This window comes from Micromonospora sp. PTRAS2 (assembly GCF_054052245.1).
This window is the reverse complement of sequence record NZ_JBSWBU010000002.1, coordinates 1030809-1088354: the sequence shown is the minus strand read 5'-3', so window position 1 is coordinate 1088354 and position 57546 is coordinate 1030809. Positions and strand designations below refer to the sequence as shown.

Annotated in this window: 49 protein-coding genes and 1 pseudogene (2 of these 50 running past the window's edge); 24 read left to right on the top strand and 26 right to left on the bottom strand. The window is 74.1% G+C overall.

What is annotated here, in order from left to right; translation table 11 throughout:
• The 8 genes from ACVMYR_RS10675 to ACVMYR_RS10640 all read left to right on the top strand — a co-directional run.
• Positions 1 to 575: the 3' end of an ABC transporter ATP-binding protein gene (locus ACVMYR_RS10675; protein ID WP_457121748.1), read on the top strand. Its footprint begins 1021 nt before the window's first position; the window shows 575 of its 1596 coding nt (coding positions 1022-1596); its start codon lies beyond the left edge, outside the window; the stop codon is at positions 573 to 575.
• Positions 572 to 1903, top strand: coding sequence for an ABC transporter permease (locus ACVMYR_RS10670; protein WP_043961823.1), 1332 nt, complete (start codon positions 572 to 574; stop codon positions 1901 to 1903). The genes ACVMYR_RS10675 and ACVMYR_RS10670 overlap by 4 nt, the downstream gene beginning before the upstream one ends.
• 3 nt (positions 1904 to 1906) lie before the next feature.
• On the top strand, positions 1907 to 3187 hold the full coding sequence (locus ACVMYR_RS10665) for an ABC transporter permease (RefSeq protein WP_396789707.1): 1281 nt from the start codon (positions 1907 to 1909) through the stop codon (positions 3185 to 3187).
• A gap of 147 nt (positions 3188 to 3334) precedes the next feature.
• Entirely contained in the window at positions 3335 to 4939 is a 1605-nt protein-coding gene (locus ACVMYR_RS10660) for an SGNH/GDSL hydrolase family protein (protein ID WP_457121704.1), read from the top strand.
• Positions 4940 to 4994: 55 nt separating this feature from the next.
• Positions 4995 to 5903 (top strand): hypothetical protein, encoded by a 909-nt coding sequence (locus ACVMYR_RS10655; RefSeq protein ID WP_457121703.1) that lies wholly within the window; start codon positions 4995 to 4997, stop codon positions 5901 to 5903.
• Positions 5904 to 5966: 63 nt separating this feature from the next.
• A complete protein-coding gene (locus tag ACVMYR_RS10650; protein ID WP_457121702.1) occupies positions 5967 to 6674 on the top strand; it encodes a cytidine deaminase in 708 nt (235 codons plus the stop codon).
• Positions 6675 to 6679: 5 nt separating this feature from the next.
• Positions 6680 to 7960, top strand: a complete 1281-nt coding sequence (locus ACVMYR_RS10645; RefSeq protein WP_077936082.1) for a thymidine phosphorylase — start codon at positions 6680 to 6682, stop codon at positions 7958 to 7960.
• Between the two features lie 120 nt (positions 7961 to 8080).
• Positions 8081 to 8761 (top strand): DUF4272 domain-containing protein, encoded by a 681-nt coding sequence (locus ACVMYR_RS10640; protein WP_077936083.1) that lies wholly within the window; start codon positions 8081 to 8083, stop codon positions 8759 to 8761.
• Between the two features lie 12 nt (positions 8762 to 8773).
• Here the strand turns inward: ACVMYR_RS10640 and ACVMYR_RS10635 are convergent, their stop codons facing one another.
• Together ACVMYR_RS10635 and ACVMYR_RS10630 are read right to left on the bottom strand one after the other, a co-directional pair.
• Complete coding sequence (locus ACVMYR_RS10635) at positions 8774 to 9619, bottom strand: methyltransferase domain-containing protein (RefSeq protein WP_457121747.1); 846 nt, start codon at positions 9617 to 9619, stop codon at positions 8774 to 8776.
• Between the two features lie 81 nt (positions 9620 to 9700).
• Positions 9701 to 9955 (bottom strand): annotated as a pseudogene (locus tag ACVMYR_RS10630) (putative RNA methyltransferase); the annotation flags it as partial.
• A 63-nt stretch (positions 9956 to 10018) separates the two neighbouring features.
• On the opposite strand from ACVMYR_RS10630, the gene ACVMYR_RS10625 reads away from it, so the two are divergent.
• Positions 10019 to 11098 (top strand): adenosine deaminase, encoded by a 1080-nt coding sequence (locus tag ACVMYR_RS10625; protein ID WP_077936084.1) that lies wholly within the window; start codon positions 10019 to 10021, stop codon positions 11096 to 11098.
• Here ACVMYR_RS10625 and ACVMYR_RS10620 read toward each other — a convergent pair whose 3' ends face one another.
• Positions 11099 to 11512 (bottom strand): hypothetical protein, encoded by a 414-nt coding sequence (locus ACVMYR_RS10620; protein ID WP_431897678.1) that lies wholly within the window; start codon positions 11510 to 11512, stop codon positions 11099 to 11101.
• A gap of 385 nt (positions 11513 to 11897) precedes the next feature.
• Here ACVMYR_RS10620 and ACVMYR_RS10615 point away from each other — a divergent pair, with 385 nt between their 5' ends.
• The 4 genes from ACVMYR_RS10615 to ACVMYR_RS10600 all read left to right on the top strand — a co-directional run bounded on the left by ACVMYR_RS10615 (position 11898) and on the right by ACVMYR_RS10600 (position 16895).
• Positions 11898 to 15425 (top strand): nitrate- and nitrite sensing domain-containing protein, encoded by a 3528-nt coding sequence (locus ACVMYR_RS10615; RefSeq protein WP_457121701.1) that lies wholly within the window; start codon positions 11898 to 11900, stop codon positions 15423 to 15425.
• Complete coding sequence (locus tag ACVMYR_RS10610; protein ID WP_013283992.1) at positions 15422 to 15826, top strand: roadblock/LC7 domain-containing protein; 405 nt, start codon at positions 15422 to 15424, stop codon at positions 15824 to 15826. The genes ACVMYR_RS10615 and ACVMYR_RS10610 overlap by 4 nt, the downstream gene beginning before the upstream one ends.
• A gap of 99 nt (positions 15827 to 15925) precedes the next feature.
• Positions 15926 to 16300, top strand: a complete 375-nt coding sequence (locus ACVMYR_RS10605; protein ID WP_043963940.1) for a DUF742 domain-containing protein — start codon at positions 15926 to 15928, stop codon at positions 16298 to 16300.
• 1 nt (position 16301) lies between these two features.
• Entirely contained in the window at positions 16302 to 16895 is a 594-nt protein-coding gene (locus ACVMYR_RS10600; RefSeq protein WP_043961834.1) for a GTP-binding protein, read from the top strand.
• 379 nt (positions 16896 to 17274) lie between these two features.
• On the opposite strand, the gene ACVMYR_RS10595 is transcribed toward ACVMYR_RS10600, so the two are convergent.
• Complete coding sequence (locus ACVMYR_RS10595; protein ID WP_457121700.1) at positions 17275 to 19761, bottom strand: transposase; 2487 nt, start codon at positions 19759 to 19761, stop codon at positions 17275 to 17277.
• Positions 19762 to 19825: 64 nt separating this feature from the next.
• On the bottom strand, positions 19826 to 20833 hold the full coding sequence (locus ACVMYR_RS10590; RefSeq protein ID WP_457121699.1) for a DNA primase: 1008 nt from the start codon (positions 20831 to 20833) through the stop codon (positions 19826 to 19828).
• 118 nt (positions 20834 to 20951) lie between these two features.
• On the opposite strand from ACVMYR_RS10590, the gene ACVMYR_RS10585 reads away from it, so the two are divergent.
• On the top strand, positions 20952 to 21287 hold the full coding sequence (locus tag ACVMYR_RS10585) for a PadR family transcriptional regulator (RefSeq protein ID WP_077936089.1): 336 nt from the start codon (positions 20952 to 20954) through the stop codon (positions 21285 to 21287).
• A 493-nt stretch (positions 21288 to 21780) separates the two neighbouring features.
• Here ACVMYR_RS10585 and ACVMYR_RS10580 read toward each other — a convergent pair whose 3' ends face one another.
• The 10 genes from ACVMYR_RS10580 to deoC all read right to left on the bottom strand — a co-directional run bounded on the left by ACVMYR_RS10580 (position 21781) and on the right by deoC (position 33490).
• Positions 21781 to 22473, bottom strand: coding sequence for a permease prefix domain 1-containing protein (locus tag ACVMYR_RS10580; protein ID WP_457121698.1), 693 nt, complete (start codon positions 22471 to 22473; stop codon positions 21781 to 21783).
• Between the two features lie 59 nt (positions 22474 to 22532).
• Positions 22533 to 24362, bottom strand: a complete 1830-nt coding sequence (gene cydC / locus ACVMYR_RS10575; protein ID WP_457121697.1) for a thiol reductant ABC exporter subunit CydC — start codon at positions 24360 to 24362, stop codon at positions 22533 to 22535.
• The gene (cydD, locus tag ACVMYR_RS10570) at positions 24359 to 26134 is read right to left on the bottom strand and encodes a thiol reductant ABC exporter subunit CydD (protein ID WP_457121696.1); all 1776 of its coding nucleotides are present in this window, start codon (positions 26132 to 26134) and stop codon (positions 24359 to 24361) included. Before cydD ends, cydC begins: the two co-directional genes overlap by 4 nt.
• Complete coding sequence (locus tag ACVMYR_RS10565; RefSeq protein ID WP_457121695.1) at positions 26131 to 27138, bottom strand: cytochrome d ubiquinol oxidase subunit II; 1008 nt, start codon at positions 27136 to 27138, stop codon at positions 26131 to 26133. Before ACVMYR_RS10565 ends, cydD begins: the two co-directional genes overlap by 4 nt.
• 11 nt (positions 27139 to 27149) lie before the next feature.
• Complete coding sequence (locus tag ACVMYR_RS10560) at positions 27150 to 28400, bottom strand: cytochrome ubiquinol oxidase subunit I (protein WP_457121694.1); 1251 nt, start codon at positions 28398 to 28400, stop codon at positions 27150 to 27152.
• A gap of 322 nt (positions 28401 to 28722) precedes the next feature.
• Entirely contained in the window at positions 28723 to 29628 is a 906-nt protein-coding gene (locus tag ACVMYR_RS10555; RefSeq protein ID WP_457121693.1) for a M56 family metallopeptidase, read from the bottom strand.
• 10 nt (positions 29629 to 29638) lie between these two features.
• Entirely contained in the window at positions 29639 to 30112 is a 474-nt protein-coding gene (locus ACVMYR_RS10550) for a BlaI/MecI/CopY family transcriptional regulator (protein ID WP_457121692.1), read from the bottom strand.
• Between the two features lie 171 nt (positions 30113 to 30283).
• Entirely contained in the window at positions 30284 to 31108 is an 825-nt protein-coding gene (locus ACVMYR_RS10545) for an aldehyde dehydrogenase family protein (protein ID WP_091279028.1), read from the bottom strand.
• Positions 31101 to 32525, bottom strand: a complete 1425-nt coding sequence (locus tag ACVMYR_RS10540) for an aldehyde dehydrogenase family protein (protein ID WP_077936102.1) — start codon at positions 32523 to 32525, stop codon at positions 31101 to 31103. The genes ACVMYR_RS10545 and ACVMYR_RS10540 overlap by 8 nt, the downstream gene beginning before the upstream one ends.
• 5 nt (positions 32526 to 32530) lie before the next feature.
• On the bottom strand, positions 32531 to 33490 hold the full coding sequence (gene deoC, locus ACVMYR_RS10535) for a deoxyribose-phosphate aldolase (protein ID WP_091279031.1): 960 nt from the start codon (positions 33488 to 33490) through the stop codon (positions 32531 to 32533).
• A 124-nt stretch (positions 33491 to 33614) separates the two neighbouring features.
• Between deoC and upp the strand changes: the two genes are divergently transcribed.
• On the top strand, positions 33615 to 34247 hold the full coding sequence (gene upp / locus ACVMYR_RS10530; RefSeq protein WP_043961846.1) for a uracil phosphoribosyltransferase: 633 nt from the start codon (positions 33615 to 33617) through the stop codon (positions 34245 to 34247).
• Positions 34248 to 34413: 166 nt separating this feature from the next.
• Here the strand turns inward: upp and ACVMYR_RS10525 are convergent, their stop codons facing one another.
• Positions 34414 to 35625 (bottom strand): RNA-guided endonuclease InsQ/TnpB family protein, encoded by a 1212-nt coding sequence (locus ACVMYR_RS10525; protein WP_077936099.1) that lies wholly within the window; start codon positions 35623 to 35625, stop codon positions 34414 to 34416.
• A gap of 154 nt (positions 35626 to 35779) precedes the next feature.
• On the opposite strand from ACVMYR_RS10525, the gene ACVMYR_RS10520 reads away from it, so the two are divergent.
• Positions 35780 to 36457: a GOLPH3/VPS74 family protein gene (locus tag ACVMYR_RS10520; RefSeq protein ID WP_457121691.1), complete on the top strand. Its 678-nt coding sequence runs from the start codon at positions 35780 to 35782 to the stop codon at positions 36455 to 36457.
• A gap of 152 nt (positions 36458 to 36609) precedes the next feature.
• Here ACVMYR_RS10520 and ACVMYR_RS10515 read toward each other — a convergent pair whose 3' ends face one another.
• Positions 36610 to 38370, bottom strand: coding sequence for a phospho-sugar mutase (locus tag ACVMYR_RS10515; RefSeq protein WP_457121690.1), 1761 nt, complete (start codon positions 38368 to 38370; stop codon positions 36610 to 36612).
• A gap of 102 nt (positions 38371 to 38472) precedes the next feature.
• Positions 38473 to 40788: a serine/threonine-protein kinase gene (locus ACVMYR_RS10510; protein WP_457121689.1), complete on the bottom strand. Its 2316-nt coding sequence runs from the start codon at positions 40786 to 40788 to the stop codon at positions 38473 to 38475.
• Positions 40789 to 41000: 212 nt separating this feature from the next.
• On the opposite strand from ACVMYR_RS10510, the gene ACVMYR_RS10505 reads away from it, so the two are divergent.
• Positions 41001 to 42584 carry an acyl-CoA mutase large subunit family protein gene (locus tag ACVMYR_RS10505; protein WP_077936105.1) on the top strand — a complete coding sequence of 528 codons (1584 nt, stop codon included), beginning with the start codon at positions 41001 to 41003 and terminating at the stop codon, positions 42582 to 42584.
• 515 nt (positions 42585 to 43099) lie between these two features.
• Positions 43100 to 44362 (top strand): amidohydrolase, encoded by a 1263-nt coding sequence (locus tag ACVMYR_RS10500; RefSeq protein ID WP_077936106.1) that lies wholly within the window; start codon positions 43100 to 43102, stop codon positions 44360 to 44362.
• On the opposite strand, the gene ACVMYR_RS10495 is transcribed toward ACVMYR_RS10500, so the two are convergent.
• Complete coding sequence (locus ACVMYR_RS10495; RefSeq protein ID WP_077936107.1) at positions 44319 to 45260, bottom strand: DUF4349 domain-containing protein; 942 nt, start codon at positions 45258 to 45260, stop codon at positions 44319 to 44321. The genes ACVMYR_RS10500 and ACVMYR_RS10495 overlap by 44 nt on opposite strands.
• A 119-nt stretch (positions 45261 to 45379) precedes the next feature.
• Between ACVMYR_RS10495 and ACVMYR_RS10490 the strand changes: the two genes are divergently transcribed.
• The 4 genes from ACVMYR_RS10490 to ACVMYR_RS10475 all read left to right on the top strand — a co-directional run bounded on the left by ACVMYR_RS10490 (position 45380) and on the right by ACVMYR_RS10475 (position 48889).
• Entirely contained in the window at positions 45380 to 46009 is a 630-nt protein-coding gene (locus ACVMYR_RS10490; protein ID WP_077936108.1) for an MBL fold metallo-hydrolase, read from the top strand.
• 3 nt (positions 46010 to 46012) lie between these two features.
• Complete coding sequence (locus tag ACVMYR_RS10485) at positions 46013 to 47008, top strand: hypothetical protein (RefSeq protein ID WP_457121688.1); 996 nt, start codon at positions 46013 to 46015, stop codon at positions 47006 to 47008.
• A 5-nt stretch (positions 47009 to 47013) separates the two neighbouring features.
• Positions 47014 to 47763 (top strand): SCO6745 family protein, encoded by a 750-nt coding sequence (locus ACVMYR_RS10480; RefSeq protein WP_431893701.1) that lies wholly within the window; start codon positions 47014 to 47016, stop codon positions 47761 to 47763.
• Between the two features lie 163 nt (positions 47764 to 47926).
• A complete protein-coding gene (locus tag ACVMYR_RS10475) occupies positions 47927 to 48889 on the top strand; it encodes a GNAT family N-acetyltransferase (RefSeq protein ID WP_457121687.1) in 963 nt (320 codons plus the stop codon).
• 136 nt (positions 48890 to 49025) lie between these two features.
• Here the strand turns inward: ACVMYR_RS10475 and ACVMYR_RS10470 are convergent, their stop codons facing one another.
• Positions 49026 to 49481 (bottom strand): gamma-glutamylcyclotransferase, encoded by a 456-nt coding sequence (locus ACVMYR_RS10470; RefSeq protein ID WP_077936112.1) that lies wholly within the window; start codon positions 49479 to 49481, stop codon positions 49026 to 49028.
• Between the two features lie 106 nt (positions 49482 to 49587).
• Here ACVMYR_RS10470 and ACVMYR_RS10465 point away from each other — a divergent pair, with 106 nt between their 5' ends.
• Positions 49588 to 50991 (top strand): NAD(P)H-quinone dehydrogenase, encoded by a 1404-nt coding sequence (locus ACVMYR_RS10465; RefSeq protein WP_077936113.1) that lies wholly within the window; start codon positions 49588 to 49590, stop codon positions 50989 to 50991.
• 43 nt (positions 50992 to 51034) lie between these two features.
• On the opposite strand, the gene ACVMYR_RS10460 is transcribed toward ACVMYR_RS10465, so the two are convergent.
• The 6 genes from ACVMYR_RS10460 to ACVMYR_RS10435 all read right to left on the bottom strand — a co-directional run bounded on the left by ACVMYR_RS10460 (position 51035) and on the right by ACVMYR_RS10435 (position 57032).
• Entirely contained in the window at positions 51035 to 51367 is a 333-nt protein-coding gene (locus tag ACVMYR_RS10460) for a helix-turn-helix domain-containing protein (protein WP_077936114.1), read from the bottom strand.
• A gap of 71 nt (positions 51368 to 51438) precedes the next feature.
• On the bottom strand, positions 51439 to 52047 hold the full coding sequence (locus tag ACVMYR_RS10455) for a DedA family protein (protein WP_091279072.1): 609 nt from the start codon (positions 52045 to 52047) through the stop codon (positions 51439 to 51441).
• A 271-nt stretch (positions 52048 to 52318) separates the two neighbouring features.
• Positions 52319 to 54358 carry an ABC transporter ATP-binding protein gene (locus tag ACVMYR_RS10450; protein ID WP_396789728.1) on the bottom strand — a complete coding sequence of 680 codons (2040 nt, stop codon included), beginning with the start codon at positions 54356 to 54358 and terminating at the stop codon, positions 52319 to 52321.
• A complete protein-coding gene (locus ACVMYR_RS10445; protein ID WP_077936118.1) occupies positions 54355 to 56088 on the bottom strand; it encodes an ABC transporter ATP-binding protein in 1734 nt (577 codons plus the stop codon). The genes ACVMYR_RS10450 and ACVMYR_RS10445 overlap by 4 nt, the downstream gene beginning before the upstream one ends.
• The gene (locus ACVMYR_RS10440) at positions 56082 to 56564 is read right to left on the bottom strand and encodes a MarR family winged helix-turn-helix transcriptional regulator (protein ID WP_043961863.1); all 483 of its coding nucleotides are present in this window, start codon (positions 56562 to 56564) and stop codon (positions 56082 to 56084) included. Before ACVMYR_RS10440 ends, ACVMYR_RS10445 begins: the two co-directional genes overlap by 7 nt.
• A gap of 24 nt (positions 56565 to 56588) precedes the next feature.
• On the bottom strand, positions 56589 to 57032 hold the full coding sequence (locus tag ACVMYR_RS10435; protein ID WP_457121686.1) for a DoxX family protein: 444 nt from the start codon (positions 57030 to 57032) through the stop codon (positions 56589 to 56591).
• 86 nt (positions 57033 to 57118) lie between these two features.
• On the opposite strand from ACVMYR_RS10435, the gene ACVMYR_RS10430 reads away from it, so the two are divergent.
• Positions 57119 to 57546 carry the 5' portion of a TetR/AcrR family transcriptional regulator gene (locus ACVMYR_RS10430; RefSeq protein WP_077936120.1) on the top strand. The gene runs 130 nt beyond the window's last position, so only the first 428 of its 558 coding nucleotides appear in the window; the start codon lies at positions 57119 to 57121; the stop codon falls past the right edge of the window.

Below are 57546 nucleotides of genomic sequence, written 5' to 3'. Positions count from 1 at the left end.
GCAGCGTCGACGGCCTCGTCAAGGAGTTCAGCGTCGCCGAGAACCTGGTGCTGGACATCTACGACCGGCCGCCCTTCGGCAAGGGGTTGTCCCTGCAACCCGACGCCATCGCGTCCTCGGCGCGGGAACGGATCGAGCAGTTCGACGTCCGTACCCCCTCGGCGGACGCGCCGGTCGGCACCCTCTCCGGCGGCAACCAGCAGAAGGTGATCGTGGCGCGGGAGCTGTCCCGGCCGCTGAAGCTCTTCATCGCCGCCCAGCCGACCCGCGGCGTCGACGTCGGCTCCATCGAGTTCATCCACTCCCGGGTCATCCGGGAACGGGACGTGGGCACCGCCGTCCTGGTCGTCTCCAGCGAACTGGACGAGGTGATCGGCCTGGCCGACCGGATCGCGGTCATGTACCGCGGCCGGGTCATCGGCATCGTCGGCCCGGACACCCCCCGCGAGGAGATCGGCCTGCTGATGGCCGGCATCACCCCCGACGCGGCGACCCCGGCCCCCGGGGCGCAGCAGCGGGACCCCGACGCGGCGACCCCGGCCCCCGACGGCCCCGGTAGCGAGGACGAGGCATGAGCAACCCCAACCCGGCGTCGGGCTCGCCCGACAAGGAGCCGGCGACCGAGGCGCAGGCCGCGCAGGTGGCGGCCGGCGGCGTCGACCGCGCCGCGACGGCCACCGCGCCGAAGCGGCCGGCGCAGGAGCCCCGCCCGTCCCTGGGCCGGCTGTTCCTGGACAACCTGTGGGCGGCCAACACGGTGACCGTCACGGTGCTCGCGGTGCTGCTGGCGATGCTCGTCGGCGCCGTGCTGATCATCGTCTCGGACCCGGACGTGCTGGCCACCTACGGCTACATCACCGCCCGACCGTCCGACGCGCTGAACTCCAGCTGGACGGTGGTCAGCGAGGCGTACGCGAACCTGTTCAAGGGCGCGATCTTCGACCCGGAGGCGTCCGGCTTCACCGCCGCGCTCAGCCCGATCTCGGAGACGCTGACCTACACGGCCCCGCTGGTGTTCACCGGCCTGTCGGTGGCGCTCGCCTTCCGCGGCGGCCTGTTCAACATCGGCGCGCAGGGCCAGGCCACCATCGGCGTCATCCTCGCCGCGCTGGCCGGCTTCCTGCTGCCGCTGCCCCCGGTGCTGCACCTGATCGTGGCCGTGCTCGCCGGCGCGGCCGGCGGCGCGCTCTGGGGGTTCATCCCGGGCATCCTCAAGGCGCGTACCGGCGCCCACGAGGTGATCAACACGATCATGCTCAACTACGTCGCGCTGTACTTCCTCTCCTGGATCATCGTCCAGAGCGGCGTACAGAACCCGAACCGGGCCGACGCCATCAGCCGGCCCGTCGACTCCTCCGCCCAGTTCCCCCGGCTGCTCGGCGACAACCTGCGGGTGCACGCCGGCATCCTGCTCGCCGTGCTGGCCACCTGGTTCGTCGCCTGGCTGCTCAACCGCTCCACGTTCGGCTTCGAGCTGCGCGCCGTGGGCGCCAACCCGGACGCCGCCCGCACCGCCGGCATCAGCGTCCCCCGCACGTACGTGCTGATGATGGCCATCGCCGGCCTGCTCGCCGGCCTCGGCGGCAGCCAGATGGTGCTCGGCTCCACGGCGAACGCGCTCACCCCGCTGGTGATCGCGCAGATCGGGTTCGACGGCATCCTGGTGGCCCTGCTGGGCCGGGTGAAGCCGTGGGGCGTGCTGCTGGCCGCGCTGCTGTTCGGCGCGCTCCAGGCCGGCGGCAACCGGATGCAGGGGTACGCGGGCATCTCCCTGGAGCTGGTCACCGTGCTCCAGGCGCTGATCGTCATCTTCATCGCCGCGCCGGCCCTGGTGAAGGCGATCTTCCAGCTCCGGGCCGCCCGCGCCGCCCGGTTGCAGACGAGCCTGGCGAAGGGCTGGTAAGGCATGTCAACCATGGCTGTCCCGGACGTGGCGGTGGCCCAGGTCGACGAGGGCTTCTGGACCCGTACCCGAAAGATCGGTGCGGTGCTGCTGGCACTCGGGGTCGTCGCGACGGTGGTCTTCGGGGCCCTCGCCACCGACCAGCAGGCCCGCTTCACCCTCAGCGAGACCGACGGCGGCGCGGCGCTGGAGATCGACGGCACGATCGGCGCGATCCTGTTCGGCGTCATCGCCGCGGCGAGCGGCGTGGCCCTGCTTACCGGGGTGCCCAAGCGCTGGCTCACCACGCTGCTCGGGGTCGGCATCGTCGCCTTCGTGCTGTCGTTCCTGTGCTGGCAGGTCTCGGCCGCCCCCGAGGGGCGCAACTTCATGCCGATGGTCAACATGGTGCGGGGCACGTTCATCCTGGCCCTGCCGCTGATCTTCGGTGCCCTCGCCGGCGTGCTCTGCGAGCGGTCCGGCGTGGTCAACGTCGCCATCGAGGGCCAACTGCTGATGGGAGCGTTCAGCGGCGCCCTGTTCGGCAGCCTCTCCGGCAGCGTGTGGGTGGGCCTGGTCGCCGCCGCGATCGGCGGCGCGTTCATCTCGCTGCTGCTCGCCGTGTTCGCCATCCGCTACCTGGTCGACCAGGTCGTCATGGGCATCGTGCTCAACCTGCTGGCCGTCGGCGTCACCGGCTTCCTCTACGAGCGGCTGATGCAGACCGACGCGCAGAAGTACAACTCCGCGCCCCGGTTCGGCACCTGGGAGATCCCGCTGCTCTCCGACATCCCGGTGCTCGGGCCGGCGCTGTTCCGCAGCAACCTCTTCCTCTACGTCGGCCTGCTGCTGGTGCTGGTCATCCACATCGCGCTGTTCCGCACCCGGTGGGGCCTGCGGACCCGGGCCGTCGGCGAGCACCCGACCGCCGCCGACACCCTCGGCGTGAAGGTGCTGCGCGTGCGCTACCGCAACGTGCTGCTCGCCGGGGTGGTGGCCGGGATCGGCGGGGCGTCGTACACGCTCGCGCTCTACTCGTTCACCAAGAACATGATCGGCGGCAAGGGCTTCATCGCCCTCGCCGCGCTGATCTTCGGCCGGTGGAGCCCCACCGGCGCGCTGCTCGCCGCGCTCTTCTTCGGCTTCGCCGACCAGCTCGGCACGTACCTCGGCGCGATCGGCAGCGGCATCCCGAGCCAGTTCCTGGCGATGCTGCCGTACCTGGCGACCATGCTGGCCGTGGCCGGGCTCGTCGGCCGGGTCCGGGCGCCCGCCGCCGACGGCAAGCCGTACATCAAGGGCTGACGCCCGGTCGCCGACACCTGACCGTTGCCCGTGCCCGGCGGCCTGCCCGCCGGGCACGAGCGTCTCCGTCCTGTGCCGTATCGATGACCTGACGGTGACGGGATGGTCGACCCTTCGCGCAGATTCCCTCGTCTGCGTGAGGTGACCATGAAACGGCCCCTGACAGCCCTGGCGGCGTTGCTCTGCGCCACCACGTTGCTGTCCGCACCGTCCACCGCGACCGCCAAGCCCCCCGGCGGACCGCCCGAGCCCCGACCCGCCGGCAGCACGGAGAAGGCCACCGCGCCGACCCACCCCGACCGGGTGCCGGACCCCGACGCCCGGTTGGGGGCGGGGTGGCGGCGGTCCACGGACCGCGCCGTCACCACCTCCAGCGATGCGACCGGCCTGCACCTGCTCGTCGCCGACGAGGCGCAGGCCTACGCCTGGCGCACGGCGGCGACCCTCGCCGAGCCCGGCCTCGACGCCGACCAGTGGATCGGCCAGGCGTGCGTCACCGGCTCCGGCCGCCGCGCCGTGGTCGTCTACGGCCCCCGGACCTTCACCAACCGGGAACCCCTCATGCAGCGGGGCGGCACCCGACAGGCGAAGTACGTCGTCCGCCGCCCGAACGGCACCACGGAGCACCGGACCATCCCCACCCAGTGGGAGGCCAACAAGTGGGTCAACCTGGGCGTCTTCGACTTCACCGGCAGCGGCACACCGAAGGTGGAGCTGAGCAACTTCACCCTGGACGGCACCGGGGTGCAGGACATCGCCTGGGACGCCATCGCCGTCCAGCCGTTGCCGAGCAAGCCCCGGCACTTCGTGGTCGCGCTGGGCGACTCGTACTCCTCGGGCGAGGGCAGCGGTGCCTACACCCGGGTGAGCGACCAGTACGGCGACGACGCCGCCAACCGCAACTCGTGCCGGCGTAGCCCGAACGCCTGGTCCCAGAAGGCCACCATCCCGGGCGCGCCCGGCACCATCGGCAGCCTGGCGGCCGGCCACAACGTCACCATCGACGCGCAGTTCGTGGCGTGCAGCGGCGCCCGGGCCCACAACGTGATGAGCCCTGACCTGGTCACCGACGGGAAGTGGCAGGGCACCCGGGTCGAAGGCCAGTACGGCGAGATCAGCCAGATCGACCAGGGGTCCCTCAACGCCAACACCACGGCGGTCATGTTCTCGATCGGTGGTAACGACGCCCGCTTCACCAAGGTGGGCGATTCCTGCGCGAAAGGTTTCGACTGCAGCGCGCCGGACTACGTGATGGAGGGGGACAACAAGCCGCTGGGCGAAAAGCAGACGGAACTCATCAACGGCGTCGTCAAGGACTCCGTCCGGGAGGTGGTGCGTCAGGTCCGGGTCCGGGCTCCCAACGCCAGGATCTTCGTGATGGGGTATCCACACCTGTTCGAGCCCGGCTGCCAGTACGCCATCACCCTGCCGCCGGCCTTCACGGTCGGCCTCTCCACGAACGAGACCGCGTTCCTCAACAGCCTCGCCGACCAGATGGCCGCCATCCTGCCCTCCGACGCCGCCAACAAGGTCCACGGGATGGACGCCCGCAGCGAGTTCGGCGGGCACGGAATCTGTGCCGCGTCGACCGAGTACCTGAACGGCTTCGTGGTGCCTGATCTGCAGGAGGACGAGGACGGCGATCCGGTGCAGGCCTCCAGCATGGAGACGCTGCATCCCAACCAGGACGGATACCTTGCCTACGCCCGTATCCTGAACAACTACATGAGTCTCTACGGCTACAACTGGTGATGTTTCGTGGGGCCCGGCTGTTCCGCAGCCGGGCCCCACGGTCGGAAGGGCACGCATGCGACTGATCGGGCGGCTCACCTTCGCCGGGGCGCTGGGGGCGCTCGGCGCAGCGGCGCTGACGTCCCTGTGGCACACCGAGGCGATGCTGGTCGGGAGGTGCGAACCGGAGACGATCGGCGCCTGCTTCAGTTGGCGGCTGCCCACGATCCTCGTCGGGCCGCTGGTCGTGACCGCGCTGGTCTGGCTCGCGCTGCGGGCGACCGGTGCCGACCGGGCGCTGCCGGCCGCCCTCCTCGGGGCGATCGCCACCGCCGACGCCGTCCTGCTCCACGAGGCGTTCCAGCCGCGCTGGACGCCGCCGCCCGCCTGGCTCGCCGCCTGCCTCGGTGCGGCCGGTTTCACCGCGGGCGTCCTGCTGGGGGCAGCCCGGCTGCCGATGGCCGCACAGGCCGGGGCGGCGGTGGTGCTGTTGCTGGTGCCGGTCGCCGTATTTCCCCTCCTGCACAAGGCGACGCGGCGAAGCGAGCGGGCCCAGGCGTTCGCCCAGCTCGGGGTGCCCCTGATGGTGGCCGAGGTGGACGGCTACCGGGTCACCGCCGCACTCACCGATCGCAGCGACCGCAGGCTCTCCGTGTGGATGTCCAAGGGCGAGTCCTCGCTGTCGATCGTCGTGGTGCCCCTGCCCGTCGGCTTCAGCCCGCCCGCCGACTGCGGCCTTACCATCGACGATCTCTATGGCGACCGACCTGCCGGCGGCCCGCCGGCCGTGCTGTCGTGCCGGGCGGTGGGCCCGGACCACTGGGTGCGCACCGAGGGCGAGGACCAGGTCCACCTGGTCCGGAGGAACGACGCACTGGTGTACGTCGACCCCGGTGCCGACGTGCCGGCCGCCGACGTGGCGACGGCGGCGGCGCACCTGACCGAGGTGACCCCGGATCGACTGGCGGAACTGGCCGTGGCCTGAGCCCGGGCGCGATGCCCCCGCCCTGCTCGCCCCTGACCGGCGTGAATTGGGCAGAATGGTGGAATGACCGAGATCGACTGGGAGCGCCTGCGGGCCGCCGCCACCGAGGTGATGCGGCACGCGTACGTGCCGTACTCGAAGTTCCCCGTCGGGGCCGCCGCCCTCGTCGACGACGGCCGGATCGTGGTCGGCTGCAACGTGGAGAACGCCGCGTACGGGGTGGTGCTCTGCGCCGAGTGCGGGGTGGTCTCCTCGCTGCACGCCACCGGCGGCGGCCGGATCGTCGCCCTGTCCTGCGTCGACGCCACCGGCGAGCCGCTGATGCCGTGCGGCCGGTGCCGGCAACTGCTCTGGGAGCAGGGCGGCCCGCGCTGCCTGATCGAAGCCAAGGGCGGCCCGCTGACCATGGCGGAGCTGCTGCCGCACGCGTTCGACGTGGCCGACCTGGAGGCGGTGACCGGCGAACGGCCGGTGCCCGTGGTGCCGGACCGGCTGGCCGCCTGGCGGGGGCGGGGCACCGTCTTCGTGCACGCCGACCTGTCGGCGGGGCGGCAGGTGTGGACGGCGTACTGGGAGCGGTCGGCCGGGGACACCGAGGGCGCCGAGACCGGCGTGCTGGAGGAGGGCCCGAGCTGGGACGAGGCGGCCGAGGCGGTCGCCTGGGGGCTCGCCCGCACCCCGCGCGTCGTGGTGGTGGACGCGACGGGCACCATCTTCTGGGCCGGCGAGGGGGAGCCGCCGCAGGAGATCCCGACTCGGTGGGGTGGTTGAGACTGATGAGTGCCTTCACGGCGGTGGACGTCATCCGCGCCAAGCGGGACGGCGGGGTGCTGGGCGACGCCCAGATCGACTGGGTCGTCGACGCGTACACGAAGGGCCTGGTCGCCGACGAGCAGATGTCGGCGCTGGCGATGGCGATCCTGCTGCGCGGGATGACCGCGCCGGAGATCGCCCGGTGGACCGCCGCGATGATCGCCAGCGGCGAGCGGCTGGACCTCTCCGCCGTCGACCGGCCGACCGTCGACAAGCACTCCACCGGCGGCGTCGGTGACAAGATCACCCTTCCGCTCACCCCGCTGGTCGCCGCCTGCGGCGGCGCGGTGCCGCAGCTCTCCGGGCGCGGGCTCGGCCACACCGGCGGCACGCTGGACAAGCTGGAGTCGATCCCGGGCTGGCGGGCCGCGCTCAGCAACGACGAGTTCATCCGCCAGCTCCGCGAGGTGGGCGCGGTGATCTGCGCGGCGGGCGCGGGTCTCGCCCCGGCCGACCGCAAGCTGTACGCGCTGCGCGACGTCACCGGCACCGTCGAGGCGATCCCCCTGATCGCCAGCTCGATCATGAGCAAGAAGATCGCCGAGGGCACCGGCGCGCTGGTGCTCGACGTGAAGGTCGGTTCCGGGGCGTTCATGAAGTCCGTCGACGACGCCCGCGAGCTGGCCCGCACGATGGTCGAGCTGGGCGGCGCGCACGGCGTCCGGACGGTCGCCCTGCTCACCGACATGTCCACCCCGCTCGGGCTGGCCGTCGGTAACGCCGTCGAGGTCACCGAGTCGGTCGAGGTGCTGGCCGGCGGCGGGCCCGCCGACGTGGTGGAGCTGACCCTCGCCCTGGCCCGGGAGATGCTCGACGCGGCGGGGCTGCCCGACGCCGACCCCGGCGCGGCGCTGCGCGACGGCCGCGCCATGGACGCCTGGCGGGCGATGATCCGCGCCCAGGGCGGCGACCCGGACGCGCCCATGCCCACCGCACCCGAGGTGGAGGTGGTCCGCGCCGACGCCGACGGCTTCGTGGCGTCGGTCGACGCGTACGCGATCGGGGTGGCCGCCTGGCGGCTCGGCGCGGGCCGCGCCCGCAAGGAGGACCCGGTGAGCGTCCCGTCGGGGGTGGTGCTGCACAAGCGCCCCGGCGACCCGGTGCGGGCCGGCGAGCCGCTGTACGAGCTGCGCGCCGAGCACGCCGCCCGGATCCCGGCGGCGCTGGCCGAGGCCGCCCGGGCGGTACGCATCTCGCCGACCGCCCCGGCCGCGAAGCCGCTGGTCATCGAGCGGATCGGCTGACCTGTCCCCGCGTCCGTCCCGGCACCCACCTGTCGTGGTGCCGACCGCCGTTAACCGCTATTCTCCCAGGCCAGGGGGACGACCGGCGCTTAGCCGATGCGACTGACAGGGGTCTGAGCCGTGCGCGTACCCGCTCCCGACCCGCGCGAGGTCCGTGACGCCAGCCTGGACGAGCTGTCCCGGCTGGGGCTGCCGCTGCCACCCGAGCAGTTCCCGCTGGTGTGGGAGCCCGGCGACGAGATCGAGCTGCGGCCGACGGTGGAGATCGAGGCGCGCATCGCCGTGCTGCACGTGATCCTGGCCCGGTGCTTCGGCATGCCCGCGCAGGCGGCGATGAGCTGGCTGCTCAACTCCCACCTGGTCGACATGGTCACCCCGCCCGAGTGGCAGTTCGTGATGGGCGGCCGGGGCGACCACCGGTCGTTCGTGCTGCACCACGACGCGCTGTTCTCGCTGGCCTGGGTGCTCGGCCTGACCAAGCAGCTCGACCCGACGCTGCCGGTCGACGATCGCCTGGTGGAGCGGCTGCCGCACATCGCGGGCGGGGAGACCTTCGCGCACTGGCGCTCCCGCATCCTGGCCGCGCCCCAGCACCCGGCCGACGCGGCGGCCCTGCTCGACCTGCACTACTGCCTCGACTGGGCGTACCTGGAACTGGAGCGGGACGGGCGGTCGCGGCCCGGCCTGGTCGACGCCAACGCGATCGGTCAGCGCCGGTGGGCGCTGGAGTGGGCGGTGGTCCTGCGCGGGCCCTACCACGACGAACCGCCGGGCTGGGAAGAGGTCGACCTGTCCACCTGAGGCGGCGGGCGTTCAGCGGGGACGGTACACGCCGAGCCGGACCGCGAGGGTCACCCCGACCGGCTCGGGCAGGGCGGCGATCCGGGCGGCGAGGACGGCCGGGTCCGTGTGCCGGGCGCTGGGCCCCATCCCGACCAGCGTGGCGACCTCCGGCGCGGTCAGTTCCAGCCGGGCCCGCAGCACGCTCTCGGCGGCCTGGTCGAAGTGGTCGGCCAGGCTCCCGGCGACCCGGTCCGCCTTGTCGGGATCGACCTTCAGCAGGCCGAGCGCGTCGACCAGTTCGGCGAGGTGGTCCTCGGCCGGGGTGACCACGAGCAGCACGCCCGCCGGGTGGAGCACCCGGCGGAACTCCGCGCCGTTGCGCGGGGCGAAGACGTCGAGCAGCACGGCGACGCTGCCGTCGGCCAGCGGAAGCCGCCGCCAGGTGTCGGCGAGCGCGGCCGCCGCGCGCGGGTGGGCCCGCGCCGCCCGGCGCAGCGCCGGCTTGGAGACGTCCAGGGCCAGGCCCACGGCGTCGGGCAGCGCCGCCAGCACCGCGGCGAGGTGCCGGCCCGTGCCCGCCCCGGCGTCCACCACCAGCGGGTACGCCCCGACGGCCCGGCCGGTTCCGCCGGGTGTTGCGGGCCCGCCGGGTGTTGCTGGCTCGGTGGGCGTTGCGGACCCGGCGTGTCGCGGGCCGGGGCGACCGACTCCGTGTGCCCCCTTTGCTCTGCACCCGCATACGCAGCGGTCACCCACCGTCACCGCTGCGCCCGTGGGTGCAGAGCAAAGGGCCTGCGGGATGGGTGCGTCAGCCGCCGGGCGGCCTGTCGCGGGGGCCTCAGCCGCCGGTTGGCCCGTCGCGAGGGCGTCAGCCAACCGGCCCGTCGCGCCGGGGGCACCAGCCGCCGGGCCGTCCTGCCCCTCGTCGGCCACGGGCACGGCACCCAGCGCCGCGAGCCCGGCGGCGGCGAGCGCGGCCGAGACCGGGTCGTAGTGCCCGGCGGCGAGGAAGTCGGCCCGGGCGGCCACCATCTCGGCGGTGTCGCCCGCGTGCGGGGCCCGGCCGGCGAGCAGGTCGACGTAGCCCTGACGGGCGACGTCGAAGCTGTGCCGGCGCGGGCAGCGCAGCGCCCGGGCGGTCCCGGTGGCGGCCTCGGTGAGCGGTTCCGCGCAGACCGGGCAGCGCAGCCGGCCGACGATGCGGGGGTCCATCACCGCGCCATCCTCCCAGCCGGTCGCGTCGGCGGCCCGTCCGGTGGCCACTAGGGTCTCAGCATGGTCGCAATCTCATACGAGGACATCGTCAAGGCTCCCAAGGCACTGCTGCACGACCACCTCGACGGCGGCCTGCGGCCGGCGACGATCGTCGAGCTGGCCGCCGAGGTCGGCCACGAGTTGCCCACCACCGACCCCGGGGCGCTCGGCCGCTGGTTCGTCGAGGCGGCGGACTCCGGTTCGCTGGAGCGCTACCTGGAGACGTTCGCCCACACCGTGGCCGTCATGCAGACCGCGCCCGCGCTGCGCCGGGTGGCCCGGGAGTGCGCCCAGGACCTGGCCGCCGACGGCGTCGTCTACGCGGAGGTGCGGTTCGCCCCCGAGCAGCACCTGGAGCGGGACCTGACCCTGGACGAGGTGGTCGAGGCGGTCGTCGCCGGGTTCGCCGAGGGCACGGCGCTCGCCGCCGACGCCGGCCACCAGATCCGCGTGGGCACCCTGCTCACCGCGATGCGGCACGCCGCCCGGTCGCAGGAGATCGCCGAGCTGGCCGTACGGCACCGCGACGGCGGGGTGGTGGGCTTCGACATCGCCGGGGCGGAGGCGGGCTTCCCGCCCACCCGGCACCTCGACGCCTTCGAATACCTCCAGCGGGAGAACTTCCACTTCACCATCCACGCCGGCGAGGCGTTCGGGTTGCCGTCGATCTGGCAGGCCATCCAGTGGTGCGGCGCGGACCGCCTCGGCCACGGGGTGCGGATCGTCGACGACATCACCCCCGGCGACGACCGGCCGACGCTGGGCCGGCTGGCCGCGTACGTGCGGGACAAGCGGATCCCGCTGGAGCTGTGCCCGTCGTCGAACGTGCAGACCGGCGCGGCGGCGTCGATCGCCGAGCACCCGATCGGGCTGCTGCGCGACCTGCGGTTCCGGGTCACCGTGAACACCGACAACCGGCTGATGAGCGGCACCTCGATGTCCCGGGAGATGGCGCTGCTGGTGGAGGCCTTCGGCTACGGCTGGAAGGAACTCCAGTGGTTCACGATCAATGCGATGAAGAGCGCGTTCATCCCGTTCGACGAGCGGCTGGTCATCATCGACGAGGTGATCAAGCCGGCGTACGCGAAGCTGCTGGGCTGATCACGGGTGGTGCGGGTGGCCGGCGAGCAGGTCGGCCACCCGGCGCAGCACCTCGCGGGCGGGGGCCGGACGGGCGCCGAGCCCCGCCTGGCGGCGCAGCACCGCCGGCTCCGCCCGCAGCAGGGCCAGCCCGCGCCGCAGCAGCACCCGGGGGGCCTTGCGCTGCTCGGCCAGGTCGCGGGCGAGCCGCCGGAGGAAGGTGGTGCCGCGCGGCCGGCGCAGCGCGTACGCCCCGGCGAGCAGCCCCTGCCGCCGGCACTCCTCGACGATCTCGGCGGCGAATATCCCTTCGGCGACGAAAAGTGGCGATCCGGTCACCTCGAATGGCCGGGTGGCCACTTGCCGGTCCGCGCCGATCGCATAAACCGGCACTTCGGCCTTGCCGTCGCGGGCCAGTCGGGCAATCGTTTCCACGGCCGCCCCGGCGTCCCACGAGCGGGGCGAGTCCCAGTCCACAAGGCCGTCGTGGCGCGGCAACGTAGGGTCATCACCGTCCTTGTAGAAGTCGTCGAGACAGAGGACGGGAAGCCCGGTTCGTTGGGCTATGTACGACTTTCCGGAGCCAGAGGGGCCGGCTAGAAGGATGACACGACGGGGGTGTTCCATTACTCTCAGTCACTCCGGCCAGACGGATTGCGAGCAAATTGCATCAACATCTCATCACACCTTCGGCGACGGCCGGCCTGGGCTTTCTCTTTGGAACACGGCGTGATGGAATCTCGGAGGTCCGACCCGCCGGGTCGGTCGCTGGGCGTTGCCCGGGGCAACGCGCGGGCGCTGTGATCGCGAGGGCGGTGACGTGAGCAAACGACCGAAGACGGCGGGTTCCTTCCTGTCGCGACTGCGTCGGCCGGCCGGCCGGCTCCGCGACATGCCGATCTGGTCCAAGCTCGGTCTCATCATGATCGTGCCGACCATCGCCACGGTCGTCGTCGGCACCAGTGGCCTCGTCGACAACCTGGACACGCTGAACAACGCCAACCGCTCCGGCGACCTGGCCAACCTGGTGGGCTACTCGGGCGACCTGGTCAACAGCCTGCAGGACGAGCGCACCTCCGCGGTGCTGCTGCTCGGCGCGAACGGCGACCAGGCCAAGGCGCAATACCAGGAGGCGTACAACCGGGTCAACGGCCGGGTCGACCGGGACAAGGCGCCGTACCTGAGCCAGCGGGCCAAGGTCGAAGACCTGCCGAACAGCCTGGAGAACATCCTCGACGGCATCGACCAGAACCTGAAGGACCTGCCCGGCACCCGCAGTCAGGTCTTCAACGGCAAGCTGAAGATCATCGACGCCATGCAGGCGTACGAGGGTCTGATCAACGACCTGCTCTCCATCCGCGACTCCGCCACCCAGCTCGCCGGTGACAACGACCTGAGCGACCGGATGCGCGCCGCGGCCGCCGTCGCCCGGGAGAAGGAATACCTCTCGGTCCGCCGGGTCGTGGTGCACCGGGCGCTCATCCAGCGCGAGCTGACCCCCATCCTGCGCACCGACTACATCGCCAGCGGCACCGGTCAGCAGCAGGCGCTGCAGAGCTTCAAGGCGGTGGCCAGCCAGGCCGAGGCGGACCTGCACGACCAGACCGTCGCGGGCGGCGACCGGCGCGAGGCGCAGAACTACACCGGCTGGCTCGACGGCAACATCAACGGCAGCATGGCCGACGCGCCGTTCGGGCCGGACCAGTGGGACGCAGCCATGGTCGCCAACGCCAAGCTGATCCGTACGGTCGAGGCGACGCTGGACGGCGACGTCGTCAAGCAGGCCGACGCGCTCCGCTCCGACGTGCAGCGCACGGTGTTCCTCCAGACCGGCCTGCTGCTCAGCATGCTGCTGCTGGCCATCCTGTTCGCGTACCTCGTCGCCCGGTCGATGGCCCGGTCGCTGCGCGACCTGCGGCAGGGCGCGCTCAACATCGCCCAGTACGGCCTGCCCCAGGCCGTCGCCCGGCTGCGCGACCCGCAGCTGTCCAGCCAGCTCTCCCCGGTCCAGGCGGCCAACCAGATCGCCGAGCCGCTGCCGGTGCGCAGCAAGGACGAGTTCGGTCAGGTGACCGAGGCGTTCAACGCGGTCCACCTGGAGGCCGTGCGGACGGCGGCCGAGCAGGCCGCGCTGCGCGCCTCCGTCGCGACCATGTTCGTCAACCTGGCCCGCCGCTCGCAGATCCTGGTCGACCGGCTGATCGGCCACCTCGACCGGCTGGAGCGCGGCGAGGAGGACCCGGACCGGCTGGCCGAGCTGTTCCAGCTCGACCACCTCGCGACCCGGATGCGCCGCAACGACGAGAACCTGCTGGTGCTCGCCGGCGCCGACTCCACCCGCGTGCAGCGCGAGCCGGCGGCGCTGATCGACGTGCTGCGGGCCGCCCAGTCCGAGGTCGAGCACTACACCCGCATCGAGTTCGGGGTGATCGACCGCGACATCGAGGTCGCCGCGCACGCGGTCAACGACCTGGTCCACCTGGTCGCCGAGCTGTTCGACAACGCGACCGCCTTCTCGCCGCCCGACTCGCAGGTGATGGTGGAGGCCCGCCGGGTCGGCGACCGGGCCAGCCTCTACGTCGAGGACCGGGGCATCGGCATCAGCGTCGAGCAGCTCCACGAGCTCAACGAGCGCCTCGCCACGCCGCCGCAGGTGGACGTGGCCGTCTCCCGGATGATGGGTCTGGTCGTGGTCGCCCGCCTGGCCTCCCGGCACGGCGTGAAGGTCGAGCTTCGGCCCGGCAACGACCGGGGCACCGTCGCCGACGTGACCCTGCCCACCACCGTGCTGGTGCCCCGTGCGCTCTCCGGCCGGGTCCAGCAGCCCGGCGCGCTGCCGGCCCCGCCCGCGCAGCTCACCGGCTCGCAGTCGGGCGGGCCCACCCCGACCCTGGGCGCCTTCGCGGCCTTCGGCAACGGCCCCGCCGCCCCCGCGCCCAGCCAGCGGCCGGGGCACTCGGGCAACCAGGTCACCCTGGGCGGCCGCTCCTTCGACCCGGCCTCGCGCAACGGCCACGGCACGCCCGCGTCGGCCGGTTCCACGCGGTCGATGCCGGCCTGGTCGGACCTCACCGGCGCCGGTGGTGCCGCAGGCGGCGTCCCGGCCCCCCGCACCTCCAACGGGCAGCAGATCGACCCACTGCCGCAGCGGCGGTCCCCCGGTGACGGTGACCCGGCCAGCAGCGGCCAGCAGCCGGCGATTCCCCGGCAGCTGCCGAGCAGCCCGGAGGCCCGCGGATGGACCTCGCCGCCGGTTTCGGTGCCGCCGGTCTCCGCGCCCCCGATTCCGCCGGTCTCGGCACCGCCCGCCTCCGCCTTCCCGGTGTCTGGTCAGCCCGTCTCGGCGGCACCGGTGTCGGGCCAGCCCGTCTCCGCTCAACCGGTGTCCGGTCAGCCGGCCGGCACGCCCGTCTCCGGTCAGCCGTACGCGGCGCAGCCACTGCCCAGCCGGCCGGTCCCCTCGGCCCAGGCGCCGGTGGCGCCCCCGGCCTGGCCTCCGGTGGCGACCCCGGAGCCGGCCACCCCGCCGGTGCCGGAGCGCCTCGCGGCCGCCCTGGACATGACCACGGCGCTGCCCCGGGTGCCGCGAACCGAGGTGCCCAGCGCTCCGGCAACTCCGCCGACCCCCGCCCGGCCGACACCCCCGCAGGCCCAGAACCGGCAGCAGCGGTACGCGGACGAGACGATGGAGCTGCCGATCTTCCGGGAGCTGGAGTCGGCCTGGTTCCGCACCCGCCGCGCGGGCGCGGAGGAGGCGGCGGGCCCCACCCAGCCCGCAGCGACCAACGGCGCCGGAAGCTCGGCGAACAGCGCCGTGACCCAGCAGTTCTCCGCGGTCGACGTCACCGGCCGGGCCGTCCAGACACCAGCACCCCGGACGACAGGTAACGCACCGATGGCAGACACCCCGATGGCCGGAGGAGTGCCCCGCGACAACGGATCGCCGACCAACGGCGGCGGTCGCCCCGGTCCCGCCGATGCCTTCACCGGCCGGCGGCCCACGTCGCAGGGCAACGCCTGGCAGACGGCCGCAGACGACGGCTGGCGGGCCGCCTCGGCGGCGACCGAGGTCCCAGTGGCGGAGACCACCCGCAAGGGCCTGCCGAAGCGGGTGCCGATGGCCCAGCTCGTGCCCGGCGGGGTGGAGAAGCCCACCACGTCGGTCCAGCGCCGCACACCGGAGGGCGTCCGCGGTCTGCTCTCGGCATACCATCGAGGCGTGCAGCGCGGGCGTACCCAGCCCGACGGCAACCCGACCAACCCGGAGGAAGCTTCGGGTGGGCAGCAATCCTCGCAGTCTGGCTCAGGCCCGGTGGCCGGGAGCGGGCAGAAGGAGCAACAAGGATGACAACTACGCAGGATCTCGGTTGGCTGCTGGCCAACTTCGCCGACCGGGTGCCCGGTGTCGCGCACGCGGTCGCCGTCTCCGCGGACGGTCTGCTCCTCGCGTCGTCACGAGACCTTCCGCGTGACCGGGCCGACCAGCTCGCCGCGATCGCGTCCGGCCTGGTCAGCCTCACGCAGGGGGCGGCCCGCTGCTTCGAGGGCGGCGCGGTGCTGCAGACCGTGGTCGAGATGGACAACGGTTTCCTGTTCCTGATGTCCATCTCGGACGGCTCGTCCTTCGCCGTGCTCGCCGCCCGCAGCTGCGACGTCGGGCAGGTCGGATACGAGATGGCCCTCCTGGTCGACCGGGTGGGCGACGCGTTGACCCCGCAGCCGCGTACGGCTGTGGGGATGATGGGCTGACCCGCGCGCTGGCCGGTGGGTCAGGCGGGACGGCAACGACAGAAACGACGGGTTCCACCGGTCCAGCCGGTGTCGGGGACGAAGGAGGTGAGCGGCGACATGGATCGTGACGAACCGACCGGAGCGTTGGTCCGTCCGTACGCCGTGACCCGCGGTCGTACCCGACCCCGGCTGGACATCGCGCTGGAGGCACTCGTCGAGACGACGGTGCGTGGTCGGGCCGCTGCCGGTTCCAACGGCGGCCAGGGCCGGGAGCACCAGTACATCGCCGCGCTGTGCGACGGACGGGTGCAGTCGCTTGCCGAGATCGCGGCGCGGATGCAGCTCCCGCTCGGCGTGGCTAGGGTGCTCATCGCCGACATGGCGACCGACGGCCTGGTCGCGGTCCACGAGCCGACCATCCTGGACGACTCCGACGACGCGGTGGGCACTGAACTGCTGGAGAGGGTGCTGAGTGGACTTCGCAGGCTCTGACATGTCGCACCGCCCGCCCGTCCCGAGCGGGCGCGTGACGTCGGCGAAGATCGTTATCGCCGGTGGTTTCGGCGTCGGCAAGACGACGCTGGTCGGCTCGGTCTCGGAGATCACGCCGCTGACCACCGAGGCGATCATGACCTCCGCCGGCGTGGGCGTCGACGACACCCGGCAGGTGCCGGGTAAGACGACGACCACGGTGGCGATGGACTTCGGCCGTATCTCGATCGACCGGGACCTGATCCTGTACCTGTTCGGCACCCCCGGCCAGACCCGGTTCTGGTTCATGTGGGACGAGCTGGTCCGGGGCGCCATCGGCGCGGTGGTCCTGGTCGACACCCGGCGGCTGGCCGACTGCTTCGCGGCCATCGACTTCTTCGAGCACCGGCGGCTGCCGTACCTGGTGGCCATCAACTGCTTCGACGGGATGCAGTACCACGACCCGCAGGACGTCCGGGACGCGCTCGCGATCTCGCACGAGGTGCCGGTGGTGGCCTGCGACGCCCGTAACCGGGAGTCGACGAAGCACGTGCTGATCTCGCTGGTCGAGTACGTGCTCACGATGCGTCGCTCGCGCGCGGTCGCGCCGGCCTGATCGACGACGGGACGCGCCCGACGATCGGCATCCGCCGGGGTCGTCGGGCGCGTCCTGCTGTCCGGGCGCAGGTGGCGACCGGCCGCCGTTACTGGCGGTCGCCTGCTCCTGCGCCGGGACGCGCTGCCCTGCGTCCTAACCCCTAACCGGGTGTGGGGCCCTCGACGTCAACCGTCCCCAGGGAACGTCAGGCCTCCGCAGGGCAGGTGTAGCCGTCGGCGTGGGGTGGTTGCGGCCGGGTCTGGTCGGCCGAGGTCCCCGAGTCCACCAGGGAGCTCTCCGTCGTCGTGGCGGCCGTATGCCGCAACGCTCCGGTGGCCGCGACGCTCCGATGGCCGGGACGGGAAGCCGGGGCGGCGAGGCCGCCCCGGCGCGGTGGTCAGGAGCGGTAGCTGGCGGAGCGGTACTCGTACTCCCGGTCGTCGTCGCGGTCGCCGGTGTCCCGGGTGAAGTCCCAGCCGCCCGCCGCCTCGCGACCCGGTCGGCCGCCGACGGCGAAACCGCCGATCTCCTGCCCGCGACGCCAGCCCCGGAAGTAGCCGGTCGTGTTCTCGGCGAGGCTGGCCGCGTCGCGGACTATCCGCAGGGGACGCTCCTCGCGCAGGGGCGAGCCCGGCACCAGGTTGGCCTGCGGCACCCGCTTGGGCAGCCCGGCCTTGGTCTCGGCACCCACCGCCGGACGGGCGGCCTGCTCGGCGGCCTGCCACCCGGTGTCGGCGGTGCTCGACCAGTCCAGCTCGGCCTCGTCGCCGTGGCCGACGAACCAGGCCGACTTGGCGGCGGCGAAGATCAGCAGGTCACCGTCTCCCTCGTCGGAGATCGGCGGGGTACGCCGCTCCATCGGGGCGGGACGCGGCGGCTGGGGCGGGGCCGACCGCTGCTCCATGGTGGGCCGCTGCTCCGCAGGGACCCGCTGCCCGAGCGGGGAGCGGTGCTCCATCGCCGGCCGTTCGGGCCGGGGCTCCGGGGCGGGGCGCTCGGCGCGGGCTGCCTCGCCCCGGTCGACCAGCCGCAGCGGCGGCGGCTCCAGACGCGGGTCCCCGGTCGGGCCCGACCCCTCCCGCAGTGCCCGGTCGGCCAGCGGCGGCGGCTCGACCAGCCGCAGCATCGGCGGCTCCTGGGGCAGGTCGTCGGCGAGCCACGGCGGGGTGACCCGGCCCTCGGTCGCCGGGACGACCTCGGTCGGGGCGTCGATCTGCCGCTTCGCCCGCTCCTCGAAGGGGCGCACGACCGGGTTGTTCGGAGAGCTGTCCGCCGGGTCCTCGGGGTTGTTGACCAGCGGCCAGTTCGCCCGCGAGCCGGGGGGAGCGGCCTCCTGGCCGGGGCGCGGGGCCGGGACCGGGACGCTCAGGTCGGTGGCGCTGAAGCCGCCGGTGGGCGGCGGCGCGGACTCGCCCGTCGTCTTGGGCCGGGGCGGGATGATGGTGCGCTGCCGCTCCGCCCGCGCGTTCTGGATCGCGGCCGTGGTCAGCGTGGGCCGGAACGGCTCGCCGGCCTCGGCCGGCGGCACGGACCCGCGCTCGCGCTGGCTCGGCGCGATCGGCGTGATGCCCGGTGGCGGGGGCGGCGGCGCGGAGACCGGCCGGTTGGTCGGGCCGTCGATCAGGCGGCGCGGCTCCGGCGCGGACGCGGGCGGGCCGTCCATCAGGCGGCGCGGCTCCGGCGACGGAGGACCGTCCATCAGGCGGCGCGGGTCGGGCGACGGCGGGCCGGAGACGGGCGGGGTGGCCGAGGCGGCCGGGACGACCGGGCGCGGGGCGACCGGCGGCGGGGCGACGGGCTCCGGCGCGACCGGTGGCGGGCCGAGCGGACGGGGCTGGGCGGGCAGGCCGCCGCCGGCGACCGGCTCGGGACGGCTGCGCCGCCCGGCGACCGGTTCGGGCTCGGTGGGCCGCAGCGCGCGCAGGCCCGAGCCGGGAAGCTCGGCGATCGGCTCCCCCCGGCGGGCGGCGGCCCGGCGGCCAGACGCCGGCGCGGGGGTGGTGACCCGGGCGTCGAGCGCGCCGACCAGGGCCTCGCAGCCCGCGTCGCACGCCCGCACCGAGGCCACCGCCTGGCGGACGGTCTCGGCCACGGCGGAGGTGAGCGCCCGGCTCACCGCCGCGCGGCGTGGGGTCTCGGCGATGGCGACCCGCAGCGCGGTCACCGCATCGTTGATCTTGCCTTTATCGGCCACCCCGTCGGCCGCGAGGTGGGCGGCGATGGCGTCCGCCGCCACCGACACCTCCCGGCCCCGGGCGATCGTCCCGCCCAGCATGCCGGGTTCCGGCAGGGCGTCGAGCACGGCCAGGGCGACCGGCTCGGCCGGGTCCGGGTACGCGCGCAGGGCGGCGGGGTAGAGCTCCCGCAGCACCTCGCGCAGCGCCACGGCGGCGGAGTGCCGGCCGCTGGCGAGCGCGGCGTGCGCCGAGAGGACCTGCTTGTAGCCGGCGAGGTCCCGGGGCGCCGGCAGGGTGACCGCCGACAGCGCGCCGGCCTGGAGAGCCCGGGCCAGCCCGACCGCCCGCCGCTCGGCCGGCGGGGACTGCATCTCCTCCAGCGAGTCGTCGTCGGCGAACCGCTCGGCGAAGTCGTCGACGGAGTCGTCGTCCGCGATGGCCAGGGGACGCCCGGCGGCGCTCAGCAGCGAGGTGACCGTGTGGTCGTCGCTGTCGGCGGCGATCGCGGCCCCGCTCGGCCCGCCCGACCGCTCCACGAGCAGCGCGACCAGCTGGGCATAGCCGGCCGGGTCGTCGCCGATCTCGCAGACATGGAGCAGCCGACCTGCGTCGTCGACCACAGCGGACGTCAGCGTCGAACCGGCCGAGGCCGGTCGGTCGGCCGGATCCGCCGAGGCCAGACCGCAGTACACGCGCACGAGCGCCACGGCGTCGTCCTCCTCCCGGGACTGAGGTCTTTCTCTGCCAGAGACTGATGCTCCCTGGAACGCGTCAGTCGCGCCAGTCCACGACTGCAGAGATCTTGCCGACAATGGTGCGCCACCCGAGACTCGCCGTCTGCGCGCCGATCTTCTTCAGCCGACGCCGGCCGAGGAAGCCCCCGATCCCGCCGTTGGCGGTGGCGCGCAGCGCCTCGTCCAGGTCGTCGAGGCTGGAGCCGGCGGAGAGCATGTCCAGCACCGCGGGCAGCCGCAGCGCGTACGCGATGTCCCGGGCCACCTCGCCGGCCTCGATCAGGAGGGTCGAGTCCCAGGTGTCGTGCCCGCCCCGCAGGTTCTCCACGACCAGGTCGAGCTCGTAGGTGTCCTCGTCGAGCGGGACGATGTCGGCCGGTTCCACCCGTTCGGACAGTTCATTCCAGCTGTCCAGTTGAGACATGTCGTTGGGCGCGCCGGACCTGACGAAGCTGACGAGGGACTCCGGCGTCTTGAACAGCAGCAACTTGCCGCGGTGGCTGAGGAAGACCGGCACCTCCTCGTCGCCCGCCTCGTCTTCGGCGTCGTCGGCGTCCGACTCCTCCGTCGCGTCCGCGTCCGCGTCAGCGGTGTCGGCGTCAGCCGCGTCGGCGGTCGGCTTGCGGCGGCGGGACTTCCCGTCCGCCTCCTCGGCCTCCTCGGCCTCTGCCTCGGCGAACTCGGCGGCCAGTTCCTCGTCGAGGATGACGACCTCGTCGTCCTCGTCGTCGGTCTCGACCGCCTGCCTGCGGGCCAGGAACGGGTCGTCCTGGTCGCGCTCGGCGACGTCGGTCGGGGTCAGCTCCCGCGCCGGCCGGTACGCCCGCAGCGTGAAGCCGGTGCCGGCGGGCAGGGCGATCTCGACCGGGTCGATCCGCAGCTCGTCCCAGAGCACGCGGTCGGCTTCGCGCGCCGACGGGCGCTCGGCGTCCTCGTCGATCTCTTCGAGGGTGCCGTCGGTCTCGTCGAGCTCGGGCTCGTCGGCGTCGGGCCGTTGGGGCGACTGGCGGGCCACGCTGACCTCCGTGTGCTTCGGGCTGCCCACCCGGCGGCGTCTCCGGCCGTCGAGTGACTCTGGGCACATACCCTAGTGGGCGACTCCGGGAGGCCGATGCCCGCACCCCGGTGGCGGCCCGCGTGGCCCACACGTAGTCTTGCTACCTATGAAGGCCCAGGCGCTGCACGGACACCTCGACGCGCTGCTGCTCGCGGTGCTGGAGCGGGGGGCCCTGCACGGCTACGCCATCATCGAGGCGCTGCGCGCCCGCAGCGAGGGCGCCCTCGACCTGCCCACCGGGACGATCTACCCGGCGCTGCGCCGACTGGAGCGGGCGGGGCACGTGGCCAGCAGTTGGAGCACCGTCAACGGCCGGGAGCGCCGCACCTACGAGCTGACCGACTCGGGCCGTCGGGCCCTCGCCGGTGAGCGGGCCGGCTGGCGGGAGTTCAGCGCGACCGTCGGCCAGTTCCTCGGCGACACCCCGCCCGCGCCGGCCTGACCCCGCCCGGCTGCCCCCGCCCGCCCGGCTGCCCGCGCCCGCCGGCGGCCCCTACGCCCGCGTCCCGGGCCTGCGCCCCGGGCTTGCGGCCCGCCCTCGGCTTGGCTGCACTCATGTCACTTTCTGTCATGGCGGCGGCCATCGTCGGTGCGGTAGAGCGTGCGTCACTCCGCGTGGCGGTCGGCCTGCCCGGCATGACGACTCGTCTTCCCTTTGCTCTGCACCCATCCGCGCAACACCCGGCTGGGCTGCACGGATGTGGAGTCGACGGTGTCGGGCGGGTCGACGTGTGGTCACCCTACGTCAGGTGTTGCGTATGTGGGTGCAGAGCAAAGGGGTGAAGTGGGCGTGGTGGTGCTGGGCGTCTCCGTTGCGGGGAGTGACGAACGGGGACGTGGGTGCGTGGGACGTGGTGCGTCCGGGCGCGGCCGACTCCGGCGGAGCGTCGGACCCACGCCGGGTCGGCGGGTCGGCGGGCCGGCTCGGGCGCACCCTATGCCGGTTCGGCCGGCCGGCGGCGGGTCGCGAGCAGCCAGGACCGGGCCGCCCGGCCGATCCACAGGAACCCCGCGCCGCTGGCCAGCGCGCCGACCAGCATCGGTGGCCAGGTGCGGGCCGCCTCCCACAGCCCGACGGACCAGCCGTACAGGGCCGCGCCGCTGGCCGCGCCGAGGACGAGCGCGGCGGTGAGCGCGAAGCCGGTCAGCCGGGTGAGGCGGGGCAGCGCCGGGTGCGCCGACCGGGCCGACGCGGCGACCACCGTCAGCCCCGCCACCGCCAGCACGGCCGCGCCCAGCCAGATGCCGTTCACCGCGCCCGACAGCAGGCGGTAGGCCACCGGTGGGCCGGGCCCGCCGCTCCAGCTCGACCCCTGCCAGGTCAGGTCGCCTGCGACGACCAGCACGCCGGCGACCGCGAGCACCCGCAGGGACAGGCCGCGCAGCGACCCGGTGGCCAGCTCCGCCTGGTACGCCGGGGCGAGCCGGGCCGGCTCGCCGAACTCGGCCACCGCCCGCCGCGCGGCCTCCGCCGCCGGCAGACCCCCGTCCCGGTACGCCTCGACGGCGTCCTGCAACGCGTGGCGGGCCTCGGTGAGCAGGTCGGCCTTCAGCCGCGCCGGGCCGTGCAGCCGGTCGCCCAGCTCGCGCAGCCGCTCCTCCACGAGTACGTCGTCGCCGCGCGCCATGCGACCGAGCCTGCCACGCGGCGGCGGGCGGCGCGTCCGGGGGAATCCCGGAGGCCGGCTCAGGGGCGGGGCGTCAGGGCCAGGTACCCGCGCTCGGCCGCCTCCTGGAGCAGCCACTGGTCCCGGTACCAGCCCGGCGCGGCGACCAGCTCGTCGTGCCGGCCGCGCTGGACCACCCGGCCGGTGTCGAGCACCACGATCTCGTCGAGGTCGGCGAGCCCGCTGAGCCGGTGGCTGATCAGCAGCACCGAGTGCCCGGCGGGGGTCGCCGCCAGCGCCGAGGCGAGCACCGCGTCGGCGGTGGCCGGGTCGAGCCCCTCGGTCGGCTCGTCGAGCACCAGCACCCCGGGCGCGGCGAGCAGCGCCCGGGCCAGCGCGAGGCGCTGCCGCTGGCCGCCGGAGAGCTGACCGCCCTCCTCGCCGACCACCGTGTCCCAGCCGGCCGGCTGGGCGCGCACCCAGTCCAGCAGCCCGGCCGCCTGGGCCGCGGCGGCCAGCTCGGCCTCGTCGGCGGCGGGCCGGCCGAGCAGCAGGTTCTCCCGGACCGTGGCGTGGAAGACGTACGCCTCGGCGAGCAGGCCACCGACCGCCCGGGGCAGCTCCTCGGCCGGGTACGCCGACAGGTCGACCCCGTCGAGGGTGACCCGGCCCTCCGCCGGGCCCACCGAGCCGGTGAGGACGGCGGCGAGGGTGCTCTTGCCGGCGCCGCTGGGCCCGACCACGGCGATCCGGCGCCCGGCCGGCAGATCCAGGGTGAACCGGTCGAGGGCCGGGGCGGCGCCGGCCCGGTACCGCACGGTGACCTCGTCGAAGCGCACGTCGTGCGAGCCCGGGACGACGGCGGTGACCCCGGCGGCCCGAGCGGCCCCCACCTCGGCCCCGACCCCGACCCCGGCCCCGGCGTCGGCAGCGGCCCCGGCAGCAGCAGCGTCGGCCGCCGGGGCGGTCAGCAGGGCGGCCACCCGGACCAGCCCCGCCCGCAGTTGGGTGCGCTGCCGGGCGGCCCCGACCAGCGCGAGCGCCACCTCGACGGCGGCCAGGGAGCCCACCGCCAGCACGCCGACCAGCACCCCGCCGACGCCGCCGCGCAGCGCGGTGACCACCACCGCGCCGGCGGTAGCACCGGCGACCAGCACCCCGGCGGCGTCCACGGCGAAGCCGGTCGCGGCGAGCCGCCGCTCCAGGCGGGCCAGCCGGCGGGCCCGGTCGGCGGCGGCGTCCAGCGCGTGCCCGGTGGCCCCGAACGCGGCCAGGTCGGCCGCGCCGTGGGTCAGGTCCACGGCGTCCGTGGCGAGGGCGCCGCGCAGCGGGGCCACCTGGTCGGCGGCGTGCCGGGTCAGCGCGGTGGCCGCGAGCGGCAGGGCGACCCCGGCGACGAGCAGGCCGAGCGCCAGCACCCCGGCGGCGGGCAGCGACACGGCGGCGGCCCCGGCCACGGCCAGCACGCTGACCGTCGCGGCGGCGGCCCCCGGGACGAGCACCCGCAGCAGCAGGTCCTGCACGGCCTCCACGTCGGACACGAGCCGGCTCAGGGCGTCCCCGGTGCGCTGCCGGGCGGCGTCGCGCCGGGCGGCCAGGGCGGCGAAGACCCCGGCCCGCACGTCGGTGACCATCCGCAGCACGGCGTCGTGTCCGGCGAGGCGCTCGGTGTAGCGGAACACGCCCCGGCTGATCGCCAGCGCCCGCACCGCGACGATCGCCACGGTGAGCCGGTCCAGCGGCGGCCGGCCGGCGGCGCTCATCAGCAGCCAGGTGGCGGTGGCCATCAGGGCCAGCCCGGCGAACTCGGTGGCGGCGGCGAGCAGCCCCGCGCCGACCAGCCGGCCCAGGTACGGCCGGGCCAGCCGCAGCACGGCCCGCTCGGCGGCCCGGCTGCTCCCGCTGTTCACCGGGCCCCCTCCTCTCCGGCCGGCGCGGTGGCCACTCCGGCACCGGAGCCGGGAGCGGCCGACGCGGCAGCCACCCCCGCTGCGGGAGCCGTCGGGGCGGGGGTCAGCTCGGTGACCCGGCCGTCGTCGATCCGCAGGATCCGGTCGGCGTCGGCGAGCAGCGCCGGACGGTGGGCCACCAGCAGGGCGGTCCGCCCGGCGACGAGCCGGCGGGTGGCGGCCAGCACCCCGGCCTCGCTGGCGGTGTCCAGGCGCGCGGTCGGCTCGTCCAGCAGCACCACCGGCGCGTCCCGCAGGAACGCCCGCGCCAGCGCGACCCGCTGCCGCTGGCCGCTGGACAGGCCGTGCCCGCGCTCGCCGAGGACGGTGTCGAGCCCGTCGGGCAGGGCGGCAACGACCTCGTCCAGCGCGGCGGCGGTGACCGCGGCGGCGAGCGCGGCGTCGGGTGTGCCGGGTGCGCCGAGCCGGATGTTGTCGGCGAGCGGGGCGGCGAAGAGGTGGGCCCGCTGCGGAACCCAGGCGACCTGGCGCCGCCACCCGTCGGGGTCCGCGCCGGCCAGGTCGACGCCGCCGACGGTGACCCGGCCGGACGTCGGGGCGACGAAGCCGAGCAGCAGGTTGAGCAGGGTGCTCTTGCCCGCCCCGCTCGGCCCGACGATGGCGATCCGCTCGCCGGGCCGGATCGTCAGCGTGACGTCCCGCAGCGCCACGGTCCGCTCGTACGCGACGGTCACGCCCTCGAACCGGATCTCGCCGCGCCCGTCGGGGGCGGGCCGCGCCCCGGCGGGCGTCGCGGCGTCCGTGGGCCCGGCGGGGGCGCTCGGGTCGGTGGCGGAGAGGGTCAGCGCCTCGTCCAGCGCGGTGAGCCCCTCCATGCTGGCGTGGAACCGGCTGCCGGCGGCCCGCAGCGGGAGGTACGCCTCCGGGGTGAGCAGCAGCACCAGCAGCGCGGTGGAGAGCGTGATCCCGCCGCCGAGCAGCCGGATGCCGACCGGCACCGCGACCAGCGCCACCGACAGCGTGGCGACCAGCTCCAGCACCAGCGCGGACAGGAACGCGATCCGCAGCGTCCGCATCGTCGCGGCCCGGTGCCCGTCGGCCATCCGGCGGACCACCTCGACCTGGCTGCGGGCCCGGCCGAACGCGCGCAGCGTGGGCAGCCCGGCGACCATGTCGAGGAAGTGCCCGCCCAGCGTGGACAGCCGCCGCCACTGCCGCTCGGTGGCGGCCTGCGCCTGCCAGCCGAGCAGCGCCCCGAAGACCGGAATCAGCGGCAGGGTCAGCGCGATGATGACGGCCGAGCCCCAGTCGGCGAAGGTGATCCGGGCCAGCACGGCCACCGGCACGGTGACACTCAGCACGAGCTGCGGCAGGTAGCCGGTGAAGTACGCGTCCAGGGCGTCCAGCCCGCGCCCGGCCAGCGTGGCGAGCTGCCCGGCCCGCTGCCCGGCGACCCAGCCGGGCCCGTGCCGGCCGACGGCGGCGAGCAGGTCGGCCCGCAGCGCGGCCTTGACCGTCGCGGCGGCCCGCGCCGCCACCGTGCCCTGCGCCCAGGCGACCAGCGCCCGCCCCGCCACGGCGACCAGGAACCCGGCGAGCGCCGGCCGGGCCAGCCGCCCGTCGAGCGCGGTGGCCAGCACCGTGGCCAGGGCGGTGGCCTGCCCCACGACCAGCAGCGCCGTGAGCCCGCCGAGGACCGCGAGCACGGCGAGGTCGCGCCGGGCCGCGGGGACCCGACGCAGCAGACGCGGGTCGAAGGGACGGCGGTTCACCAGTACACCGGTGTCCTGCCGTCGGTCCGTCCCCGGAACACCCACCAGCACATCGCCTGGAAGCCTAGTAGGGCCGGCAGGAGCGGCAGCACCAGCCAACCCAGCAGCGTCAGCGTCGGCCCGCTGGCCGCCGCGTCCGCCACGCTGAGTGACGCCGCCGGTGCGACGGTGGAGACCAGCGCGTAGGGCCAGAGTGCCGCGCCGACCCCGGCCACCGGCAGGGCCAGCGCCGCCGAGGTGGCGGCGAAGGCCACCCCGGGCCGCCGTCGCCCGAGCGCCGCCCGGGCCGCCAGCAGCGCCGCCACCAGCACCAACGGCAGCAGTACGGCCGGCAGCGGGCGCTGTGTCGCGGCGCGTACCCGATCGGAGAGCAGGCCCGCGACTGCGGCCAGGGCGACCGCGGCGAGCGCCGCCGCGACCAGCCGGCGGGCGGTACGGGTCAGCGGCCCGGCGGCCTCGGCCGGCAGCCGGAGCGTGAGAAACGTCGCACCGTGCGCCGCCATCAGGGCCACCATCGCCAGCCCGGCGAGGGCCGTGAACGGGGTGACCGCGTGCCCGACGCCCGTGACGTGCCCGTCGGCGGCCAGCGGCACGCCCTGCAGCAGCCCGGCGAGCAGCGCGCCCCAGCCGAACGCGGCGGCCAGGCTCCCGGCGGCCACCAGCCGGTCCCAGGCGGCGCGGGACGGCTCGCCGGTCGGGCGGCTGCGCAGTTGCACGCCGACGGTCACCGTGATCGTCCCGCCCAGCGCGGTGGCCACGACGGGGTAGAAGCCGGACAGCAGTTCCCCCTCCAGGGCGGGGAACGCGCCGAACAGGATGCCGGCGGTCGCCACCAGCCAGACCTCGTTGCCGAGGAAGAACGGGCCGACGGCGGTGAGGGCCGCCCGGCGGTGGGCCGGCGGCGCGCCCCGGGCCAGCAGCAGGCCGACGCCGTAGTCGTAGCCGGCGAGGACCAGGTAGCCGGCGAGGAAGAGCCCGAGCAGGGCGTACCAGGCGATTTCCACGGGTGGCCTCCTCAGCCGAGGACGGGGACGGGACGGGGGTCGTCGGCCGCCGGGCCGGGCCGGCGGCCGAGGGCGGGGTCGGCGGCGCCCCGGGCGGCGTGCCGGGCGAACAGCACCCAGTTGGCGACGGCGAGCCCGCCGAGCAGCACGGTGAAGCCGATCAGCGAGGCGAGCATCACCCCGGGCGCGACCGGGGAGACGGCCCGCTCGGTGGGGAGCAGCCCGTACGCGACCCAGGGCTGGCGGCCCACCTCGCGGGCGATCCAGCCGAGGACCACCGCGACGAAGGGCAGTGGCAGCGCCAGCAGCACCAGCCAGAGGGGGAACCGCAGCCGGATGGCCCAGTCCCGCCAGAGCAGGGGGAGCAGCAGCCACAGGCCGCCGAGCAGGAACCCGATGAGGATCATGAAGCCGAGCCCGACGTCGGCCAGCACGGGCGGGGCGTAGTCGCCGGGCCCGAACCGGGCCGTCCACTCGGCGACCAGGACGTCGCGCTGCGCGCCGCCGCCGAACTTGGTGGGCTGGGCCTGCCCGACGGGCCCGAACTGGGCGAAGCCGAACCCCTGCACGAGGCTGATCGAGACGGCCGCGGTGACCAGGCCGATTCGCAGCGAGGCGCGGAACAGCGCGTGGTCCGGGGTGCGCCGGATGAGGTGCCAGGCGCTCACGGCCGCCATCAGCATCCCGCCGGTGAGCAGGGCGGCGGCGACCACGTGCCCGAAGGCCAGGCCGAGGGTGGGGTTGGTCAGCAGCGCGCCGAAGTCGGTCAGGTGGGCCACCCCGTCGCGCACCTCGTAGCCGACCGGGTGCTGGAGCCAGGCGTTCGCCACCATGATCCAGAACGCGGAGGCGTACGCGGTCAGGGCCACGCCCCACAGCAGTGCCAGGTGTACGCCCCGGCGCAGCCGGTGCCAGCCGAAGATCCACATTCCGAGGAACGTGGACTCCAGGAAGAACGCGACCAGGGTCTCGATCGCCAGCGGGGCGCCGAAGACGTTGCCGACGTAGCGCGACAGGCCGCTCCAGTTCAGCCCGAACTGGAACTCCATCAGCAGGCCGGTGCCGATGCCCAGCACGTAGTTGATCACGTAGAGCTGGCCCCAGAACCGGGTCAGCCGCTCGTAGGCGGGGTTGCCGGTGACCGCCCAGGTCGTCTGGAGCCCGACGAGCAGGGTGACCAGCCCGAGCGTGACGACGACGAAGAGGAAGTGCAGCGAGGTGGTGGTGGCGAACTGGAGTCGGGCGAGGAGCAGGGGATCCATGACCGCCCTCCGAGGGTAGGCTTTCTTGTGGTAGCGAGCCTACACATAGCCTCGCTACGTATTGGCCCGCATGTCGGCGATCCGGCAACGGGGGACGCGGGCCGACCCGCGCCGCCGCGCTTGGCGCGCCGGCGATGTCGGCGACATGGGGGTATCCCGAGAGCCAGATGCCCCCATGTCGCCGACGTGGAGTCGATCACGGCCGGGCGCGGCCGGGTCGGGCAAGGCCGGGCAGGGCCGGGCGAGGCCGGCGGGGGGTCAGTCCGGCGGGCGGGCGTCAGTCCGGCGGGAGGCGAGAGTCAGCCTGGCGGGAGGCGAGGAGTCAGCTCAGGAAGAGGGAGACCGGCAGCGAGACCAGGGTGGCCGCCACCGTCAGCGCGGCGGCCCCGAGCAGCCGGGGTGGCCGGTCGGCGACCAGCAGCCGCTGGACCCGCACGTCCAGGTCCCGGTCGCCGAGGCCGAGCGTGCCGGCCGGGACGATGCGGTGGCCGGCCGCCGCGAAGCGACGCAGCGCCCCCGCCAGGGGAGCCTCGGCGTGCAGCTCGCGGGCCTTGTCGTCGGCGCGCATCTCGACCAGCAGGGCGACCCGCTCGTGTGCGTCGCGTACCCACCCGAACCAGGGCAGCGCCCGGCACAGCGCGGTGAACGGCAGCAGCACCAGGTCGTGGCGCTCCTGGGCGTGCGCCCGCTCGTGGGTCAGCACCGCCGCCAACTCGGCCCGGTCGAGCATGCTGAGCGCCCCGGCGCTCACCACCACGCGGGGCTTCACCCCCGGCAGGCAGTACGCCGCCGCGCTCGGATGGTCCAGCACCAGCGCCCCCGGCACCTCCGGGTCCCGCCGGGCCACCAGGGCGAGCAGGTCCCGGTGCCGCCGCTGCGCCCGGACGGTGGCGTGCACGCTGCGTACGGTCGTGCCGAGCAGCACCGCCCCGATGCCGAACCCGACCCCGACGAGGCCGAGGTGCACCGCCCCCACGCCGGCCGGCAGGGTGCCGTGGGCCAAGTCGTCGGCGAGGGCGAGCAGCGCGCTCCCGGTCGGCCGGTCGTACGGGGCCACGCCGAGTGCCATCGGCAGGCCCATCGCGGAGAGCCCCAGCGCCAGCCCGACCGCCTGCCAGCAGACGATCGCCACGCGGGGGGCCCGCCACGTCCAGGTCGACGCCGCCAGGACCTGCGCGGTCAGATAGCAGGCCAGGACCGTGGCGGCGAAGTGCACGGCGTACGCCATGACGCCGGCCCTACCGGTCCGTCGCCTCGTCGGCGAGGGCCGGCCGCCCGGCCCGGTCGGCACGCGGCCCGTCGGCCCGGCCGGTCAGCGGCTCCGCGCCGGTGCGCTCGGTCGACGGGGCGCCCGCCTCCGCACCGAGGGCGGCGCGCAGCACCTCGGCCTCGGTGCCGGTCACCGACCGGGCGAAGCGCACCAGCGCGGCGTCCCGGCTGCCGCCGAGGTCCAACGCGTCGAGCATGAGCTGGGCGATGTGCGCCTCGCGGCTGGCCGCGGCCTGGTAGCGCCAGGCCCGCCCCTCCCGCTGGCGGCGCACCATGCCCTTGCCGGCGAGCCGGTCCAGCACGGTCATCACCGTCGTGTACGCCAACTCGCGGCCGTCGAGGGCCTCGGCGACCTCGCGCACGGTCACCCCGTCCGACGTGCCCGGGACGGTGTCCCACAGCACGTCCATCACCGCTCGCTCAAGATCACCCAACCGCGTCACGACATGAATCCTACCCCCCGTAGTAGACCCCTCCCACGGCAGCACACCTGAGCCGGAACTCACCCGCGGCTCGGCCGGGGTCAGGTTTTCGGGGGGAGCCCGCCCGCGGAGGGATCAAGCCTGACCGCCCGGAGCGGGCGGGCTCCCCCCGAAAACCCCAAGGCCGGAACGCTAGACCCCCTTGGGGTGCCAGACCGTCTTCGTCTCCAGCAGCGTCGTCATCCGCGTGACGCCCGGGTCGGCGTGCCAGTCGTGGTCAGCCGGGGCCGGCCGGAGCACCCGCTTCAGGTTCTCCGCCGCCCTGACCTCCAGGTCGGCGGCGAGCGCGGCGTCGCCCACCCCGGTCAGGTCGATCGCGTTGACGTCCATGTGCGCGGCCAGCGTCGGCACGGTCTCGGTGAGCGCGCCGGTGAGGATGTTCACCACCCCGCCCGGCAGGTCGGAGGTGGCCAGCACCTCGGCCAGGGTCACCGCCGCCAGCGGCTGCGTCGGCGACGCGGCCACCACCACCGTGTTGCCGGTGACGATCGCCGGGGCGATCACGCTGACCAGGCCGAGCAGCGCCGGGGACGCGGGGGCCACCACGGCCACCACGCCCGTCGGCTCGGGCGCCGACAGGTTGAAGTACGGCCCGGCGACGGGGTTCGCGCCGCCGTACACCTGGGGGAGCTTGTCGGACCAGCCCGCGTACCAGACCCAGCGGTCGATCGCCGCGTCGACCTCGTCGGCCGGCACGCCCAGGGCCACGAACTGCTCGCGGCGGCCCTCCAGCATCTCGGCGACCCGGTAGAGGATCTGACCCCGGTTGTACGCGGTCGCCCCGGCCCACCCCTTCACGGCGGCGCGGGCCGCCACGACGGCGTCCCGTGCATCCTTACGGGAGGCCAGCGACACGTTGGAGTCCTGCACGAGATACGACCGTCCCGACTCGCTGCGCGGGAACTTCCCGCCGATGAAGAGCTTGTACGTCTTGCGCACCGCGACCCGCTCAGACATCGAGGTACCCCTCCAGCCCGTGCCGGCCGCCCTCGCGACCGTAGCCCGACTCCTTGTAGCCCCCGAACGGCGAGGTCGGGTCGAACTTGTTGAACGTGTTGGCCCACACCACCCCGGCGCGCAGCCGGTCGGCCATCCACAGGATCCGCGAACCCTTGTCGGTCCAGATCCCGGCCGACAGCCCGTACGGCGTGTTGTTGGCCTTCTCGACGGCCTCGGCCGGGGTGCGGAACGTCAGCACGGACAGCACCGGCCCGAAGATCTCCTCCCGGGCGACCCGGTGCGCCTGGGTGACCCCCGTGAAGATCGTCGGCGCGAACCAGAACCCGCGCTCGGGCAGCTCACACGGCGGCGACCAGCGCTGCGCCCCCTCGGCCGCGCCCGCGTCGGACAGCTCGCGGATGCGGGCGAGCTGCTCGGCCGAGTTGATCGCGCCGATGTCGGTGTTCTTGTCCAGCGGGTCGCCGACCCGCAGCAGTGCCATCCGGCGCTTCAGCGACTCCAGCACCTGCTCGGCGACCGATTCCTGCACCAGCAGCCGCGACCCGGCGCAGCACACGTGCCCCTGGTTGAAGAAGATGCCGTTGACGATCCCCTCGACCGCCTGGTCGACCGGCGCGTCGTCGAAGACGATGTTGGCGGCCTTGCCACCCAGCTCCAGCGTCACCTTCTTGCGGGTGCCCGCGACCGACCGGGCGATGGCCTTGCCGACCTCGGTCGAGCCGGTGAAGGCGACCTTGTCCACGCCCGGGTGCTCCACCAGCGCCCGGCCGGTGTCGCCCGCGCCGGTGACGATGTTGACCACGCCGGCCGGCAGGTCGGCCTGCTGGCAGATCTCGGCGAACAGCAGCGCGGTCAGCGGGGTGGTCTCCGCCGGCTTGAGCACCACCGTGTTGCCGGCGGCCAGCGCCGGGGCGATCTTCCAGGCCAGCATGAGCAGCGGGAAGTTCCACGGGATGACCTGCGCGGCCACGCCCAGCGGCTTCGGGTCGGGGCCGAACCCGGCGTGGGACAGCTTGTCGGCCCAGCCCGCGTAGTAGAAGAAGTGCGCGGCGACCAGCGGCAGGTCGACGTCCCGGGACTCCCGGATCGGCTTGCCGTTGTCGAGGGACTCCAGCACGGCCAGCTCGCGGGAGCGCTCCTGGATGAGCCGGGCGATCCGGAACAGGTACTTGGCCCGGTCCCGGCCCGGCATCGGGCCCCACACCTTCTCGTACGCGGTGCGGGCGGCGCGGACCGCGCGGTCCACCTCGGCCCCGCCGGCCCAGACGACCTCGGCGAGCACCTCCTCGGTGGCCGGGTTGACCGTCTTGTGGAGATCCTCGCCGGCGACGAACTCGCCGTCGATGAACAGACCGTAGGACGGCCTGAGGTCGACGATCGCGCGCGACTCGGGCGCAGGGGCGTATTCGAAGATCACGCTCAGTCCAGAGTGAAGTAGTCGGGACCGGAGTAGACGCCGGTCGTCAGCTTGGTGCGCTGCATGAGCAGGTCGTTGAGCAGGCTGGACGCGCCGAACCGGAACCAGTCCGGGTCCAGCCAGTCGCCGCCGACGGTCTCGTTGACCATGACCAGGTACTTGATCGCGTCCTTGGTGGTCTTGATCCCGCCGGCCGGCTTCACGCCGACCTGCCGCCCCGTGGCGGCGCGGAAGTCGCGGACCGCCTCCAGCATCACCAGGGTCACCGGCAGGGTGGCCGCGACCGGCACCTTGCCCGTGGAGGTCTTGATGAAGTCGCCGCCGGCCAGCATCGCCAGCCAGGACGCCCGGCGCACGTTGTCGTAGGTGGCCAGCTCGCCGGTCTCCAGGATCACCTTCAGGTGGGCGTCCCCGCACGCCTGCTTGGTGGCCACGATCTCGTCGTAGACCTCCTGGTAACGCCCGGCCAGGAACGCGCCCCGGTTGATCACCATGTCGATCTCGTCCGCGCCGGCCGCCACGGCCGCCCGGGTGTCGGCGAGCTTGACCTCCAGCGGCGCCTGCCCGGACGGGAACGCCGTCGCCACGCTGGCCAGGTGCACGCCGCTTCCGCGCAGCACCTCGGCCACGTGCGGGACCATCGCCGGGTAGACGCAGACCGCGCCGACGTGCGGGCAGGACGGGTCGGCCGGGTCGGGGCGCAGCGCCTTGGCCGCGAGCGCCCGCACCTTGCCGGGGGTGTCGGCCCCTTCGAGGGTGGTCAGGTCGACCATCCGGATGGCCAGGTCGATCGCCTGGGCCTTGGCCGTGGTCTTGATGGAGCGGGTGCCGAGCTGGGCCGCCCGCTGCTCCGCGCCGACCTGGTCCACGCCCGGCAGGCCGTGCAGGAAGGTCCGCAGAGCGGTCTCGGATCGTCCCAGCTCGGAGAGGTCCGACCGGGCCGACGTCGCTGTCGCCGTCATGCCCGGAAGTCTACGCACCCGCGCGCCCCGTGATCTTGGTCACGTGATCGCCCTGTCGGCCGTGGAGGTGAGCGGCGTCGCTCCCCATGTCCCGGGACCCGACCGTTCGGTAGGTTGACCGATCGTGGACGTACACGTCATCGATCACCCGCTCGCCCAGTCGCGGCTGACCGCCATGCGGGACGCGCGCACCGACTCCTCCTCCTTCCGGGCCGCGCTGCACGAGCTCACCACCATGCTCGTGTACGAGGCCGCCCGCTCCTTCCCCGTCGAGAAGTACCCGGTGCAGACCCCCGTCACCGGCGCCGAGGGCACCCGGCTCGCCAACCCGCCGCTGCTCGTGCCCGTGCTGCGGGCCGGCCTCGGCATGGCCGACGCCGCGCTCGGGCTGCTCCCCGAGTCGTCCATGGGCTTCGTCGGCCTCGCGCGCGACGAGGAGACGTACGAGCCGCGCGCCTACATGGAGTCGCTGCCCCGCGACCTCGCCGGCCTGCCCGTGCTCGTCCTCGACCCGATGCTCGCCACCGGCGGCTCCCTGGAGCACTGCTGCCGGCTGCTCGCCGACCGGGGCTGCACCGACATCACCGTCCTCTGCGTGCTCGCCGCACCGGTCGGCATCCGGCGGCTGGAGGAGTCCGGCCTGCCGCTGCGCCTGGTCACCGCCTCGATCGACGAGGGGCTCAACGACAAGATGTTCATCGTCCCGGGCCTCGGCGACGCCGGCGACCGCCAGTTCGGCGGCATGCCCCGCTTCTGAGGCGTAAGGAAGGGCCCCTTATTAACGCCTGCGGTATAGAAGGGTCCCCTTCTCGCCGGCGCGAGTGGGCCCGTCGGGCGGGTGCGCTCACCGGAGGAGTGTGCTCATGGGGCGCGCAGGGGTGCGCTGAGGCGCTACCGTCTCGGGCCTTGACATCCTCCTCTGCCTATAGGCAGAGGATTCCAGCGGTCGCCCGCTGGGTTTCCTGCTTCGCTGCCGACTGCCTCGTTCGAGAGGGGGCCTCCCGTTGAGGTCTTACGTCAGCTCCACAGGCTGTCACCGCCAGCCCGGCGGCCAGGATGTTGCGTGCGGCGTTCACGTCGCGGTCGTGGAGCACCCCACACCGGCAGGTCCACTCGCGGATGTTCAGCGGCATCTTCTCGGCGAGGGCACCGCAGGCGCAGCAGAGCTTGGACGACGGGAACCAGCGGTCAACTACGATCAACTTGCGGCCGTACCAGTCGGCTTTGTACTCCAGCAGGGTGCGGAACTGCCGCCAAGCCGCGTCGCTGATTGCCCGGGCCAGCCGGTGGTTCCTGGTCAGGTTTCTTACGGTCAAGTCCTCGATCACGATCGTTTGGGTTTCACGAACGAGTCGAGTGGTCAGCTTGTGCAGGTGATCGCGGCGGCGGTCCGCGATGCGCGCGTGCACCTTGGCAAGATGGAGGCGAGCCTTGGCCCGGTTCGCGGAGCCCTTCTCTTTCCGGGCAAGGTTGCGATGGGCGCGCGTCAGGCGGGTCCGGTCGGTGCGTTCGTGTCGCGGGTTGGTGATCTTTTCCCCGGTGGAGAGGGTGAGCAGGCTGTCCAGGCCGGCGTCCACCCCCACCGCCTCGCCAGGCGCCGTCCGGGGTGCGATCAGGTCTTCGCAGAGCAGGGATACGAACCACCGTCCCGCCGCATCCTGCGACACCGTCACGGTCGACGGGCAGGCACCCTCAGGCAGCGGGCGCGACCACACCACGTTCAACGGCTCGGACATCTTGGCCAGCGTCAGCCGGCCGTGCCGATAGCGGAATGCGCTGCGGGTGTACTCCGCCGACCGGCGGGACTTCTTCCGGCTCTTGAAGCGCGGGTATCCAGCGCGCCGGGCGAAAAAGTTCGTGAAAGCGACTTGCAGATGCCGCAACGCCTGCTGCAACGGCACCGACGAAACCTCGTTGAGGAATACCAACTCCTCGGTCTTCTTCCACCCGGTCAGCAACGCCGACGTGGCCTGATATCCGACCCGTTCCCGGCGCAGGGCCCACGCCTCGCTGCGGACCCGCAACGCCATGTTGTAGACCAACCTGACGCACCCGAACGTCCGGGTAAGCTCCGCCGCCTGCCCCTCTGTCGGGTAGAAGCGGTAGGTGAACGCCCGCTTCACCGCCCTGGTCACGACTTGCAGAGTAGTCGTTCCATGAGTGGGCCTCACGGTGGCGCGCGGGACGACGCCTACCGCCCTTGGCGGCGGACCGGCTTTCCCGCCCTGCGCCGCAGGGGTTCCGATTCCTCCCTGCCATAACGGCAGGAACATCCACGGAAGGAACACGATGACTGGTGTTGCGCTGGCCGAGGAGTTGCTGCTCCTCGCGTACGACGATGAATCCGGCAAGGCGACCATGCCGCGGATCAGCCTCGACCTCGGGATGGCCGCCGCCGTACTGATCGAGCTGGCCCTCGCCGGCCGGATCGCGTACGCCGACGGGAACCTGGTGGTCACGGACCCGGCGCCCACCGGCGAGCCGATCCTGGACGAGGTCCTGGGCCGGATGGCCGCCGACACCCCGCACACGCCGTCGTCTTGGGTGCAGCGGCTGCGGCACGGCCTGCGCGACCGGATCCTGGCGACCCTGGTCGCCCAGGGCGTGGTGCGCGACGTCGAGGAGACGGAGCTGGGCTTCATCCACGTGCACCGTTACCCGACGGCGGACGCCACGGTGGAGGAGGACACCCGGCGGCGGCTCGCCGAGGCGCTGGCCGGCGGCCAGCTCCCCGACGAGGCGACGGCGGCGCTGGCCACCCTGGTCGCCGTGCTGCGGATGGAGCCGGCGCTCGGCCTGACCGGCGACGCCGCCGTCGATGCCCGGCGGCGGCTGGAGGAGATCGCGGGCGGGGCCGGCTTCTCCGGCACCGTCAGCCTGGACGACTCGGTGGTGCGCCCCTCGGTGGCCCTGGTCGTCACCGCCCTAGGCCAGGCGGTCGACGCCGCCCTCGGCAAGCGCGCCTAAGGCACAAACCCACCCACCCAGCCTCGGTGATCAAGAGAAATGCGTCATCGTCGGCCTCGACGATGACGCAAACCTCTTGATCACCGAGTTGCGGCGGGCCCGGCCCGGCCGCGGGTGCCGGTCAGGACGCCGGAGGGGGCGGGCGTGCGGCCTTACACGCCGAGGGCGGCGGCGATCTCCGTGCGGAGGGCCGCCAGCGCCGTCGCCGCGCGGCTGCGGGCCGCCGGCACGTCGCCGTCCGCGACCGGCTCCACCACCTCCAGGTACGCCTTCAGCTTCGGCTCGGTGCCCGACGGGCGGATCACCACCCGGGCCGCCTCGTTGCGCAGGATCACCACGTCCGCCTCGGGGAGCAGGTCCCGCGCCTCGGTCACCGGCTGCCCGAGCAGCGTCGTCGGGATGGCCGCCCGCACCCGGGCCATCGTGTCGGCGATGATCCGCAGGTCGTCGACCCGCACCGAGAGCTGGTCGGTGTGGTGCACGCCGAACTCGGCGGCCAGCTCGTCGAGCCGGTCGGTCAGGGTGCGCCCCTGCGCCTTCAGGCCGGCGGCCAGCTCGGCGACGGTCAGCGCGGCGGTGATGCCGTCCTTGTCGCGTACGTGGTCCGGGGCGACGCAGTAGCCCAGCGCCTCCTCGTAGCCGTAGACGAGGGGCGCGGAACCGCCGCCTGCCCGGACGATCCACTTGAACCCGGTGAGCGTCTCGTCGTACGGCAGGCCCCGGGCGGCGCACATGGCCCGCAGCAGGGACGACGACACGATGGTGGTGGCGTAGAGACCCTGCACGCCCCGGCGCATGAGGTGGTCGGCGAGCAGTGCGCCCACCTCGTCGCCGCGCAGCATCCGCCAGCCGCCGCCCCCGTTCGCGCCCGCGGGGCCGGCAACGGTCGCCGGGCCGGCAGGGCCCGCCGCACCCCCGTCGCGGACGGCGACCGCGCAGCGGTCCGCGTCGGGGTCGTTGGCGATGGCCAGGTCGGCGTCGGTGCGCCGGGCGAGGCCGACGAGGCGGTCGATCGCCCCCGGCTCCTCCGGGTTGGGGAAGCTGACGGTGGGGAAGTCCGGGTCCGGCACGGCCTGGTCGGGCACCACGCCGGGGATGCCGAAGGCGGCGCGGGCGAAGGCGGCGGTCAGCACGGCCGCGCCGACGCCGTGCAGCGGCGTGTAGGCCACCTTCAGCCGCCGGGCTCCCGCCGGCTCGACCACGGCGGCGGCCCGGTCGACGTACGAGACGACGAGGTCGTCGCCGACGACCTGACCGGCCGGGCCCAGCGGCACGTCGGCGAGGGGACCGACCGCCCGGATGGCGGCCTCGATGCCGGTGTCGGCGGGCGCCACGATCTGCGCCCCCGCGCCCAGCTCGCCGCCGAGCTGCGCGCCGAGGTAGACCTTGTAGCCGTTGTCCTGCGGCGGGTTGTGGCTGGCGGTCACCATCACGCCGGCCGCCGCGTCGAGCTGCCGCACCGCGTACGCGAGCACGGGGGTGGGCAGCGGGCGGGGCAGCAGCAGGGCGGCGCGGCCCGCGCCGGTGGCGACCTGGGCGGTGCGCTCGGCGAACTCCCGCGAGCCGTGCCGGGCGTCGTACCCGATGACCAGCGGGCCGGTGGCGTCCTGGGCGGCGAGCCAGGCGACGAGCCCGGCGGCGGCCTGGGTGACGACGGCGAGGTTCATCCCGTTGGGGCCGGCGCGCAGCGGGCCGCGCAGCCCGGCGGTGCCGAAGGTCAGCGGCCCGGCGAACCGGTCGGCCAGCTCGGGCGCGCTCGCCGGCAGCCCGTCGAGCACGGCCTGCAGCTCGTCGCGGCTGGCCGGGTCGGGGTCGTCGTCAAGCCACCGCCGGGCCTGGTCGCGAAGGTCGTCGAGCCCGCGTGCGTCGTCGCGGTCGCGGGTCTCGTCAAGGTCAGTGGGTTCCGCCGCCATGGCTCTTGATAGCACGGCGGCGGATCACCACGTCGCGTCGGCCCGGCCGGGCCGGTGTCGCGTCGGCCCGGGCCCGGCCGGTGTCGGGTCGCCCCGTCGGGGTCAGTTGCTGCCGCCGCCGAGCTTGAACGAGGCCACCATCTGGTCGAAGATCGGCTTGCTCTCGGCGAACCGGGCGTCGGTCGAGGAGAGGTAGAACGAGTAGACCTTGCCCTCGTGCACCACCCCGCGCCACACCCCGTGCCGCTTGCTGTCGCCCTCGCCGCACGTGTATTCGAACTCCGCCGCCGCCTTGCCGTCGAGCTCCTGCTCGGTCATCGACACCTGGTTGTACGGCTTCTGGCAGGAGGCCGACCGGCTGCGCAGGCCGTTCGCGGCGGACTCGGCCCAGCGCATCGACGAGGTGCTCCACCGTTCGGAGAGGATGCGCACCTTGCGGCCGTTGTCCTCCGGGTCGACGTAGTCGACCCACACGGCCCCGTCGGCGCTGCGGCGCTCCCAGCCCTTCGGCACCTGCACGGTGACGCCCTTGGCCGACTGCTCCTGCATCTCCACCCCGGGACCGGCAGGCGCACCCGCGCTCGGCTGCCCCTGCGGGGTGGCCGGCGACTCCGGGTCGTCGCCACCGGTGAAGGCGAACACGGCGACCAGCAGCAGCACGGCGAGGCCGCCGGCCGCGGCGAGCTGCGTCCTGCGCGGCCAGCCCTTGACGGTGGCGACGAGGCGGCCGGCTGCTCCGCCGCCGGTGGCCGGGGCGGGCGCGCCGGCGGCCGGGGCGGTCCACGGCTGGCCGGTGCCGGGCACCGACCACTGGCCGCCGCCGTACGCGCCACCGCCGACGCGCTGGGTGGCGTCGGGGGAGCCGCCGAAGCCGGGGACCGGCTGGGTGGCGTCGGGCTGGCTGCCGTAGGTGACCCGCTGCGTCGCGTCCGGTCGGGGCCCGAACGGCACCTGCTGGGTGGCGTCCGGCGAGCCGCCGCGGAAGCCGGGCACCTGCTGCGTCGCGTCGGCCGCACCCCCGCCGAAGCCGGAGACCCGTTGCGTCGCGTCGGGCGAGGCGCCGAGGCCGGAGACCCGTTGCGTGGCGTCGGGCGAGCCGCCGCCCTGGGGCACGCGCTGGGTGGCGTCGGACGAGCCGCCGTACGTCATCCGCTGGGTGGCCTCCGGCGCGGCGCCCGCGTCGACCCGCTGGGTCGCCGCAGGCGGGCCGCCGTACGTGCGGCCGGCCGGCGGCGGGGGCGGCGCGGGCATCGCACCGGTGGGGGTGTGCAGCGGGCCGGCGAGCGCGTCGGCGCTGGTGTCGTCCAGCGCGGCGGCGCTCGCGGCGGCGGCGGTCTTCTTCTTGTTCTTGCCCTTCTCGCCCCGGCGCAGCGCGGCCAGCCGGTCGGTCAGCGACTCGCCGGGGGCGAGCATCGCCCGGCCGCCGATCTGCCCGCTGGGCTTCGGCTCCTCGGCGGGCGGCGGCGTGACGACGGGCGGGCGCGGCTTGACCGGCACCACCGCGTACGGGTCGGTGACCGAGTTGACGGCGGTGGCGGTGCTGGTCAGCGGGCCGGCGAGCAGCTCGCGCAGCATCGCGCGGGCGGTGTGCACGTCGAGGCGGCGGGCCGGGTCCTTCTCCAGCAGCCCCATCAGCACCCGGGTCAGCGGGCCGCTGCGCTGCGGTGTGGCCGGCGGGTCCTCGACCACGGCGTGCATGGTCTCGATCGGGTCGCCCTTGTCGAACGGGGGCCGGCCCTCCACCGCCGTGTAGAGGGTCACGCCGAGGGAGAACAGGTCGCTCGGCGGGCCGAAATCCTGACCCATGGCCCGCTCGGGCGAGATGAAGTGCGGCGAGCCGAGCACCATCCCCGGCGTGGTGAGCTGCACGTCGGTGGGGAGCTTGGCCACGCCGAAGTCGGTGAGCACGCACCGGCCGTCGGTGCAGATCAGCACGTTGGCCGGCTTGACGTCGCGGTGCAGCACCCCGATCGCGTGGGCCACCTCCAGCGCGCCGAGCAGGGCGATGCCGATCTTGGCGACCGCGCGGGGGGCCACGGGCCCGTCCTCGATCACCATGTCGGCGAGGCTGCGGGCGTCCAGCAGCTCCATCACGATCCAGGGGCGGCCACCCTCGGTGACCACGTCGTACACCTGGACGACGGCCGGGTGCTGGATGGCCGCCGCCGCGCGGGCCTCGCGCAGCGTGCGTTCGTACATGGCGTCGCGGTCGCTCGGGGCCAGGCCCGGCGGGAGGACGACCTCCTTCACCGCCACGTCGCGCCGCAACAGGGTGTCTGTGGCACGCCAGACCGTGCCCATGCCGCCGTTGCCCACCGCGGACCGGAGGGAGTATCGGTCACCGATGGTGGTGCCGGCTGCCGCACGTCCGTGGGGTGGGCTGACTGGTCCGCCGCTCCACGTCGGGATCTGAGTCACAGAAAAGCCACCGGGGGAAATCGAGGGGGCTGGGACACAACACCCCTATCTTGCTGGTTCCGACGCCCGATGCGAAACCCGACGCGACGGACGTTTACCGAACCGGACCCTACGTGGCCAGGTGTTCACCCTCGGGGGCGCCGGGAAAGACAGGGGTCCGGTGTGCGGAATCCCTCACCCTCCGGCGCGGCGGCACGTCCTACCATCCGGGGATGAGCGAACCGCGGTCGAGCGAGTCCGGCTTCCCGATCAAGGGTGTCTACACCCAGGCGGACCTGCCAGAAGACCTGCCCGACCGGCTGGGCGGGCCGGGGGAGTTCCCGTACACCCGTGGGGTCTACTCCACCATGTACACCTCCCGACCGTGGACGATGCGACAGTACGCCGGCTTCGGCACCGCCACCGAGAGCAACGCGCGCTACCACCAGCTCCTGCGCGCCGGCACCATGGGCCTGTCCGTCGCGTTCGACCTGCCCACCCAGATGGGGTACGACTCGGACGACCCGATCGCCCACGGCGAGGTCGGCAAGGTCGGTGTCGCGATCGACTCGATCGAGGACATGCGGCTGCTGTTCGACGGAATCCCGCTGGACAAGGTGTCCACCTCGATGACGATCAACGCGCCCGGGTCGGTGCTGCTCCTGCTCTACCAGCTCGTCGCCGAGGAGGCCGGGGTGCCGGGCGCGGCGCTCAACGGCACGATCCAGAACGACATCCTGAAGGAGTACATCGCCCGGGGGACGTACATCTTCCCGCCGAAGCCGTCGCTGCGGCTGGTCGCCGACACGTTCGCCTACTGCCGGGCGGAGGTGCCGAAGTGGAACACGATCTCCATCTCCGGCTACCACATGGCCGAGGCCGGCGCGACGCCCGCGCAGGAGATCGCGTTCACCCTGGCCAACGGCGTCGAGTACGTCCGGGCGGCGCTCGCCGCCGGGCTGGCCGTGGACGACTTCGCGCCCCGGCTGTCGTTCTTCTTCGTCGCCCGCACCACCCTGCTGGAGGAGGTCGCGAAGTTCCGCGCCGCCCGGCGGATCTGGGCCCGGCTCATGCGCGACGAGTTCGGCGCGAAGAACCCGAAGTCGATGATGCTGCGCTTCCACACCCAGACGGCGGGCGTGCAGCTCACCGCCCAGCAGCCCGAGGTGAACCTGGTCCGGGTGGCGATCCAGGGGCTGGGCGCGGTGCTCGGCGGCACCCAGTCGCTGCACACGAACAGCTTCGACGAGGCCATCGCGCTGCCCACCGAGAAGGCCGCCCGGCTGGCGCTGCGCACCCAGCAGGTCCTCGCGTACGAGACGGACCTGACCGCCACCGTCGACCCGTTCGCCGGGTCGTACGTGGTGGAGGCGATGACCGCCGAGATCGAGGCGGCGGTGGTGGAGCTGATGGAGCGGGTGGCCGACCACGGTTCGGTGGTCGACGCCATCGAGGCGGGCTTCCAGAAGCGGGAGATCGAGCAGTCGGCATACCAGATGGCCCAGGAGATCGACTCGGGCGAGCGGGTGGTGGTGGGCCTCAACCGGTTCACGGTCGACACCGACGAGCCGTACGAGCCGCTGCGGGTGGACCCGACGATCGAGGCGGCCCAGGCCGAGCGGCTGGCGAAGCTGCGGGTCGAGCGGGACAACGCCGCCGTCGAGCGGGCGCTGGGCGAGCTGCGCGCCGCCGCCGAGGGCACGGCGAACGTGCTGCACCCGATGAAGGAGGCGCTGCGGTCCCGGGCCACCGTCGGCGAGGTCTGCGGCACCCTGCGCCAGGTCTGGGGCACGTACCGCCCCAGCGACAGGTTCTGACCCACCCCTGATCCGTCGGTTGAGGGGTCGCGAAGCGTAACCGGGCGGGGCTAGGGTCGCCGGTGTGAGCCCAGCCGGGGCGGCCCGGTGTGTGCCACCCGGGGCAGTGGGTAACCCGTCCGGGTGAACGGGACGGACAGCGTGTGCGGGAGCATGCCGACCCGTCGTGTCACCGTCGGGAGTCGCCCGGCCGCCGAGTGCGGTCGGTTAATTGTCTGAGCGGCGGTTAGCCGAAGCGACTAATGCGACAATTCGGTAGCGACGGCCCCGGATCGAGGGTGATTTCGTGACCGCCGAGTCGGTTACGGGTTGTAGGAGGTGTGGGGCAGATGACGGCGTTCAACCGCGATCTACCTGCTGTCCCGCAGATTATGGAGCCCTCCCACCAGGGCTTTCGTGACGCTGCGCGGTCCGATCACTACGGGAATGATGTTGCACAGAGTCACCGTCGAAGGTCTAGGCTGGCGGCTGTCATCCCCGAAGATCCATCCATTCCTAGTGATCGAGATTTCGACGTGACGAGTGCGTTGACGCTGCCGAACGGCAGCCACCTGGCGTCGTCGGCCTGGCCGGAGTCGCCGTCCGGGTCGCAGCCTTTGCCCTTCGAGCTCGACCATCTGCTCGCCCTCCGGGTGCCCGGCCTCATCGCCACCCGCCGGCACATCCACTCCCACCCGGAGCTCTCCGGCGAGGAGTTCGAGACAGCGGCCCTGATCGCCCGCGAGCTGTCCCTCGCCGGGCTGCGGCCCCGCCTGCTGCCGAAGGGCAACGGGGTCATCTGCGACATCGACGGCCGCCCCGACGGCCCGGTGGTCGCGCTGCGCGCCGACATCGACGCGCTGCCGCTGACCGACGTCAAGGACGTGCCCTACCGGTCCACGAAGGACGGCGTCTGCCACGCCTGCGGCCACGACGTGCACACCACGGTGCTGCTCGGCGTCGGCATGCTGCTGGCCCAGCTCGCCGACCTCGGCGAACTGGACGGCCGGGTCCGGCTGATCTTCCAGCCGGCGGAGGAGATCCTGCCCTGCGGCTCGCTGGAGGTCATCGAGGCCGGCGGCCTCGACGACGTCGTGCAGATCTTCGCGCTGCACTGCGACCCCAACCAGCCCGTCGGCAAGGTCGGCCTGCGGGTCGGCCCGATCACCGCCGCCGCCGACAACGTCACCGTGCGGCTCACCGGACCGGGCGGGCACACCGCCCGCCCGCACCTGACCGTCGACCTGGTCGACGCGCTCGGCCGGCTGGTCACCGAGGTGCCCGCCCTGGTCAGCCGCCGGGTGCCGGCCAACAGCGGGCTGCTGCTGGTGTTCGGCCACGCCTCGGCCGGCACCCGGTACAACGTGATCCCGTCCGAGGCGACCGCGTCCGGCACCCTGCGGGTGATGGACCGCAACACCTGGGACGAGGCCCCCAAGATCGTCGCTCAGGTGGTGCGGGACGTCATCGCCCCCACCGGCGCCACCGTCGACCTGGAATACCTGCGCGGCCGGCCCCCGGTCACCAACGACGCCCGGGCGATCCAGGTGCTGACGGCGGCGACCCACGCCGCGCTCGGCCCGGACGGGGTCGCCGAGACCCCGCAGAGCATGGGCGGCGAGGACTTCAGCTGGTATCTGGAGCACGTCCCCGGCGCGCTGGCCCGCCTCGGCGTCGGCCGGTCCGGCCCGAACGTCGACCTGCACCGGGCCTCGTTCGACGTCGACGAGCGGGCCATCGCGGTCGGCGTCCGGGTCATGGTGCAGACCGCGCTGCGGGCACTGGCGGCGGCGCGCTGACGACCGGCGCCGGCGCCCGCCGCCGGCGCCGCCTCAGCACCGTCACCAGCACGGCCACCGGCACGCCGATGGCCACCGCGAACGGCAGCAGCGCCCCGAGCACCGTGAGCAGCACGCCCAGCGAGGCGACGAACGCCGTCCAGCCGCCGCGCAGACCGACCAGGAAACCGGTGTCGGGCTCCGGGTCCCGGACGTCCGCCTCCGGCCCGACCAGGGTGAGGGTGATGGTGGAGAGCGCCGTCAGGTCGGCCAGGCGGCGCTTCTTCGCCTCCAGCGAGGCGAGGTCGGCCTCCCGGCGGGCCACCTCGCTCTCCAGCGTCACCAGGTCGCCGATCGAGGTGGCCCGCGCCAGCAGCTTGCGACCGCTCTCGACCCGGGCCCGCTGGGTGGCGATCCGCGCGTCGAGGTCGACGGTCTCCTCGGTCACGTCCTCCGTGCGGATCGCCCGCTGCTCCTGCCGGCCGAGCCGCGCCAGCTCCTCCAGCACGGCGGTGAACCGCTCCGCCGGCACCCGCAGCTGCAGCTCCGCCCGGGCGTTGGCGGTCCCCCCGCTGCTGCGCTCGTCGCCGCCGACGAAGCCACCGATGCCGGTGACCGCCGTGACGGCCGACCGGGCGGCGGCGTCCACATCGTCCACCCGTACCCGCATGGTTCCGGTGTAGATGATCGAGCGCTGGTCGACCCGCAGGTCCGGTGACCCGCCGCCCGCGCCCGAGCGCGCCCCACCGGCGTCGGCCCCCTGCTCCGCCTTCGCCCCGCCGGCCGGTGCCTCCTGCTGCGGAGCCACCGCCGCCGAGTCCTCGGCGCCGCCGCTGCCGTCGGCGCTGCACCCGCCGACCGCCAGCAACGCCACCAACCCCACCGCGGTCCACAACCTGCGTCTCGCGTGTCCGTCCATCAACAGCTCCGATCGTCTGCGCCCCCCGTCGGGCGTTACGTCAGACGTGGCGCGGCACCGGGCCGGTTCCGGCAGACTGCGCTCTGAGACATCACGATTAGGTCAATCGAGGAGTCACGATGCAGCTCACCAAGTACGCCCACTCCTGCCTCCGCGTCGAGCACGACGGCGGGGTGCTGGTCGTCGACCCCGGCGTCTTCAGCGACCCGGGCGCGCTGGACGGGGCGGACGCGGTGCTGATCACCCACGAGCACCCCGACCACGTGGACGTCGCGGCCCTCACCCGGCAGCTCGACCGCCGGCCGCTGCGCATCCACGGCCCGGCCTCGCTGGCCGGCGTCCTCGGCGACGCGGCCGAGGCCCTGGAGCCGGTCGCGCCCGGTCAGTCGTTCACGGCCGCGGGTGTGCCGGTACGCGCCTACGGCGGCCGGCACGCCGTCATCCACCCCGACATCCCGGTCGTGGACAACCTCGGATACCTGCTCGACGACGTCGTCTACCACCCCGGCGACGCGCTGGTGGCACCCGAGGACGTCCAGGTGGACACGCTCTTCGCGCCGATCCACGCCCCCTGGTCGAAGTTCTCCGAGGTCGTCGACTTCATCCGCGCGGTCGCCCCGCGCCGGGCCTTCGCCCTGCACGACGGGCTGCTCAACGACAACGGGCTCGCCGTCCTCGACCGCCAGTACGCCGCCCTGTCCGGCACCGACTACCAGCGCCTCGAGCCGGGCAGCCGGCTCGACGCCTGAGCCGTGCCACTCCCGCAGGACCTCCTCCGGCGGCTCTACACCGAGCCGCCGGAGGGGTTCGTCGCCACCCGCGACGCGGCCGTCGCCGAGGCCCGGCGCTCCGGCGACCCGGCCACGGCCCGCGAGATCGCCCGGCTGCGCCGGCCCACCGTGGCCGCCTGGCTGGTCAACCTGCTCGCCCTGCGCCGCCCCGAGCTGGTCGCCGACCTGACCCGGCTCGCCGAGGCGCTGCGCGCCGCCCAGCGCGACCTGCGCGGCCCCCGGCTGCGGGAGCTGTCCGCCCAGCGGCGGGCGGCGGTCGCCGCGCTGGTCGCCGAGGCGCGCCGGCTGGCCGCCGACGTCGAGGGCGGCCCGCCGGCCGGGAAGCTGCCGCTGGGCGAGGTGGAGGCGACCCTCAACGCCGCCCTCTCGGACGCGGAGGTGGCCGAGCAGGTGCGCTCCGGCCGGCTGTTGCGGGCCGCCAGCTACGCCGGCTTCGGCGAGGTGCCCCGCCCCCAGCTCCGCCTGGTCACCGGCGGCGAGGAGCCGACACCACCCGCCGGCCCACCCGCCGGCCCCGGGCGCCGCGCCGCCCGGGAGGACGACCGCGCCGAGCGTGCCGCCCGGAAGGCCGACCGTGCCGAGCGGGACGCCGCCTGTGCCACCCGGGAGGCCGAGCGCGCCGCGCGGGCCGAGCGGGCCCGGCAGCGCCGGGCGCTGGAGCGGGAACTGACGCGGGCGCGTACCGACCAGGAGCGGGCCGAGGCGGAGCTGGCCGGCGCGGCGGAGGCCGAGCACGACGGCGCCGAGGAACTGGCCGGCATCGAACGGTCGCTGGCCGAGCTGGAACGGCGGCGCGCCCAGGCCGAACAGGAGTTGAGCCGACGGAAGCTGGCCCGCCGGGCGGCGGAGCGGGCCGTCACCGCCGCCCGCCGCCGCACCGGCGAGGTCGAGGGCACGATCGAGGCGGTGGACGCCGAAGAGGGGGCTGCGGCGGAGGGCCCCGGCGGGGCAGACTGATCCCGATGACGCCGGAGCAGGTCGCCGCCGCGAGCAAGCCGTTGGTGCTGGGGCTCGGGGCGGCGTTCACCCGCTGCCCGGCCACCCTGCGCCGGGCCGGCCGGCTCGGCATCCCCGGCTGGGCCTTCCACATCGCCGGCCGGGCCGGGGTGCTCGGCGACGTCCGGGTCGCCACGGTGACCGCCGCCCTCGGCTTCGTCGCCCCCGACGCCGTCGCCGACGGGTGGGACGCCGCCGCCCGCGTGCTCCGGCCGCCCGAGGTGGCGGCGGCGTACCTGGCCGAATGCTGCCGGTGGGGTATCGAGCACCTGGCCGCCATGGCCGGGGTGACCCGGCTGGCGACCCTGCTGCACCGGGTGGCCGACGCGGCCGACGCCAGCGCGATGCCGCTCTTCGCCGCCTGGCGGGCCACGCCGCCGCCGGCCGACTCACCGGCCGCCCGCGCCGCCGTCGGGCTGCTGCTGCTCCGGGAACACGTCATCGGGGCGTGCCTGCTGGCGTCGCGGGCCGGCGGGCTGACGCCGCTGGAGTCGGTGCTGACCGGCCCGGACGGGGAGTCCGCCGCGCTCGCCTGCGGCTGGCCGCCGCCGTATCCCCCGGCCGGGCCCCTGGTGCGCCGGCGGCTGTGGGCCGACGCGGTGACCGACCGCCTGACGTCGGTCGGCTTCCGGGCCCTCACCCCGGCCGAGGGCACCGAACTGCTCGACCTGCTGACCACCGCGCATACCCTGGTGCAAGGAAGGGCCCCTTCTTAACGCCTGAGGTAGAGAAGGGTCCCCTTCTCACCGCGCCGCCCCGCGCCGAGCGGCGCGCGGGGCGGCGCGGGGCGCTGCGAGGCGCCGAGCGCGCCAGGGGGAGCGGGAGCGGCGGGAGGAAAATGGGGGGCGCGGGGGCAGGGGTGGCTGCCAGGATCGCCCCGTGACTCTTCCCGCCGGCTGGGCGGCGCGCCGCCCCACCCTCGACGACGTACCCGCGATCCTCGCGGTCGTGCACGCCGCCGACACCTTCTCGATCGGCCACCCGGACTTCGACGCCGAGGACGTCAAGGCCGCGCTGACGGCACCCCACTTCGACCCGGCGCGCGACTCCTGGCTGGTCAGCGACCCGCAGGGCCGGCTCGTCGCCTGGTCGCTGGTCGACAACCCGACCGGGGTGGGCCGGGAGTTCGTCGACGTCCTCGTCGATCCGGAGCACGGCGCGGCGGTCCGTGCGCCGCTGCTCGCCCGGATGCTGGACCGGGTCGCCGAACGGGCCGCCGAACGGGGCCTGCCCGCGCTGACCGCCCGCGTCTCGGCGTACGGGCCGGAGACCCGGTGGGCGGGCGAGCTGGCCGAGGCCGGGTTCACCCGGGTAAAGCGGTACCTGCGGATGAGCCGGGAGCTGGCCGACCTGCCCGCCGAGCCGCCGCTGCCGCCGGGGGTGACGGTCCGCCCGCTGCGCGCCGGCGACGAGGCGGACCTGCGACTGTTCCACCGGATCTTCGACACGGCGTTCCGGGACACCCTGGACTACGAGCCGGTCGGGTACGACCAGTGGCGCGAGCACCTGCCCGCGTACGCCAGGACCTGGGACGAGTGGTTCGTCGCCGAGGTCGACGGTGAGCCGGCCGGCGCGTTGCAGTCGTCCGACCAGGCGCTGGAGCAGGACATGGGCTGGGTGCGCACCCTGTCGGTGCTGCCGACGCACCGGCGGCGCGGGGTGGGGGCCGCGCTGCTGCGCCGGGCCTTCGCGGTCTACGCGGCCAAGGGGCGGCGGCAGGCCGGCCTCGGCGTGGACCTCGCCAACCCGACCTCCCCGGCGACGCTCTACCGCTCGGTGGGGCTGCGGGAGCTGCACTGGGCCGACATGTACGAGCGCACCGTCCCCGCCGCCGGCACGTGACGGAGCCCCGCCGCTGCGTGACAGGAAACCCGCCGTTGCGTGACGGGCGGCCCGCCGGTGTGGGCCAGGCGACCCCGCCCCGGGCCGCCGTGCGCCCCGATCCGGGGAAGAGCAGACTGGGGGCGTGGGAGACGCGCTATGCCGACGCGGTGCCGGTGGGGCGGGACCGCAGCTCGCTGACGTAGTCGTCGGGTGCGCCCGCCTTCTCGGCGGCGTTGGCGATCTCCGACAGGTACCAGGCCGTCGGCAGGCCGCCCTCGTAGCCGTCGAAGACGTAGACCCAGGCGGTCACGTCCCCGTCGAGGGTGGAGACCCGGACGTGCAGCTTCCGGTACGTCCCGGAGGCCACCCCCTCGATCTCGTCGAGCTGGGCGGCGTCGTAGGGGTGGATGTCGTAGAGCGCCACGAACACCCGGTCGCCGGGGGACTCGACGACGGTGCTGACCGCGCCCTCCCAGCCGATCACGCCCTCGCCGGCGAAGGTAAGCCGCCAGCCCTCCAGCCAGCCGACGCCGACCATCGGGGAGTGCGGGCAGTAGGCGCGCATCCGGGCGGGATCCAGGTTTGAGCCGTAGGCGGCGTAATGACGCACGGCGATGACGATAGCCCGGCGGACGGGTGGGGGAGAATACGACGGTGCGTGTCGGACGTGTCGGGGAGAAGAAAGTCACTGTGAGCATGGACGAGGGGCGACAGCTGTGAGCCAGATCGTGATCATCGGCGGTGGGCCGGCCGGGTACGAGGCGGCTCTGGTCGCCGCCCAGTTGGACGCCGATGTCACCGTGGTGGAGGCCGAGGGGGCCGGCGGCGCGTGCGTGCTGTCCGACTGCGTCCCCTCGAAGACGTTCATCGCCAGCTCGGAGGTGGTCACCGGCTACCGGGACACCGAGGAGTTCGGGGTGCACTCCGACGGGCTGGAGGCGGTCACGGTCGACGCGCGGACCGTGCACGAGCGGGTCAAGCGGCTCGCGCTGGCCCAGTCCGCCGACATCCACGCCAAGCTGGTCAAGGCCGGCGTCACCTTCGTCGCCGGCACGGCCCGGCTCGGCGAGGACATGCTGGGCCACACCCACCGCGTCGTCGTCACCCCGGCCGACGGCTCCGGAAAGCACTCGATCGACGCGTCGACCGTGCTGGTCGCCACCGGGGCCACCCCGCGCCAGCTCCCCACGGCCGTGCCCGACGGCGAGCGCATCCTGACCTGGCGGCAGGTGTACGACCTGCCCGAGCTGCCCGAGCACCTGATCGTGGTCGGCTCCGGCGTCACCGGCGCCGAGTTCGCCAGCGCGTACCTGGCGATGGGGGTCCCGGTCACCCTCGTCTCCAGCCGGGACCGGGTGATGCCGCACGAGGACGCCGACGCCGCCATGGCGATCGAGCGGGTGTTCCGTTCCCGGGGCATGACGATCCTCAACAACTCCCGCGCCGAGGGCGTGCGGCGCACCGCCGACGGGGTGGAGGTGGAGCTGGCCGACGGCCGGCTGGTGCAGGGCTCGCACGCGCTCATCGCGGTCGGCTCGATCCCCAACACCGCCGGCCTCGGCCTCGCAGAATACGGCGTGGAGCTGGCCCGGGGCGGCTACGTCACCGTCGACCGGGTGTCGCGCACCAACGTCCCCGGGATCTACGCGGCCGGCGACTGCACGGGGGTGCTACCGCTGGCCAGCGTCGCCGCGATGCAGGGCCGGATCGCGATGTGGCACGCCCTCGGCGAGGCGGTCCGGCCGCTGCGGCTGCGTACGGTCGCCGCGAACGTCTTCACCGACCCGGAGCTGGCCACCGTGGGCGTCTCCCAGGACGAGGTGGACGCGGGTCGGACCCCGGCCCGCCAGGTGATGCTGCCGCTGTCGGGCAACGCGCGGGCGAAGATGGACGACCTCGCCGACGGCTTCGTGAAGCTGTTCTGCCGCCCGGCCAGCGGCCAGGTGATCGGCGGCGTGGTGGTGGCCCCGAAGGCCAGCGAGCTGATCCTGCCGATCACGATGGCGGTGGAGAACAACCTCACGGTCAACGAGCTGGCCCAGACCATCACGATCTACCCGAGCCTGTCGGGTTCGATCACCGAGGCGGCCCGCCAGCTCATGCTCCACGAGCTGGAGTAGCCGAGCCGGCTCCCTGCCACCCCTCGTGGTCAGCCCGGTGGCTTCATGCGACGTCGAGTCGGATGTTTCCGATCCGGGCGACCACGTCGAGGTGTCCGCCCAGGCCGGTGACGTATGCGCGGAGGCTCTCCAGGCTGGTGTGCTCGCCGTTCTCGATCTGGCTGATCCGTGCCTGGGACAGCCCCGCGGTCTCCGCGAGTTGCGTCTGGGTCATGCCGAGCTGTTTGCGGATCTCGGCCAGCTGAGCGCCGCTGACCGTTGCCAGCATCCGTTCGCGCAGCTCCTCACGCCGGGCCACTCGTTCGGGGTGCTCCCACTCGGGGTCGATCTCCCGGGCCTTGGCCTTGACATCCCGCCAATCCGCTCCACCGGTCATCGTTGCGCTTCCTTCAGACTGATCAGGTGTTCCTGGAATCGCTCGTCCGCCAAGGGTACGGCCGTCCGAGGTCAGTCGGTCGGGGGTTCGGGGCGGGCGCGGCGGGAGGCGAAGGCGGTCATCGCCCACCCGGCCGCCGCGAAGCCGGCCGCCGCCGCCCCGGCGATCACCAGCAGTTGCCACGCCGACTCGGTCAGCGCCGTGCCGCCGAGGTGCCCGATCAGCGTCCCGTAGGTGGCCCAGCCGGCCGCCGCCAGCGCCTCGTACGCGAGGAACAGCCGGTACGGGTACCGGCTGCGGCCGGCGGCGAAGCAGGCGGCCATCCGGCCGCCGGGCACGAAGCGGCACAGCAGGATCACCAGCGGCCCCGGCCGGCGCAGCCCCCGGGTCACCCGGCCGGCGATCCGGCGGGCCCGGCCGGGCGCGGCGGTCGGTGCCGGCCGGCGGTCCGGCGCGCGCCGGCCCAGCAGATAGCAGGCGAGGTCGCCGGCGAAGACGCCGAGCGCGCCGACGCCGATGGTCACCGGCAGGCTCAGCCCGCCGTACACGGTCAGCGCGCCGCCGGTGATCATCAGGACCTGCGTGGGTACGACCGGCACGAAGGCGTCGACCGCCAGCAACCCGAGCAGGACCAGATAGGCCCAGAGCGGCGAGGCGACGTTGGTCAGCAGCTCAGGCACGACAACCCCCTCGCCGGGTCCGGCCGATCGGATGCACCGAAGACTGCCGGCGTGCCCGGCGTCACCGCAGCCCACCCCGGCCGGTGGTGACCGCCGACACGGCCGGCGGGCCGGCAACCTCGGCGTACGGGTGGAGGCGGTCGGCGCGTCCGTGACGAGCGGCGTACCGTTGTCGGGGCGCGGCCCCGCACGTCGGGCCCTCGTTCCCGACGTCCGGGCCGCCAGGGCCGCCGGCAGGTCCCGTGCCGGCGGCCCGCCCGTGTCACGACGCTCAGCCCTGGACCGGGGCGGGCAGGGGTCCCGGCTCGCCGACGGCGACCGGGTCCGGCTGGCTGAACTGGGCCTGGTAGAGCCGGTGGTACGCGCCCCTGGCGGCCAGCAGCTGCTCGTGGGTGCCCTGCTCGACGATGCGGCCGTTCTCCATCATCAGGATCAGGTCCGCGTCGCGGATGGTGGACAGGCGGTGGGCGATGACGAAGCTGGTCCGGTCGGAGCGCAGCGCCGCCATGGCCCGCTGGAGCAGCACCTCCGTGCGGGTGTCCACCGAGCTGGTCGCCTCGTCGAGGATCAGCAGCGACGGCTCAGCCAGGAACGCCCGCGCGATGGTGATGAGCTGCTTCTCGCCCGCGCTGACGTTGTTGCCCTCGGAGTCGATGACGGTGTCGTAGCCGTCGGGGAGGCTGCGCACGAAGCGGTCCACGAACGTGGCCCGCGCGGCGGCCACGATCTCCTCCTCGCTCGCGCCCGGCCGGCCGTACGCGATGTTGTCGCGGATCGTGCCGCCGAAGAGCCAGGTGTCCTGGAGCACCATGCCGATCCGGCCGCGCAGGTCGTCGCGGCGCAGGGTGGTGATGTCGACCCCGTCGAGGGTGATCCGGCCGGCGTCCAGCTCGTAGAAGCGCATGACCAGGTTGACCAGGGTGGTCTTGCCGGCCCCGGTCGGCCCGACGATGGCCACCGTGTGGCCCGGTTCGGCGACCAGCGACAGGTCGGTGATCAGCGGCTTGTCCGGCTCGTACCGGAAGGAGACCCGGTCGAACTCGACGCGGCCGTGCGGGTCGGCGACCCGGGCCGGCACGGCCGGGTCGGGGCTCTGCTCCTCGGCGTCGAGCACCGCGAACACCCGCTCGGCGGAGGCGACCCCGGACTGCAGCAGATTGGCCATCGAGGCGACCTGGGCCAGGGGCTGCGTGAACTGCCGCGAATACTGGATGAACGCCTGCACGTCGCCGAGGCTCATCGTGCCCGAGGCCACCCGCAGCCCGCCGACCACGGCGATCGCGACGTAGCTGAGGTTCCCGATGAACATCATCGCCGGCATGATGATCCCGGAGATGAACTGGGCGCCGAAGCTGGCCCGGAACAGCTCGTCGTTCTTGGCGGTGAAGGCGGCCTCCACCTCGCGCTGCCGGCCGAAGACCTTCACCAGCTCGTGGCCGGTGAACGCCTCCTCGATCTGGCCGTTCAGCTCGCCGGTGTGCGTCCACTGGGCGATGAACCGCTGCTGCGAACGCTTCGCGATCGCGCCGGTGACCACCACCGACAGCGGCACCGCGACCAGGGCCACCAGCGCCAGCAACGGCGAGATCCAGAACATCATGGCCAGCACGCCGACCACGGTCAGCAGCGAGGTGAGCAGCTGGCTCAGCGTCTGCTGGAGGGTCTGCGAGATGTTGTCGATGTCGTTGGTGACCCGGCTGAGCAGCTCGCCCCGGGGCTGCCGGTCGAAGTACGGCAGCGGCAGCCGGTTCAGCTTGTCCTCGACGTCGGCGCGCAGCCGTAGCACCGTGCGCTGCACCACCCCGTTGAGCAGCCAGCCCTGCCACCACATGAGCACGCTGGCCGCCAGGTAGAGGGCGAGCGCGAACAGCAGCACCCGGCCCAGGGCGGTGAAGTCGATGCCGACCCCGGGCACCACGTCCATCCGGGCCAGCATGTCGGCGAAGTTGTCGTTGCCGGCCGCGCGGGCCGCCGCGACCGCCTGCTCGGCGGTGGTCCCGGCCGGGAGCTGCCGACCGATCACCCCGCTGAAGATCAGGTCGGTGGCGTGGCCGAGCACCTTCGGCCCGTACACGCTGAAACCGACGCTGACCAGCGCGAGGGTGACGATGACGATCAGCTGGAGGCGGTGGGGTCGCAACCGGCGCAGCAGCCGCCGGGCCGACGGCCCGAAGTTCATCGACTTCTCGGCCGGCATGCCGGCGCCCATCCACGGCGGGCCGCCGCGCTGGCCACCGGGGGGCAGCCGTTTCGGCGTGGCCGGCTCCGCCTTCGCCGCCCCGACGGGCCGCTGGTCCGGTACGGCCGTCATGCCGGCACCCCCGCCGTCTGCTGGGACGCGACGATCTCCGCGTACGTCGGGCAGTTCTCCAGTAGTTCGGCGTGCCGGCCCATCCCGACGATGCCCCCGTCCTCAAGCACGATGATCTGGTCGGCGTCGACGATCGTGGAGACCCGCTGGGCCACGATCACCACCGCCGCGTCCCTGGTGACCGGTCGCAGCGCCGCCCGCAGCCGGGCGTCGGTGCCGAGGTCGAGCGCCGAGAACGAGTCGTCGAAAAGGTAGATCTCCGGCTTGCGCACCAGGGCGCGGGCGATCGCGAGGCGCTGCCGCTGCCCGCCGGAGACGTTGGTGCCGCCCTGCGCGATCGGGGCGTCCAGCCCCTCGGGCAGCTCGGCGACGAAGTCGCGCGCCTGGGCGACCTCCAGGGCGGCCCAGAGCTCGGCGTCGGTGGCATCCGGGTTGCCGTACCGCAGGTTGCTGGCGATCGTGCCGCTGAACAGGTACGGCCGCTGCGGCACCAGCCCGATCCGCCGCCACAGCTCGTCCGGGGCGAGGTCGCGCACGTCCACCCCGTCGACCAGCACCGCCCCGGCCGTGGCGTCGACCAGTCGGGGGATCAGCGTCAGCAGGGTCGTCTTGCCGGCCCCCGTGCTGCCGATGACGGCCGTGGTGCGCCCGGCGCGCGCCGTGAACGAGATGTCGTGCAGCACCGGCGCGCTCGCCCCCGGATACTGGAACCGGACGTCGCGCAGCTCCAGCTCGCCCCGGACGGTCACCTCGGTCACCGGCGCGGCCGGCGGGACGACGGTCGAGTCGGTGTCCAGCACCTCGACGATCCGCTCGGCGCAGACCGCGGCGCGGGGGACCATCATCAGCATGAGGGTGGCCATCATGACGGCCATCAGGATCTGCATGAGGTATTGCAGGAAGGCGGTGAGCGCGCCGACCTGGATCTGACCGGCGTCGACGCGTTCCGCGCCGAACCAGAGCACGGCGATGCTGGAGACGTTGAGCACCAGCATCACGATGGGGAAGATCAGGGCCATCAGCCGGCCGGTGCGCAGGGCGGTCGCCGTGAGGTCGGCGTTCGCGCGGCCGAAGCGCTCCGTCTCGTACGGCTCCCGGACGAACGCCCGGACCACCCGGATGCCGGTGATCTGCTCGCGCAGCACGCGGTTGACCGCGTCGATGCGGGTCTGCATCAGCCGGAACCCGGGCACCATCCGCCGGATGATCAGCGCGAGCGCGACCGCCAGCACCGGGACGCTGACCAGCATCAGCCAGGACAGCCCGATGTCCTCCCGCAGCGCCATCACCACCCCGCCGACGCTCATGATCGGCGCGGCGGCCAGGATGGTGCAGCTCATCAGCACGAGCATCTGCACCTGCTGCACGTCGTTGGTGTTGCGGGTGATCAGCGAGGGCGCGCCGAAGCGGGCCACCTCGCGGGCGGAGAACCGGTTGACGTGGGCGAACAGCTCGGCGCGGACGTCCCGGCCGAAGCCCATCGCCGTGCGCGCGCCGAGGTAGACGGCGGCGGTGGAGCAGGCGATCTGCACCAGGCTGACCAGCAGCATCCAGCCGCCCGTACGCATGATGTAGCCGGTGTCGCCCCGGGCCACGCCCTGGTCGATGATGTCGGCGTTGAGGCTCGGCAGGTAGAGCGAGGCCATCGTGCCGACGAACTGGAACGCCAGCACCGCCGCCAGTGGCCGATGGTAGGGGCGCAGGTATGCGCGGAGTAGCCGGATCAGCACGCCGAGGTCTCCGGTCTCGTGTCGTGGGGCGTCATCTGTGGTTCCTCTCCACTGCCGATGACCTCGAGCAGGAACTGCCGGATCACGGCCGCCTTCGCCGGGTCTGCGTCGACCGAGGTCAGCGGTCGGCCGGACTGCATGAGGGTGATGAGTGCGGCGACCCGCTCCCGGCCGGCGGGGGTCAGGACGAGCCGCACGCTGCGCCGGTCGGTGTCGTCGCGCTGCCGCTCGACGAGGCCGTCCCGCTCCAGCGTGTCGACGATGCCGGTGAGGGTGGCCGGGCGGATGAAGCCGGCCTCGGCGACCGCCCGGAGGGGCAGCTCGCCGTGCTGGGCCAGGGTCATCAGGGTGGCCATGCCCGCCTGGGTCAGACCGTGCTCCTCGGCGAGGTAACGGTTCCACCGCTGGCCGACGATGTGACCGGCGGTCACCAGCAGCCGGCCGAGCGGCACGTCCCGCAGCCCGATCAGGTCCATGCGCTCATGTTAGCCCCCTGATAGTCAGGCCCCAAACGAAATAGCGGCGGCGGCGGAGAGGAAGACCACCTGGAGCAACGCGCGAGGCACGAGCGGGGTCACCGGCCGACCGGCCAGGGTCAGCCCGCGCCGGGCGGCCGAGGCGTTGGCCGGGAACATGGCGAGCAGCAGCAGCCCCAGCCCGGCCGCCGCCCACCCCGCCGTGGCCGGCACGAGCAGCGCCACCGCGCCGGCCAGCTCCAGCACGCCGGTGACGGTCACCAGCAGCCCCGGGTGGGGCAGCCGGGGCGGCACCATGGCGATCAGGTCGGCCCGACGGCCGGTGAAGTGGGCGTACGCGGTGAGCGCGAACAGGGCCGCCAGCCCGACCCGCAGCGCGGGGTGCCAGCCGTCCAGGGCGTCCACGCCGAGCAGCCCGGCCAGCCGGGCCAGGGTGAATCCGGCGACGAGGGCGATCAGGGGCGCCATGGGAACCTCCTCGGTCAGGGGCAACTTGTCATTGACTAGATTGCGCCCGGCTCGCCATCTTGTCAACGACAAGTTAGGCTTCGGCCATGACCGGACAGCGTGGCTACCATCACGGTGACCTGCGTCGCGCCCTGCTCGCCGCCGCCGTCGAGGCGATCACCGAGGCCGGGCCGGCGGCCCTGAGCCTGCGCGACCTGGCCCGCCGCGCCGGGGTCTCGCACGCCGCCCCCGCCCACCACTTCGGCGACAAGGCGGGGCTGCTCACCGCGCTCGCCGTCGAGGGCTTCGACCTGCTGGCCGGGGCGCTCCGCGAGGCCGGCGACCTGCTCGACGCCGGTGTCGCGTACGTCCGCTTCGCGGTCGGGCACCGCGCCCACTTCGAGGTGATGTTCCGCCCGGAGCTCTACCGCCGCGACGACCCGGAGGTGGCGGCCGCCCGCGAGCGGGCCGGCGCGGCGCTGCGGGCCGGAGTGGCCGCCCTCCCGCGCGACGGCACCGACCCGGACGAGGAGGC

What these genes read in the sequence shown, in the direction of transcription:
- ACVMYR_RS10490 (WP_077936108.1), top strand. Translation starts at nt 45,380, where the DNA reads ATGCAGCTCACCAAGTACGCCCACTCCTGCCTCCGCGTCGAGCACGAC.
- ACVMYR_RS10645 (WP_077936082.1), top strand. Translation starts at nt 6,680, where the DNA reads ATGAGTGCCTTCACGGCGGTGGACGTCATCCGCGCCAAGCGGGACGGC.
- ACVMYR_RS10515 (WP_457121690.1), bottom strand. Translation starts at nt 38,370, where the DNA reads ATGGCGGCGGAACCCACTGACCTTGACGAGACCCGCGACCGCGACGAC.
- ACVMYR_RS10610 (WP_013283992.1), top strand. Translation starts at nt 15,422, where the DNA reads ATGACAACTACGCAGGATCTCGGTTGGCTGCTGGCCAACTTCGCCGAC.
- ACVMYR_RS10505 (WP_077936105.1), top strand. Translation starts at nt 41,001, where the DNA reads ATGAGCGAACCGCGGTCGAGCGAGTCCGGCTTCCCGATCAAGGGTGTC.
- ACVMYR_RS10585 (WP_077936089.1), top strand. Translation starts at nt 20,952, where the DNA reads ATGAAGGCCCAGGCGCTGCACGGACACCTCGACGCGCTGCTGCTCGCG.
- ACVMYR_RS10480 (WP_431893701.1), top strand. Translation starts at nt 47,014, where the DNA reads ATGACGCCGGAGCAGGTCGCCGCCGCGAGCAAGCCGTTGGTGCTGGGG.
- ACVMYR_RS10450 (WP_396789728.1), bottom strand. Translation starts at nt 54,358, where the DNA reads ATGACGGCCGTACCGGACCAGCGGCCCGTCGGGGCGGCGAAGGCGGAG.
- ACVMYR_RS10435 (WP_457121686.1), bottom strand. Translation starts at nt 57,032, where the DNA reads ATGGCGCCCCTGATCGCCCTCGTCGCCGGATTCACCCTGGCCCGGCTG.
- ACVMYR_RS10520 (WP_457121691.1), top strand. Translation starts at nt 35,780, where the DNA reads ATGACTGGTGTTGCGCTGGCCGAGGAGTTGCTGCTCCTCGCGTACGAC.
- ACVMYR_RS10605 (WP_043963940.1), top strand. Translation starts at nt 15,926, where the DNA reads ATGGATCGTGACGAACCGACCGGAGCGTTGGTCCGTCCGTACGCCGTG.
- ACVMYR_RS10560 (WP_457121694.1), bottom strand. Translation starts at nt 28,400, where the DNA reads ATGGATCCCCTGCTCCTCGCCCGACTCCAGTTCGCCACCACCACCTCG.
- ACVMYR_RS10600 (WP_043961834.1), top strand. Translation starts at nt 16,302, where the DNA reads ATGTCGCACCGCCCGCCCGTCCCGAGCGGGCGCGTGACGTCGGCGAAG.
- ACVMYR_RS10655 (WP_457121703.1), top strand. Translation starts at nt 4,995, where the DNA reads ATGCGACTGATCGGGCGGCTCACCTTCGCCGGGGCGCTGGGGGCGCTC.
- ACVMYR_RS10660 (WP_457121704.1), top strand. Translation starts at nt 3,335, where the DNA reads ATGAAACGGCCCCTGACAGCCCTGGCGGCGTTGCTCTGCGCCACCACG.
- ACVMYR_RS10460 (WP_077936114.1), bottom strand. Translation starts at nt 51,367, where the DNA reads ATGACCGGTGGAGCGGATTGGCGGGATGTCAAGGCCAAGGCCCGGGAG.
- deoC (WP_091279031.1), bottom strand. Translation starts at nt 33,490, where the DNA reads ATGACGGCGACAGCGACGTCGGCCCGGTCGGACCTCTCCGAGCTGGGA.
- ACVMYR_RS10545 (WP_091279028.1), bottom strand. Translation starts at nt 31,108, where the DNA reads ATGTCTGAGCGGGTCGCGGTGCGCAAGACGTACAAGCTCTTCATCGGC.
- ACVMYR_RS10555 (WP_457121693.1), bottom strand. Translation starts at nt 29,628, where the DNA reads ATGGCGTACGCCGTGCACTTCGCCGCCACGGTCCTGGCCTGCTATCTG.
- ACVMYR_RS10650 (WP_457121702.1), top strand. Translation starts at nt 5,967, where the DNA reads ATGACCGAGATCGACTGGGAGCGCCTGCGGGCCGCCGCCACCGAGGTG.
- ACVMYR_RS10440 (WP_043961863.1), bottom strand. Translation starts at nt 56,564, where the DNA reads ATGGACCTGATCGGGCTGCGGGACGTGCCGCTCGGCCGGCTGCTGGTG.
- ACVMYR_RS10670 (WP_043961823.1), top strand. Translation starts at nt 572, where the DNA reads ATGAGCAACCCCAACCCGGCGTCGGGCTCGCCCGACAAGGAGCCGGCG.
- ACVMYR_RS10580 (WP_457121698.1), bottom strand. Translation starts at nt 22,473, where the DNA reads ATGGCGCGCGGCGACGACGTACTCGTGGAGGAGCGGCTGCGCGAGCTG.
- ACVMYR_RS10495 (WP_077936107.1), bottom strand. Translation starts at nt 45,260, where the DNA reads ATGGACGGACACGCGAGACGCAGGTTGTGGACCGCGGTGGGGTTGGTG.
- ACVMYR_RS10625 (WP_077936084.1), top strand. Translation starts at nt 10,019, where the DNA reads ATGGTCGCAATCTCATACGAGGACATCGTCAAGGCTCCCAAGGCACTG.
- ACVMYR_RS10665 (WP_396789707.1), top strand. Translation starts at nt 1,907, where the DNA reads ATGTCAACCATGGCTGTCCCGGACGTGGCGGTGGCCCAGGTCGACGAG.